The organism is Brachybacterium netajii (SeqCode), from assembly GCF_054114245.1.
Genome location: NZ_JBSYXB010000001.1, coordinates 341,270 through 398,197, shown reverse-complemented (window position 1 = coordinate 398,197; position 56,928 = coordinate 341,270). Strand labels below are relative to the sequence as shown.

The 56,928-nt window shown below is 72.9% G+C and carries 54 protein-coding genes (2 of these 54 only partly in view); 48 read left to right on the top strand and 6 right to left on the bottom strand.

Going from position 1 to position 56,928, the window contains the following annotated elements; translation table 11 throughout:
• The 4 genes from ACXET9_RS01750 to ileS form a co-directional block, all read left to right on the top strand.
• On the top strand, window positions 1–99 hold the 3' portion of the coding sequence (locus ACXET9_RS01750; protein WP_457884290.1) for a hypothetical protein. The gene continues 51 nt to the left of window position 1, outside the view; 99 of the gene's 150 nt are visible here — the last part of the coding sequence; its start codon lies off the left edge, out of view; the stop codon is at window positions 97–99.
• A gap of 371 nt (window positions 100–470) precedes the next feature.
• Window positions 471–1,214, top strand: a complete 744-nt coding sequence (locus ACXET9_RS01745) for a response regulator transcription factor (RefSeq protein WP_457884288.1) — start codon at window positions 471–473, stop codon at window positions 1,212–1,214.
• Entirely contained in the window at window positions 1,211–2,854 is a 1,644-nt protein-coding gene (locus tag ACXET9_RS01740; RefSeq protein ID WP_457884287.1) for a sensor histidine kinase, read from the top strand. The genes ACXET9_RS01745 and ACXET9_RS01740 overlap by 4 nt, the downstream gene beginning before the upstream one ends.
• Window positions 2,855–3,153: 299 nt before the next feature.
• Window positions 3,154–6,450: an isoleucine--tRNA ligase gene (gene ileS / locus ACXET9_RS01735; RefSeq protein ID WP_457884285.1), complete on the top strand. Its 3,297-nt coding sequence runs from the start codon at window positions 3,154–3,156 to the stop codon at window positions 6,448–6,450.
• 138 nt (window positions 6,451–6,588) lie between these two features.
• On the opposite strand, the gene ACXET9_RS01730 is transcribed toward ileS, so the two are convergent.
• Together ACXET9_RS01730 and ACXET9_RS01725 are read right to left on the bottom strand one after the other, a co-directional pair.
• Complete coding sequence (locus ACXET9_RS01730) at window positions 6,589–8,154, bottom strand: WXG100 family type VII secretion target (protein WP_457884283.1); 1,566 nt, start codon at window positions 8,152–8,154, stop codon at window positions 6,589–6,591.
• A complete protein-coding gene (locus ACXET9_RS01725) occupies window positions 8,151–9,047 on the bottom strand; it encodes a hypothetical protein (RefSeq protein WP_457884281.1) in 897 nt (298 codons plus the stop codon). The genes ACXET9_RS01730 and ACXET9_RS01725 overlap by 4 nt, the downstream gene beginning before the upstream one ends.
• 246 nt (window positions 9,048–9,293) lie before the next feature.
• On the opposite strand from ACXET9_RS01725, the gene ACXET9_RS01720 reads away from it, so the two are divergent.
• The 24 genes from ACXET9_RS01720 to ACXET9_RS01605 all read left to right on the top strand — a co-directional run bounded on the left by ACXET9_RS01720 (window position 9,294) and on the right by ACXET9_RS01605 (window position 32,168).
• Entirely contained in the window at window positions 9,294–10,649 is a 1,356-nt protein-coding gene (locus ACXET9_RS01720) for a bifunctional folylpolyglutamate synthase/dihydrofolate synthase (protein WP_457884279.1), read from the top strand.
• Window positions 10,646–11,092: a DUF4233 domain-containing protein gene (locus ACXET9_RS01715; protein WP_457884277.1), complete on the top strand. Its 447-nt coding sequence runs from the start codon at window positions 10,646–10,648 to the stop codon at window positions 11,090–11,092. Before ACXET9_RS01720 ends, ACXET9_RS01715 begins: the two co-directional genes overlap by 4 nt.
• A 69-nt stretch (window positions 11,093–11,161) precedes the next feature.
• Window positions 11,162–11,587, top strand: a complete 426-nt coding sequence (ndk, locus tag ACXET9_RS01710) for a nucleoside-diphosphate kinase (protein WP_457884275.1) — start codon at window positions 11,162–11,164, stop codon at window positions 11,585–11,587.
• 124 nt (window positions 11,588–11,711) lie between these two features.
• A complete protein-coding gene (locus ACXET9_RS01705; protein WP_457884273.1) occupies window positions 11,712–11,924 on the top strand; it encodes a hypothetical protein in 213 nt (70 codons plus the stop codon).
• A 154-nt stretch (window positions 11,925–12,078) separates the two neighbouring features.
• Window positions 12,079–13,608, top strand: coding sequence for a signal recognition particle-docking protein FtsY (gene ftsY / locus ACXET9_RS01700; protein ID WP_457884271.1), 1,530 nt, complete (start codon window positions 12,079–12,081; stop codon window positions 13,606–13,608).
• Between the two features lie 296 nt (window positions 13,609–13,904).
• Complete coding sequence (locus ACXET9_RS01695) at window positions 13,905–15,248, top strand: ammonium transporter (RefSeq protein WP_457884269.1); 1,344 nt, start codon at window positions 13,905–13,907, stop codon at window positions 15,246–15,248.
• The gene (locus tag ACXET9_RS01690; RefSeq protein WP_457884267.1) at window positions 15,245–15,583 is read left to right on the top strand and encodes a P-II family nitrogen regulator; all 339 of its coding nucleotides are present in this window, start codon (window positions 15,245–15,247) and stop codon (window positions 15,581–15,583) included. The genes ACXET9_RS01695 and ACXET9_RS01690 overlap by 4 nt, the downstream gene beginning before the upstream one ends.
• The gene (locus ACXET9_RS01685) at window positions 15,573–17,918 is read left to right on the top strand and encodes a [protein-PII] uridylyltransferase family protein (protein WP_457884265.1); all 2,346 of its coding nucleotides are present in this window, start codon (window positions 15,573–15,575) and stop codon (window positions 17,916–17,918) included. Before ACXET9_RS01690 ends, ACXET9_RS01685 begins: the two co-directional genes overlap by 11 nt.
• Before the next feature lie 199 nt (window positions 17,919–18,117).
• Window positions 18,118–19,731: a signal recognition particle protein gene (gene ffh / locus ACXET9_RS01680; protein WP_457884263.1), complete on the top strand. Its 1,614-nt coding sequence runs from the start codon at window positions 18,118–18,120 to the stop codon at window positions 19,729–19,731.
• A gap of 106 nt (window positions 19,732–19,837) precedes the next feature.
• On the top strand, window positions 19,838–20,998 hold the full coding sequence (locus ACXET9_RS01675; RefSeq protein ID WP_457884261.1) for an amidohydrolase family protein: 1,161 nt from the start codon (window positions 19,838–19,840) through the stop codon (window positions 20,996–20,998).
• A gap of 248 nt (window positions 20,999–21,246) precedes the next feature.
• Complete coding sequence (gene rpsP, locus ACXET9_RS01670; protein WP_457884259.1) at window positions 21,247–21,711, top strand: 30S ribosomal protein S16; 465 nt, start codon at window positions 21,247–21,249, stop codon at window positions 21,709–21,711.
• Between the two features lies 1 nt (window position 21,712).
• The gene (locus tag ACXET9_RS01665; protein ID WP_457884257.1) at window positions 21,713–21,955 is read left to right on the top strand and encodes an RNA-binding protein; all 243 of its coding nucleotides are present in this window, start codon (window positions 21,713–21,715) and stop codon (window positions 21,953–21,955) included.
• A 1-nt stretch (window position 21,956) separates the two neighbouring features.
• The gene (locus ACXET9_RS01660; RefSeq protein WP_457884255.1) at window positions 21,957–22,916 is read left to right on the top strand and encodes a hypothetical protein; all 960 of its coding nucleotides are present in this window, start codon (window positions 21,957–21,959) and stop codon (window positions 22,914–22,916) included.
• Window positions 22,913–23,539, top strand: a complete 627-nt coding sequence (gene rimM, locus ACXET9_RS01655; protein ID WP_457884253.1) for a ribosome maturation factor RimM — start codon at window positions 22,913–22,915, stop codon at window positions 23,537–23,539. Before ACXET9_RS01660 ends, rimM begins: the two co-directional genes overlap by 4 nt.
• 4 nt (window positions 23,540–23,543) lie before the next feature.
• Window positions 23,544–24,284: a tRNA (guanosine(37)-N1)-methyltransferase TrmD gene (gene trmD / locus ACXET9_RS01650; RefSeq protein WP_457884251.1), complete on the top strand. Its 741-nt coding sequence runs from the start codon at window positions 23,544–23,546 to the stop codon at window positions 24,282–24,284.
• A 331-nt stretch (window positions 24,285–24,615) separates the two neighbouring features.
• Window positions 24,616–24,966: a 50S ribosomal protein L19 gene (gene rplS, locus ACXET9_RS01645; RefSeq protein WP_457884249.1), complete on the top strand. Its 351-nt coding sequence runs from the start codon at window positions 24,616–24,618 to the stop codon at window positions 24,964–24,966.
• A gap of 26 nt (window positions 24,967–24,992) precedes the next feature.
• Window positions 24,993–25,577, top strand: a complete 585-nt coding sequence (lepB, locus tag ACXET9_RS01640) for a signal peptidase I (RefSeq protein WP_457884247.1) — start codon at window positions 24,993–24,995, stop codon at window positions 25,575–25,577.
• 31 nt (window positions 25,578–25,608) lie between these two features.
• Window positions 25,609–26,493 (top strand): signal peptidase I, encoded by an 885-nt coding sequence (lepB, locus tag ACXET9_RS01635; protein WP_457884245.1) that lies wholly within the window; start codon window positions 25,609–25,611, stop codon window positions 26,491–26,493.
• Window positions 26,490–27,263 carry a ribonuclease HII gene (locus ACXET9_RS01630; RefSeq protein ID WP_457884244.1) on the top strand — a complete coding sequence of 258 codons (774 nt, stop codon included), beginning with the start codon at window positions 26,490–26,492 and terminating at the stop codon, window positions 27,261–27,263. Before lepB (ACXET9_RS01635) ends, ACXET9_RS01630 begins: the two co-directional genes overlap by 4 nt.
• Window positions 27,260–27,562: a DUF2469 domain-containing protein gene (locus tag ACXET9_RS01625; protein ID WP_457884242.1), complete on the top strand. Its 303-nt coding sequence runs from the start codon at window positions 27,260–27,262 to the stop codon at window positions 27,560–27,562. Before ACXET9_RS01630 ends, ACXET9_RS01625 begins: the two co-directional genes overlap by 4 nt.
• Window positions 27,563–27,742: 180 nt before the next feature.
• Window positions 27,743–28,213 (top strand): YraN family protein, encoded by a 471-nt coding sequence (locus ACXET9_RS01620; RefSeq protein ID WP_457884240.1) that lies wholly within the window; start codon window positions 27,743–27,745, stop codon window positions 28,211–28,213.
• Window positions 28,213–29,829, top strand: coding sequence for a YifB family Mg chelatase-like AAA ATPase (locus tag ACXET9_RS01615; protein ID WP_457884238.1), 1,617 nt, complete (start codon window positions 28,213–28,215; stop codon window positions 29,827–29,829). Before ACXET9_RS01620 ends, ACXET9_RS01615 begins: the two co-directional genes overlap by 1 nt.
• Window positions 29,826–31,013, top strand: coding sequence for a DNA-processing protein DprA (dprA, locus tag ACXET9_RS01610; RefSeq protein WP_457884236.1), 1,188 nt, complete (start codon window positions 29,826–29,828; stop codon window positions 31,011–31,013). Before ACXET9_RS01615 ends, dprA begins: the two co-directional genes overlap by 4 nt.
• An 87-nt stretch (window positions 31,014–31,100) precedes the next feature.
• Window positions 31,101–32,168, top strand: a complete 1,068-nt coding sequence (locus ACXET9_RS01605) for a tyrosine recombinase XerC (RefSeq protein WP_457884234.1) — start codon at window positions 31,101–31,103, stop codon at window positions 32,166–32,168.
• An 89-nt stretch (window positions 32,169–32,257) separates the two neighbouring features.
• On the opposite strand, the gene ACXET9_RS01600 is transcribed toward ACXET9_RS01605, so the two are convergent.
• Window positions 32,258–32,827, bottom strand: a complete 570-nt coding sequence (locus ACXET9_RS01600; protein WP_457884232.1) for a murein hydrolase activator EnvC family protein — start codon at window positions 32,825–32,827, stop codon at window positions 32,258–32,260.
• 446 nt (window positions 32,828–33,273) lie between these two features.
• Here ACXET9_RS01600 and rpsB point away from each other — a divergent pair, with 446 nt between their 5' ends.
• From rpsB to ACXET9_RS01540, 12 genes are all read left to right on the top strand, one after another.
• Window positions 33,274–34,179 carry a 30S ribosomal protein S2 gene (rpsB, locus tag ACXET9_RS01595; protein WP_457884230.1) on the top strand — a complete coding sequence of 302 codons (906 nt, stop codon included), beginning with the start codon at window positions 33,274–33,276 and terminating at the stop codon, window positions 34,177–34,179.
• A 103-nt stretch (window positions 34,180–34,282) separates the two neighbouring features.
• Window positions 34,283–35,107: a translation elongation factor Ts gene (tsf, locus tag ACXET9_RS01590; protein ID WP_457884228.1), complete on the top strand. Its 825-nt coding sequence runs from the start codon at window positions 34,283–34,285 to the stop codon at window positions 35,105–35,107.
• A gap of 135 nt (window positions 35,108–35,242) precedes the next feature.
• Window positions 35,243–36,001, top strand: a complete 759-nt coding sequence (pyrH, locus tag ACXET9_RS01585) for a UMP kinase (RefSeq protein WP_457884226.1) — start codon at window positions 35,243–35,245, stop codon at window positions 35,999–36,001.
• Between the two features lie 169 nt (window positions 36,002–36,170).
• The gene (gene frr / locus ACXET9_RS01580) at window positions 36,171–36,737 is read left to right on the top strand and encodes a ribosome recycling factor (protein WP_457884224.1); all 567 of its coding nucleotides are present in this window, start codon (window positions 36,171–36,173) and stop codon (window positions 36,735–36,737) included.
• A gap of 22 nt (window positions 36,738–36,759) precedes the next feature.
• Window positions 36,760–37,809: a phosphatidate cytidylyltransferase gene (locus ACXET9_RS01575; RefSeq protein WP_457884222.1), complete on the top strand. Its 1,050-nt coding sequence runs from the start codon at window positions 36,760–36,762 to the stop codon at window positions 37,807–37,809.
• Complete coding sequence (rlmN, locus tag ACXET9_RS01570; protein ID WP_457884220.1) at window positions 37,806–39,065, top strand: 23S rRNA (adenine(2503)-C(2))-methyltransferase RlmN; 1,260 nt, start codon at window positions 37,806–37,808, stop codon at window positions 39,063–39,065. Before ACXET9_RS01575 ends, rlmN begins: the two co-directional genes overlap by 4 nt.
• Complete coding sequence (locus ACXET9_RS01565; RefSeq protein ID WP_457884218.1) at window positions 39,062–39,508, top strand: DivIVA domain-containing protein; 447 nt, start codon at window positions 39,062–39,064, stop codon at window positions 39,506–39,508. Before rlmN ends, ACXET9_RS01565 begins: the two co-directional genes overlap by 4 nt.
• A gap of 107 nt (window positions 39,509–39,615) precedes the next feature.
• Window positions 39,616–40,164: a DivIVA domain-containing protein gene (locus ACXET9_RS01560; RefSeq protein WP_457884216.1), complete on the top strand. Its 549-nt coding sequence runs from the start codon at window positions 39,616–39,618 to the stop codon at window positions 40,162–40,164.
• Window positions 40,161–41,384 (top strand): 1-deoxy-D-xylulose-5-phosphate reductoisomerase, encoded by a 1,224-nt coding sequence (gene dxr, locus ACXET9_RS01555; RefSeq protein WP_457884214.1) that lies wholly within the window; start codon window positions 40,161–40,163, stop codon window positions 41,382–41,384. The genes ACXET9_RS01560 and dxr overlap by 4 nt, the downstream gene beginning before the upstream one ends.
• Entirely contained in the window at window positions 41,381–42,718 is a 1,338-nt protein-coding gene (locus ACXET9_RS01550) for a M50 family metallopeptidase (protein ID WP_457884213.1), read from the top strand. Before dxr ends, ACXET9_RS01550 begins: the two co-directional genes overlap by 4 nt.
• Window positions 42,719–42,892: 174 nt before the next feature.
• Window positions 42,893–44,050, top strand: coding sequence for a flavodoxin-dependent (E)-4-hydroxy-3-methylbut-2-enyl-diphosphate synthase (ispG, locus tag ACXET9_RS01545; RefSeq protein ID WP_457884212.1), 1,158 nt, complete (start codon window positions 42,893–42,895; stop codon window positions 44,048–44,050).
• 7 nt (window positions 44,051–44,057) lie between these two features.
• Window positions 44,058–44,903: a GNAT family N-acetyltransferase gene (locus ACXET9_RS01540; protein WP_457884211.1), complete on the top strand. Its 846-nt coding sequence runs from the start codon at window positions 44,058–44,060 to the stop codon at window positions 44,901–44,903.
• Window positions 44,904–44,996: 93 nt separating this feature from the next.
• On the opposite strand, the gene ACXET9_RS01535 is transcribed toward ACXET9_RS01540, so the two are convergent.
• A complete protein-coding gene (locus ACXET9_RS01535; protein ID WP_457884209.1) occupies window positions 44,997–46,304 on the bottom strand; it encodes a hypothetical protein in 1,308 nt (435 codons plus the stop codon).
• A gap of 107 nt (window positions 46,305–46,411) precedes the next feature.
• Window positions 46,412–46,735 (bottom strand): 4a-hydroxytetrahydrobiopterin dehydratase, encoded by a 324-nt coding sequence (locus ACXET9_RS01530; protein WP_457884207.1) that lies wholly within the window; start codon window positions 46,733–46,735, stop codon window positions 46,412–46,414.
• A gap of 110 nt (window positions 46,736–46,845) precedes the next feature.
• Here ACXET9_RS01530 and ACXET9_RS01525 point away from each other — a divergent pair, with 110 nt between their 5' ends.
• Entirely contained in the window at window positions 46,846–48,636 is a 1,791-nt protein-coding gene (locus ACXET9_RS01525) for a proline--tRNA ligase (protein WP_457884205.1), read from the top strand.
• Window positions 48,637–48,727: 91 nt separating this feature from the next.
• Here the strand turns inward: ACXET9_RS01525 and ACXET9_RS01520 are convergent, their stop codons facing one another.
• Window positions 48,728–49,900, bottom strand: coding sequence for a DUF4439 domain-containing protein (locus tag ACXET9_RS01520; RefSeq protein WP_457884203.1), 1,173 nt, complete (start codon window positions 49,898–49,900; stop codon window positions 48,728–48,730).
• Between the two features lie 131 nt (window positions 49,901–50,031).
• Here ACXET9_RS01520 and ACXET9_RS01515 point away from each other — a divergent pair, with 131 nt between their 5' ends.
• From ACXET9_RS01515 to truB, 7 genes are all read left to right on the top strand, one after another.
• Complete coding sequence (locus ACXET9_RS01515) at window positions 50,032–50,613, top strand: ribosome maturation factor RimP (RefSeq protein WP_457884202.1); 582 nt, start codon at window positions 50,032–50,034, stop codon at window positions 50,611–50,613.
• 1 nt (window position 50,614) lies between these two features.
• Window positions 50,615–51,616, top strand: a complete 1,002-nt coding sequence (gene nusA / locus ACXET9_RS01510; protein WP_457884200.1) for a transcription termination factor NusA — start codon at window positions 50,615–50,617, stop codon at window positions 51,614–51,616.
• 229 nt (window positions 51,617–51,845) lie between these two features.
• Complete coding sequence (locus ACXET9_RS01505; RefSeq protein ID WP_457884198.1) at window positions 51,846–52,148, top strand: YlxR family protein; 303 nt, start codon at window positions 51,846–51,848, stop codon at window positions 52,146–52,148.
• 96 nt (window positions 52,149–52,244) lie between these two features.
• The gene (gene infB / locus ACXET9_RS01500) at window positions 52,245–55,157 is read left to right on the top strand and encodes a translation initiation factor IF-2 (RefSeq protein WP_457884196.1); all 2,913 of its coding nucleotides are present in this window, start codon (window positions 52,245–52,247) and stop codon (window positions 55,155–55,157) included.
• Between the two features lie 76 nt (window positions 55,158–55,233).
• Complete coding sequence (locus tag ACXET9_RS01495; protein ID WP_457884194.1) at window positions 55,234–56,364, top strand: TRM11 family SAM-dependent methyltransferase; 1,131 nt, start codon at window positions 55,234–55,236, stop codon at window positions 56,362–56,364.
• Window positions 56,364–56,912 (top strand): 30S ribosome-binding factor RbfA, encoded by a 549-nt coding sequence (gene rbfA / locus ACXET9_RS01490; RefSeq protein ID WP_457884193.1) that lies wholly within the window; start codon window positions 56,364–56,366, stop codon window positions 56,910–56,912. The genes ACXET9_RS01495 and rbfA overlap by 1 nt, the downstream gene beginning before the upstream one ends.
• Window positions 56,909–56,928, top strand: partial view of a tRNA pseudouridine(55) synthase TruB gene (truB, locus tag ACXET9_RS01485; RefSeq protein WP_457884191.1) — the start only. It continues 967 nt past the right edge of the window; 20 of the gene's 987 nt are visible here — the first part of the coding sequence; its start codon is at window positions 56,909–56,911; its stop codon lies off the right edge, out of view. The genes rbfA and truB overlap by 4 nt, the downstream gene beginning before the upstream one ends.

The window sequence follows — 56,928 nt, the reverse complement described above, 5'->3', positions numbered from 1 at the left end:
GAGCTCCGCGGGGAGCGTCAGGCGTCCTCGCGGCTGCGCTCGGATGCGGTCGACGTCGTCGTCGAGACCGTGCTCGTCTCGTACTGGATCTGGCTGTGACCTGCAGCGGAGGTGGTGGAGGAGGGCTGCAGCGCGAGTGCTGCGGGACCGAAGGAGAGGACCAGCAGCGCGGCTGCCCCGAAAGTGGCCGCCGCGGGGCGGATCGGCATCCGGTGAGAGCTGTGTCGCGTCGTCGCGCCGTCATCGTTCGTCATCGAGACCTCCTGGAGAGTCCGGTGCCGCAGCCGGGGTGCCCCGGCGGGGCTCCGTTGCGGTCGACGTCCGATACCCATGGAAGAGCGCCCGCCTGTGCATCCTCTGTGCGCGCGGGACCAGGTCCCTGTGAAGGGGGCGCGGAAGCCATGACGGGGGATCGGCCGCGGTCTACGCTCGAGCCACCAGCCCATGCCGGGCCACCACAGGAGGACCCCGTGTCGGACACCGCCCATTCCGCCCTCGCCGCGCTCCCGCGCCTCGAGCATCCCGACGGCTCGCCCGTGCGCGTCCTCGTCGTGGAGGACGAGCCGACGATCGCCGACCTGCTGCGCTTCCCCCTGCAGATGATCGGCTGGGACGTCGCGATCAGCGGCGACGGGCTCGAGGCCGTGCGCGTCGCCCGCGAGACCAGGCCCGACGTGCTGGTCCTGGACCGCATGCTGCCCGGCCTCGACGGCGTCGAGGTGCTCCGCCGCATCCGTGCGCTGCACCCGGAGATCCCCGCCCTGATGCTGACCGCCATGGATGCGCCGTCGGACCGCATCGGCGGCCTCGCGGCCGGGGCCGACGACTACGTGACCAAACCCTTCACGATCGAGGAGGTGCTGCTGCGGCTGCACCGCCTCGTGCAGCGCTCGGGCGTCGTCGCGCAGGGGAGCAATGAGCTCGTCGTCGGCGACCTCGTGATGAACCTCGATACGCATGAGGTCACCCGCCGCGGCGACGAGATCCCGCTGACGGCGACCCAGTACCAGCTGCTGCAGTACCTGATGGAGAACCCCCAGCGGGTGCTCTCGAAGGCGCAGATCCTCGAGGCCGTGTGGAACTACGACTTCGGCGGGCAGGCGAACATCGTCGAGCTGTACATCTCCTACCTGCGCAAGCGGATCGATGTCGGCCGCGAGCCGATGATCCACACGGTCCGCGGGGCCGGCTACGTGCTCAAGCCCGCCGGATGAGCACCCCGGGCGAGGCGACGGCCGCGACCGCCGACGACGGCGCCGCGTTCGCGGGCGGGCGCGGAGACGGGCGCGGGCAGGGGCCGCGTCGGCTCAGCATGCGCACGACCCTCGTCGCCCTGCTGATCGCGACCGTCGCGGTGGTGTGCCTCGCGGTCGCCGTCGTCACCCATGCCTCCGTCCGCACCCAGCTGCATGCGGAGCTCGACGACCAGCTCGACCGGGCCGCCGACCGTGCCGTCTCGCGCGAGCAGTTCCTCGATGCGCTCGGCGGCCCGTCCGATCAGCCGGTCCAGGGCGACGGGACGACGGCGGGCGACGGCGGGCTGCCCTCCGACCCCTCCGCGGGGGAGCAGCCGCCCGACAGCGGCGAGTACGAGCTGACCGCCGTGGTCGAGGACGGCGTGGTCACCTCCGCCTCCTGGCGCGACCAGCACGGCGAGCAGCAGATCCTCGGCGCCGAGGACCGCGCCGTGCTGCAGTCCGCCCTCGATGAGGGCGAGGGCTCGGCCACCGTGCAGCTGTCGATCGGCTCCTACCGGGTGCTGACCCGCGAGATCGACAGCAGCGAGGCGAACGGCGGGACGGGGTCCGGGAGCACAGAATCCGGAAGCGCAGGGATCGATGCCGACCAGGACGTCGTCATGACGGGCCTGCCGCTGGCCACCGTCGCCCAGACGCTCCTGCGGCTGGACCTGACGCTGCTGATCGCGGGCATCGCCGCGGTGCTCGTCACGGGGCTGGCCGGCTCCTTCATCGTCCGGCGCACCCTGCGCCCGCTCGAGGAGGTCGCGCGCCTGGCCTCGGACGTCGCGAGCACACCGCTCGACCACGGCTCCGTGAACCTCGCCGAGCGCGTCTCGGCCCGGGACTCGGTGCCGGGGACCGAGGTGGGCGAGGTCGGCCGCGCCCTCAACCACCTCCTCGACAACGTCGAGAGCGCCATCGACACCCGCCATCGCAGCGAGGAGCGGATGCGGCGATTCATCGCCGATGCCAGCCACGAGCTGCGCACCCCGCTCACGGCGATCCGCGGATACTCCGAGATCCTGCGGCTCACCGAGCCCCTGAGCGCGCAGGGCCTGCAGTCCGTCTCCCGGCTCGACGCGCAGTCCCAGCGGATGACCTCGCTCGTGGAGGACCTGCTGCTGCTCACGCGGCTCGACGACGGCGCGCCCCGGGCCGAGGAGGACATCGACCTCGGGGAGACCGTCCTGGAGTCCGTGATGGACGCCCGGGCGACCGCCCGCGAGCATCGCTGGGACGTGCAGGTGCCCGACGAGCCGGTGATCGTCCGCGGCGATCCGCGGCAGCTCGCGCAGGTCGTCGTGAACCTGCTGTCCAACGCCCGCAAGCACACGCCGACGGGGACGCACGTGACGGTGCGCCTGACGAAGGCGGAGCACGGGGCGGTCCTGACCGTCCGGGACGACGGGCCGGGCATCGACCCCGAGCTGCTCCCGGACGTCTTCTCGCGCTTCACCCGCGCCGACCGGGCCCGCTCGGGCAAGGAGGGGACGACCGGCCTCGGGCTCTCCATCGTGCGCGCGATCGCCCTCGCCCACGGCGGCGACGTGGTCGTCGAGTCCGTGCCCGGGCGCACCGTGTTCACCCTGTCTCTTCCGCTCGCGGAGGGATGACGGCGCCCCGGGCCCCGCGTACACTGGCGCGCATCGGCATCGACCCGGCCATCACCGGCGAGCCGCGGGAAGAACAGCCCACCGCCCGTTGTGCGAACGACAGGGGAGGAGCCCAGTAGAACCCGCCGGGACCAGCCCGTCACAGCTGAGGAACGAGGGGACGCCCCCGCACCGGTCCGTCCGGGGCGAGGTCGCCAACCGAGGTGGTACCGCGCCGCCGGCTCTGCGCCGGGAGCGTCCTCGGACAGCACCGCTGCCGTCCGCGCCCGTCGCACCCGTTCCGCCTCGGAGGTTGTCCCATGGTCTACCCGGTCTCCGGAGACCCCCTCGTCCCCTCGCCGAACCTGCCCGCCCTGGAGAACGCGATCCAGGAGTTCTGGCGCACCGACGACACCTTCCGGGCGTCGATCGCCCGCCGTGAGGACGCCGAGGAGTACGTCTTCTACGACGGCCCGCCCTTCGCCAACGGCCTGCCCCACTACGGGCACCTGCTCACCGGCTTCGTCAAGGACGTCGTGCCGCGCTTCCGCACGATGGACGGCTACAAGGTCGACCGTCGCTTCGGCTGGGACACCCACGGCCTGCCCGCCGAGCTCGAGGCCATGCGGGAGCTCGGGATGACCGAGAAGGCCGAGATCGAGGAGATGGGCGTCCAGGCGTTCAACAACGCCGCCCGAGCCTCGGTGCTGAAGTACACGAAGGAGTGGGAGGAGTACGTCACCCGCCAGGGCCGCTGGGTCGACTTCGAGAACGACTACAAGACCCTCGACGTCTCCTTCATGGAGTCCGTGCTGTGGGCCTTCAAGACGCTCTGGGACAAGGGCCGCGCCTACGAGGGCTACTACGTGCTCCCGTACTGCTGGAACGACCAGACGCCGCTGAGCTCCCATGAGCTGCGCATGGACGACGACGTCTACCAGGATCGCCAGGACCAGACCGTCACCGTCACCTTCCCGTTCGTCGGCGAGAAGGCCGAGGAGCTGGGGCTCGCGGGCGTCAAGGCCCTCGCCTGGACGACGACCCCGTGGACGCTGCCCACGAACTTCTCCCTCGCCGTCGGGCCCGAGCTCGAGTACGCGGTCGTCCCCGCCGGGCCGCTCGGCGCGGCCGACGGCACCGCCGCCGGCGCCGGCCGGTACCTCATGGCCGCGGCCCTCCTCGGCTCCCACGCCAAGGAGCTCGGCTACGCGAGCGCCGAGGACGTGCTCGCCGCCGTCGACGAGCGCAGCTACCGCGGCGCCGAGCTCGAGCACGTCGCCTACGAGCCGCTCTGGACGGTCTACTCCGAGGACCGCGAGCGCTGGGGCACCGAGAACGCCTGGATCGTCACCGTCGCCGACTACGTCTCCACCGACGACGGCACCGGCGTGGTCCACCAGGCCACCGCCTACGGCGAGGTCGACCAGCAGGTCAACGCCGAGTACGGCATCCCCGTCATCGTCTCCGTCGACGACGGCGCCCAGTTCCTCGACTACTTCCGCGGCACCGCCCTCGACGAGATCGCCGGACTGCAGGTGTTCGAGGCGAACCGCCCGATCATCCGCATCCTCCAGCGCGAGGGCCGCCTCCTGCGCGAGCAGTCCTACGTGCACTCCTACCCGCACTGCTGGCGCTGCCGGAAGCCGCTCATCTACAAGGCCGTCAGCTCCTGGTACGTGAAGGTCGCCGATCAGCGCGAGCGGATGCTCGAGCTGAACGAGCAGATCGACTGGGTCCCCGGCAACGTCAAGCACGGCCAGTTCGGCAAGTGGCTCGAGGGCGCCCGCGACTGGGCGATCTCCCGCAACCGCTACTTCGGCTCTCCCATCCCGGTGTGGAAGAGCGACGACCCCAACCACCCGCGGATCGACGTGTACGGGTCCCTCGCGGAGCTCGAGGAGGCCTTCGGCACCCTCCCGCGCGACGAGCACGGCGAGGTCAACCTCCACCGCCCCTACATCGACGAGCTCACCCGCCCGAACCCGGACGACCCGACGGGCCGCTCCACCATGCGTCGCATCACCGACGTCTTCGACGTCTGGTTCGACTCCGGGTCGATGCCCTTCGCGCAGGTGCACTACCCCTTCGAGAACCACGACTGGTTCGAGTCGCACAACCCGGCGGACTTCATCGTGGAGTACATCGGCCAGACCCGCGGCTGGTTCTACATGATGCACGTGCTCTCGACGGCGCTCTTCGACCGCCCCGCGTTCACCTCCGTCATCTGCCACGGCATCGTCCTCGGCGAGGACGGGCAGAAGATGAGCAAGTCCCTGCGCAACTACCCCGATGTGCGCGAGATGTTCGACAAGTACGGGGCCGACGCGATGCGCTGGTTCCTCATGGGCTCCCCGATCCTGCGCGGCGGCAACCTCGTGGTCGACGAGCCCAAGATCCGCGATGCGACGCGCCAGGTGGTGCTGCCGCTGTGGAACGTCTGGTACTTCCTGGGCCTGTACGCGAACGCGGCGGGGCCGAAGGACGCCGACGGGACGCCGACCGGCTACCGGGGCCGCACCCGCCACGACTCGACCGATGTCATGGACCGCTACCTCCTCGCCCGCACCGGCGAGCTCGTGCGCTCCGTGCGCGAGTCGATGACCGCGCTCGCGATCGCCGACGCCTCCGAGCAGGTCGAGGACTACCTGGACATGCTCACGAACTGGTACGTGCGCCGTTCCCGCGACCGCTTCTGGGAGGGGGACGAGCAGGCCATCGACACGCTCTCCACCTGCCTGGAGACGGTGTGCCGCGTGATCGCCCCGCTGCTGCCGATGGTCGCTGAGCGGATCTGGAAGGAGCTCACGGGCGAGCGCTCCGTGCACCTGACGGACTGGCCCGACGCCGATCTCTTCCCGGTGGACGACGCGCTCGTCGCCCAGATGGACGACGTCCGCGCGATCGCGAGCGCCGGCAACGCGCTGCGCAAGAAGGAGGGCCTGCGGGCCCGTCTGCCGCTCGCCGAGCTCACCGTCGTGCATGCGGATCCCTCCTCCCTCGAGGACTTCGCGGCGATCATCGCCGACGAGCTCAACGTCAAGGCCGTGCGGCTGCTCGACGTCGCGAGCGAGGAGGCCCAGGGCATGGGTGTCGAGCAGCGCCTCAGCGTGAACGCCCGCGCCGCGGGCCCGCGCCTGGGCAAGCAGGTGCAGGTCGTCATCAAGGGCTCGAAGACCGGCGACTGGTCTGTCGCCGACGACGGCACCGTCACCTCCGGCGGCATCGATCTGGTCGAGGGCGAGTACTCCCTCGACCTGGTCGCGGGCGACTCCGCCGCCCTGGAGGGGCGCGCCGTGGGCGTGCTCCGCGGCGGCGACTTCGTCGTGCTGGACACGCGCGTGACGCCCGAGCTCGAGGCGGAGGGCGCCGCGCGCGACGTCGTCCGCGCGATCCAGGCCGCGCGCCGCGAGGCGGGGCTGGACATCTCCGACCGGATCCTGCTGACCGTCGACGGGGACGAGGCGGTCACCGCCGCCGTCGCCGCTCATCGCGACCTCGTCGCGGGAGAGGTGCTCGCCGTCGGCCTCGAGGTCCCGGCCGCACCCGCCGAGGGAGCGCATGTCGCGAGCGAGAAGGTCGCCGTCGGCGCGGTCACCGTCTCGGTCCGACGGGCCTGAGCCGCCGCACTCGTCCCCATCCGCGCCCCCGTCCGGGACCGCACCGCGCCTGCGGTCCCGGACGGGGGCGCGATGCGCCTCTCCGCCCGTCGCCGCTCCGGTCGCGCTGCTCCGGTCGCGCCGCTCCGCCGGCCGCGATCACGCGGCGGGCCCCCGGCCGACGGTGACCACCTGCGAGCGGGTCACGGTCGTGCCCTCCCCGAGGAACACCCCGGTGAGCTCGTCCTGGAACGCCGAGAGGGTCGGATCCTCGGCGGTGCTGCGGGCGAGCGAGCCGGCATAGCCGCCGTCGGCCTCGTCATCGGGACCCGTCGAATCGTGGTTCGCCTGCAGGACGTCGAACGGATCCGCGGAGCGGACCGGATAGCCCTCGAGCTCCACCTCATGGCGGTTCGGGGCCTCCAGCGTCCCGCCGTCGAGCTGCAGGCCGCCCAGGTCGAGGGTCGGGATCAGATCCCCGGCGATGCCGTCGGCACCGATCTCGGCCCCGTGATGGACGTTCACCGCCACGGTGCTCGACTGCGCCGGCGCCACCGTCTGGACGGGAGATCCCATCGACAGGACCGCCCGCACGTCGTAGGTGCCCTCCGCGCCGGTGGATCTGTTCACGCTCGGATCCGCGGCCAGCTGATGGGCGATGATCCCGCCCTGCGAATGCCCGACGAGGAGGACCTCCGCGCCGGCGGGGATCCCGGCCGCGTCCATCGCGGCGAGGACGTCCTCCGTCGCGGCGGTGCGCTGCCCGGCCACCAGACGGAGGTTCGAGGCCCAGTCCCGGGAGTTGCCCTGCTCGCCGTACGACCCGGGCACATCGGTGATCCCGGCGCCCTCGGTGGGCGGCACCTGCACGATGTAGACGGGGTCCCCGCCCTCCGCCCCCTGCACCTCCTGGATGCCGATCCTGCCGGCATCGAGCGGGAGCTGCCCGTCGTTCGGGATGCGGAGCGCATCGTTGGCCAGGACCAGGTCCTGGAGGGTGCGCGGGCCGGGCACCGGACGCTCGTCGACCTCGATGGCCGTGACGATGCCGCCGGGGCGATCGTCGAGCAGGGGAGTGTCCTCGCCGGTGACGGCCTCGTAGACGCCCACGCCCGCGGAGCCCCCGGCGAGCAGGGCCGCCGCGGCGATCTCCGCGACCGTCGGCACGCGCTCGCCGGTGACCCAGTCCTCGAGGATCCCGCCGAAGCGGTCGACGTCCCGCTGGAACTGGGCGATACCGTCGGAGTTCGAGCCGAGGGCATCGACCCCGTCCTCCAGCAGATCGATCCCCGAGTCCACGCTCCAGCCGATGGCATCGGAGAGCGCTCCGGTCAGCGAGGAGAAGCCGCTCTCGAGCGGTGCCTCGCCCGATAGGTCGGCCGACGGCCTGCCGGACGGCTGCCCCGGCGGCGCCCCGAGGCCGCCGGAGGCATCCGTCGCCTGCTCTCGGGGGGACTCGGCGGCGGAGGCCTCATCCTGCTGGTCCGCCTCGGCGAGCGCCTCCTCGCCCATCGCCGCGATCCCCTCCGACAGCAGGGCGAGACCGCGTCCGCCCTGCTCGGCCCAGCGGTCGCGGAAGCTCTCCGCATCGTCGCCCGACCAGGGCACGGTGCGGGCCGCCGTCTCGAGATCGCCGCGCAGGGCGTCGAGCCGGGTCGAGGCCGTCCGGAGCCGTTCGGCGGAGTCACGGACGGCGTCAGGGTCCATGCCCAGGAATCCGGTCATCGAGGACCCTCCGCGGAAGGGGCGGAAGAGGGGGTGGAGGAGGGCGCGGAGGGGCAGGCGGCGGCGAAGCGGAGGCCTTCCTGCACGATCGGCAGCAGCGTGCCGAGCACGTCGCCGTCGGGCACGGGACGGACGGCGGGCGCGGGAGCACCGGCGTCGAGCCGGTAGAGGCTCTCGCCGCCGCGCACCCATAGCCGCGAGAACGATGCGGAGGGCGGTGCCGCAGCTGCGGTCGCAGGCGCACCCGCCCCCGCGGTCGGCTCGGCCCGGCGCCCGGGGGAGTGCAGGACCAGCGAGAGGCTCAGCCGAGGGGCGTCAGGGTCGAGGGCGGCGCGCAGGCGGGGGTCGAGGTCCGCGATCGCGGAGAACGCCTCCTCGGGGGAACTACCGGCGCGCAGCGCGTGGCGGGCCTGCTCGGCCTGCTCGGCCGTCGGCCGGATCGTTGCGGCCGCGCGATCCACGGTGAGGAGCGGGGCGTCCAGGTGCAGACCGGTGCCGTCGAGCAGATCGGCGAGCGCCGGGGCGATCGTGTCGAGGTCGCCGGTGGTCCAGCGGGACGGGCGGTCGTCGTGCGAAGACTCCAGGGAGACGGCGTCCGGGGTCAGCGAGATCCGCAGGCGGCGGGTGGAGCCCTGATGGGCGACGGTCGCGATCAGCAGCGCCGGGGCGCAGAGGTGGCGGGCGAGCAGGGCCGACTCCGCCTCGTCGCACGGGACGTCGGAACCGCCGGCGGGATCATCGGGGCCGACGGCGGGATGATCGGGGCCGAAGGCGGTGTCGCCGTGGTCGGGGCCGTCGGCCCCGGCCAGCGCCCGGTAGACGGGGTTGATGTCCCGACGGGGGTCGCGGCGGCGTGCGCTCCAGCGCATCGCCTCCTCGACGCGAGCGGTCACCTGCGGCATGGTCCCCTCCGTTCCGGCGGCACGGGCGCCCCGCCTCGCATCGAACCTAGGGTCGCGGGCCGACGGCCGGAGGCCGGCGCGACGGACTGTGGACCGAGGGGCATTGGGGAGGAGCGAGCCTCCGGTCACGGTCGGATGCCCGTCCCAGCCCCCGCTCGTACACTGGACCGGCCCCTTCCGCCTCTCCTCCCAGGAGCTGATGTGCCCCGTCCGTCGTCCCGTCCGTCTCGTCCGGTCATGTCGCCGGAGCTGCGCGAGGTCTATGCCGCGCTGCTCGAGCGCGCCCCCGAGAACAGGATCGAACCGGATCTCTCCCGCATCCGCCGTGTGATGGAGCTGATGGGCGATCCTCAGCGCTCCTACCGCTCCATCCGCATCGCCGGGACGAACGGCAAGACCACCACGGCCCGCATCCTCGAGCGGATCCTCCGGGAGGCCGGTCTGCGCACGGGCCGCACCACGAGCCCGCATCTGCGCAGCCCTGCTGAGCGGATCGCGATCGACGGCGTGCCGATCGACGATGCCGGATTCGTGCAGGCCTACGAGGACGTGCTGCCGTTCGCGCAGATCGTCGACGAGGAGTCCCTCGCGCAGGGCGGGCCGCGGCTGACCTTCTTCGAGTACCTCACCGCGATGGCCTTCCAGGCCTTCGCGACCGCACCCGTGGACGTCGCCGTGGTCGAGACGGGTCTCGGCGGGACCTGGGACGCGACCGGAGCGGTCGATCCCGACGTCGCCGTGATCACCCCCATCGGCCTGGATCATCAGGAGTACCTGGGCGACACGATCGACCTGATCGCGGGCGAGAAGGCCGGGATCCTCACCGCCGGCGCGACCGCGATCATCGCCGCCCAGCCCGAGGGCGATGCCCTGGACGTCCTGCGCGAGCGCGTCGAGGAGCTCGGCGCGGAGGCCGCCTTCGAGGGCGAGCAGATCGGCGTGATCGCCCGCACGCCCGGCGTCGGCGGGCAGCTGCTGACGCTCCAGGGCGTCGCGGGGCGCTACGAGGAGGTGTTCCTGTCTCTGCTCGGCGAGCATCAGGCCTCCAACGCGCTGCTGGCCGTCGCGGCGGCCGAGGCGCTGCTGGGCGGGGGCACCCCGCTCGACGGCGAGATGCTCTCGTCGGCCCTCGCCACGGTGACCTCGCCGGGGCGCGCCGAGGTGGTGCGGCAGTCGCCGACGGTCCTCGTCGACGCGGCGCACAATCCCGCCGGCGCCGAGACCCTCGTCGGGACCGTCCGCGAGAACTTCCGCTTCACCCGCACCGTCGGCCTCGTCGGCATCCTGCAGGAGAAGGAGGCCGAGCAGATCCTCGCGGTCCTCGAGCCGCTCCTGGACTCGGTGGTCATCACGGCGTCCTCGTCGCCGCGGGCGATCCCCGCGGATGAGCTCGCGGACATCGCCCGCGATGTCTTCGACGACGAGGACCGGGTGCTCGAGATCGGGTCGCTGCCCGATGCGATCCAGGCCGCGGTCGACCTCTCCGAGGCCGGCGGGGACCAGTTCGGCGGCGTCGTCGTGGCCGGTTCGGTGACCCTCGCCGCCGAGGTGCGCGAGCTGCTGGGCGCGCCCGACGACGGGGAGGACCGATGAAGGGCCTGCTGGACTCCCTCGTCCCCTCCCAGCGCGCCCACGGCGCGCAGCGGATGGTCGCGGCGACCATCCTGGTCGTGCAGGCGTTCGTGGCGTTCTTCGCCGTGCTCGTCGCCCATCAGCTCGACCCCGACGACCGCGTGCTGAACTGGGTCTGGGGTCTGAGCGCGGCGGCGGCCCTGGTGCTCTGCTCGGGCCTGCTGCGCCGTCGTGCCTGGCCCTATCTGCTGGGCTTCGTGCTGCAGATCCCCGTGCTGATGCTGGGGCTGGTCGTCCCCGCGATGTATGTCATCGGCGGCGCGTTCCTGGTGCTCTACGTCTACGGCGTGCTCACCTTCCATCGCCTCGACGCCGAGAAGGACGAGATCGATCGCCGCGTCCTCGCGGGCGAGGTCGACGTCGTGCCGCACGGCCCGGACCGGGAACCGACGACCGAGCGCTGACCGCGGACCGTCGAGCGCTCCGACGGTCCGCGGTCGGAGCATGGCGCCGCGCTGGGTACAGTGGGGCCCATGACCGCACAGCGCACCCTGGTCCTGCTCAAGCCCGATGCCGTGCAGCGCGGCCTGCGCGGGGAGATCATCCGCCGCCTGGAGACGAAGGGCTACGAGATCGTCGCCCTCGCCCAGCGCACGGCCACTGCCGAGGAGCTCGCCGCCCACTACGCCGAGCACGAGGGCAAGCCCTTCTACCCCGGCCTCGTCGAGTACATGGGCGCTGGCCCGCTCGTGGCGATCGTCGCCGAGGGCGACAGCGTCATCGCGGGCTTCCGCTCCCTCGCCGGCGCCACGAACCCCACCCAGGCCGCTCCCGGCACGATCCGCGGCGACCTGGCCCGCGAGTGGGACCTGCCCGTGATCCAGAACCTCGTCCACGGCTCCGACTCCGAGGAGTCCGCCGCGCGCGAGATCGCGATCTGGTTCCCCGAGCTCGGCTGATCCGCCGACGCTCCCACGACGAGCGGGGCGGAGCGGCGCGACGGCGCTGAGACCTCCATCCCACCCCTGACCGGCCCTCTGCATTCACAGCGGAGGGCCGGTCCTTGCGTGCACAATGGGGGGCATGTCGTCCCTGACGCTCGTGACCCTCGTCTTCCTGCTCGTCGCCGTCGTGGTGGCGCTCGGGATCGTCGTCGCGGTCGCGCTGCCGAACCTGCGCGCCGGGCGCACGCCGGGCCGGCCGCAGGGCCATGTGCAGCAGGGGCCCGTCCGTGCGCCGAGGGGCCACAGCTCCCGCACCGGGCAGCGTCCCGCCCCGCCGACGACCGAGGACTGACGCCGTCGTCGGCCCGTCGTCGGATCGTGGCCGGCGCTGTCGCCGGAGCGGTCGTCCGCGGCGGCGCGGCCGGTCGGGCCCCGATTCCGCCGCGCCCCCTAGACTGGCGCACGTCCTGCCGCACCGACGGCGTCCCCGACCGCGGAGGTGACCCGTGGATCCCAATGACATCCTCTCCCTGATCGCCGGAGGGGGAGGCGTCGTCCTCATCCTCGGTGCCGGCGCCTGGGCCTTCCTGCGCGGACGCGGGAAGGGGTCCTCGCAGGGCGAGGGCGAGGAGTCGCGGGGGAGCACGGGGGAGGCCGGCTCCACGGCGCCGACCGCCACCGCGGTCAAGGACCGGCCTGCCGCCCCCACCTGGGCCGACACCCTCTCCGCCGCCGAACCACCGACGGAGACGCCGTCGGCGCCCTCGGTCGAGGAGCCGGTCGAGGGCCAGGCCGAGGAGCCGGCCGAGGAGTCGGCCGAGCAGGAGACCCCCTCCGTCGGCGCCCCCGCTGCGACGGAGACCACCTCTGCGACGGAGACCTCCTCTGCGACGGAGGCCGACGCCGCAGCGGAGGGCGAGACCGAGAGCGCCGCCGCGACCACCGATGCGGCACCGTCGTCGGCCGAGGCCCCCAGCGCGCCGATCGCGGATGCCGATGCACCCGCGGCGGAGCCGACCCCACCTGCCCCGGAGCCGTCGGCTCCGGCGGAGGCGCCGGTGGAGCCCGCTCGCACGGTCGACCGGCCCGAGGCGCCCGAGAACCGCATGATGCGCCTACGCGAGCGGCTCTCCCGCTCCGGCGCCCTCGGGCGCGGGATCCTCACGCTGCTCACCCGTTCGAGCATCGACGAGGACACCTGGGACGAGATCGAGGAGACGCTGCTCCTGGCCGACCTCGGCCCCGATGCGACCGATGAGCTCCTCGAGAGCCTGCGCCGTCGCATGCAGGTGCTCGGCAACGATGACGCCGGTGCAGTCCGTGAGGCCCTGCGCGACGAGCTCCTGACCCTGGTCGATCCCTCGCTGGACCGCCGCGTCGCCGCCACCGCCCGCACCGCGGAGGACGGGACGCGCGTCCCCTCGGTCGTCCTCATGGTCGGCGTGAACGGCACCGGCAAGACCACGACCGTCGGCAAGCTCGCGCGCGTGCTCGTCGCTGCGGACCGCAGCGTCGTGCTGGGCGCCGCCGACACCTTCCGCGCCGCCGCCGCCGAGCAGCTCGCCACCTGGGGCTCCCGGGTCGGCGTGGACACCGTGCGCTCGGACCGCGACGGCGCCGATCCCGCGGCCGTCGCCTTCGACGCCGTCAAGGAGGGCATCGAGCAGGGGGTCGACGTCGTCATCGTCGACACCGCCGGCCGCCTCCAGAACAAGAAGGGCCTCATGGACGAGCTCGGCAAGGTCCGCCGGGTCGCCGAGAAGGGACTGCACGGGGAGGGCGTCGCGGAGGTCCTGCTCGTCATCGACGCGACCACCGGGCAGAACGGCATGCAGCAGGCGCGCGTGTTCTCCGAGGCCGTCGACGTCACCGGCATCGTGCTCACCAAGCTCGACGGCACGGCCAAGGGCGGCATCGTCGTCAACGTCCAGCGCGAGCTGGGCGTCCCCGTCAAGATGGTCGGCCTCGGCGAGGGCATGGACGATCTCGCGCCCTTCGACCCCCACGGGTTCGTCGACGCCCTGCTGGGCGACTGACGGCCCCGACGGGCGACCGGCGGATCCGCCGGTCGCCCGTCTCCGCGCCCGCTCGTCGGCCGACGAGCGGGACCCCGCGTGCACGACGCGCCGCCTCCTCCGGGAGGCGGCGCGTCGTGCGTCCCCGGGGCCTCCGCCGTTCCACGGAGCGACGAATGCGGTCACGGAAAGATCACGGGAGCCCCTCGGGATAGTCGTGGGGCGACGCCGGAAACACCATGTTCTCCATCGACCGATTGGGTCGACCGAGTCGCGCGGTGCGCCGCCGGCTCGCCACCACTCATCCTGGAGCCGACATGGAGTTCACCCTGGACACAGGGGCGACCGCCTGGATTCTCGCCAGTGCCGCCCTCGTGCTGCTCATGACCCCCGGCCTGTCCCTCTTCTACGGAGGGATGGTGCGGGCCCGCACCGTTCTGAACATGATGCTGATGTCGTTCATGGCCATGGCGGTCGTCGCCGTCGCCTGGGTCTTCGGCGGATACTCGATCGCCTTCGGCAGCGATGTCGGCGGCCTCTTCGGCAGCCCGCTGGAGTTCTTCGGGCTCTCCGGGACCGACGAGCAGTCGATCCTCGCCGGCAGCGGCGTGCCCTTCTTCGTCGCCGCCGGGTTCCAGATGACCTTCGCGATCATCTCCACCGCGCTCATCTCCGGCGCGATCGCCGACCGCGTCAAGCTCGGCTCCTGGATGGTCTTCGCCCTGGTGTGGGTGCTGGTCGTGTACGCACCGCTCGCCCACATGGTGTGGGGCGGCGGCCTGCTGGGCGGCGATGGGATCTTCGCCTCGATCGCCGAGCCCGTCGACTTCGCCGGCGGCACCGTGGTCCACATCAACGCCGGCGTCGCCGGCCTCGTCCTCGCCCTCGTGGTCGGCGCCCGCAAGGGCTTCGGCAAGGAGCCGATGAAGCCCCACAACCTGCCGCTGGTGATGCTGGGCGCGGCGCTGCTGTGGTTCGGATGGTTCGGCTTCAACGCGGGATCCGCCGGCACGGCCGACGGCACCGCGGGCCTCGCCTGGGTCAACACGACGGTGGCCACCGCGGGCGCCATGCTCGGCTGGGCCCTCGTGGAGAAGATCCGCGACCGGCATGTCACCTCCCTCGGCGCGGCCTCCGGCGTCGTCGCGGGCCTCGTGGCCATCACCCCGGCCGCCGCGGCGCTGAACCCGGTCACCTCGATCGTGCTTGGCCTGATCGCCGGCGCGCTGTGCGCCCTGGCCGTCGGCCTGAAGTACCGCTTCGGCATCGACGACTCGCTGGACGTCGTGGGCGTCCACCTCGTCGGCGGTCTCGTCGGCACCGTCCTGATCGGCGTGCTGGCCGACGACGGCGGCCTGATCTTCGGCGGCGGCGTCTCCCTGCTGATCGTCCAGATCCTGGTGGCGCTCTCCGCGGTCGTCTTCTCCGGAGTCCTCACGCTGGTCATCGCCCTGGCGATCAAGTACACGCTGGGCTGGAGGATCCCCGAGGGCGACGAGGTCGCCGGGATCGACATCACCCACCACGCCGAGTCCGGATACGATCTCGGCGGAGCCCTCGCCGCTCGCCGCGATCGGGCCGTCCGCATCGACACCGCCCCGGTCACGACCGCCCCTGCGGCCGACGACCCCCAGACCGTCACCGCAGGAGACGCCCGATGAAGCTCATCACCGCCATCGTCCAGCCCCACGCCCTGCAGGCCGTCACCGACGCGCTGCGCGAGTACGGCGTCAGCGGGATCACCATCACCGAGGTCGCCGGGTACGGCCGCCAGGGCGGCCACACCGAGGTCTACCGCGGCGCCGAGTACACGATCGACACGATCCCGAAGGTCAAGGTCGAGGTCCTCGCCGACGACCACGACGAGAAGGACATCGTCGACCTGATCGTCGCCTCCTCCCGCAGCGGCCGGATCGGGGACGGCAAGGTCTGGACCACGGAGGTGGGGACCGTCGTCCGCGTCCGCACCGGTGAAAAGGGGACGGATGCACTCTGAGGATCTCCCCGGCCGCCGGCTGACCCAGGTCCTCGACGCCGGCTTCGCGGATACCACCGCCGGCCCCCAGCGCAGGCTCGAGCAGTCCGCTCTCGTCGACGAGTGGCTGACCGGGCTCTGGCAGGGGGCCGGCGCCCCCGCGACCGGGGCGGCCCTCGCCGCCATCGGATCCCTCGGTCGGCGCACCCTCGGTCCGGGCAGCGACCTGGACCTGGTGCTGCTGATCGACCCCGGGCAGCTCGGCCCCGAGGAGTCCGCGCGTCTCGCCAGCGCCGTCTGGTATCCGATCTGGGACTCGGGCACCTCCCTCGACCACTCGGTGCGCAGCCCCCTCGAATGCGAGAAGGTCGCGCGGGACGACCTGCGGGCGGCGATCTCCCTGCTGGACCTCCGCCTCGTGGTGGGGGACCAGGAGCTCGTGGACGACGCCTCCGCCCGGGTGCGCGCCCAATGGCGGCGGGAGGCCCGCCTCCGCATCAACGACGTCGTCGAGCTCGCCGAGGACCGCAGCACCCGCTACGGACAGCTCGCCCACTCCATCGAGCCGAACCTGAAGTCGGACCGCGGAGGGCTCCGCGACATCACCGTGATCCGAGCGATCGCCGAGAGCTGGCTCGCCGATCACGACCACGCCGTCATCGATCACGCCGCGCACGTCCTCGCCGATGCGCGCGACGCGCTGCAGGCCGTCACCGGCAAGTCCGGCACGCGGCTGGGGCGCGCCGACCAGGACGCCGTCGCCGCCCTCACCGGTCACGCGACCGCCGACGACCACCTCGCGGTGCTCGCCGAGGCCGCCCGCGCGGTCACCTGGGAGATGCACCGCACGATCCGTGCCGCCCAGGCGGCGGTCGCCCCCGGCGGCACGTCGACCTACGGCACGGGCGCGAACCGCCGCCCGGCGATCTCCCGCGTCGGCCACGGCGTGCTGGTGCAGGCGGGCGAGGTGTCCGTCGACCCTCGCGACCCCGATCCGCTGCGCGACCTCTCCGCGGTGCGGCATGCCGCCACCACCGGGCTCCCGCTCGCCGATGCGACGCTCGCCCGCCTCGCGGAGGCGCCGATCCGGCCCTTCACGCCCGCCCAGCGCGACGTCTTCGTCGACGCCCTCGCCGGCGAGCACATCGCCGACGCCTACGAGGCCCTCGACGTGAAGCGGATCTTCGGCCGCTGGGTGCCCGGATGGGCGGCGGTGCGCAACCGCCCCCAGCGCTCGGCCGTGCACCGCTTCACGGTCGACCGTCACCAGATCGAGGCGGTCCGCGAGGTCCAGCGCTTCCTGCCGCACGTCGGCCGGCCCGACCTCCTCCTGGTCACGGCTCTCGTGCACGACCTCGGCAAGCGCGCCGACGCCCGGGACCACGCCCGCGAGGGCGCGCCCCTCGCGCGAGCCGCCGCCCTCCATCTCGGCTTCGACGAGACCGACGCCGAGATCGTCGCGACGCTCGTGCAGGAGCATCTCGCGCTCGTCGGCCTCGCCACCGGGCGCGACCTCGCCGACCCCGCCACCCTGCAGGACCTGCTGCGGGCGGTGAAGGGCGATCCGACGATCCTCGAGCTGCTGCGCGCGCTGACGGAGGCCGACGCCATCGCCGCCGGCCCGGCGGCCTGGTCCAGCTGGCGCTCCTCGCTCGTCGACCATCTCACCGATCTCGCCCGTGACGCCCTCAGCGGCAACGCTCCCGCGCCGCGCGTGATGCTGACGCCGCAGCGCTCCGTGCAGGAGGCCGTGGTCGCCGCGGTGCGCAGGAGCGACAGCGCGCAGGTGCTCTACCCGGCGCCGACCGAGGACGAGCCCATCTCGCAGATCTGCCTGGGCGCGCCCGACGGCTCCGGCGTCTTCGCCGCCATGGCCCGCGTCCTCGCCCGGCAGCGGATCGACGTGCGCAGCGCCGTCGTCCTGACCATGGACGGCATCGCCGTGAACACCTGGTGGGTCGCGGGCCGGCACGAGGACCTCCCGCATCCCTCGGCGCTGCGCACAGCGCTCGACCGCGAGCTCAAGCACCGGGACCGGGCCGACGCCCGTGTGCTCGAGCTCCCGCCCGCCCCGCCGCCCCGCACCACCGAGGACACCCCCGTGGTCACGCTCCTGCCCGGAGCGTCCTCGGAGGCCACGGTCGTGCAGGTCAACGCCCGGAACCGGCCGAGCCTGCTGGCGGACGTCGCCGAGACGATCACCCAGCACCGGCTCGAGGTCCGCAGCGCGCACGTGATGACGCTCGGCCAGCGCGCCATCGACGTGCTCTACCTGACGGATCAGAAGGGACGGGAGCTCGACGCCCCGGCCGTCGGCCGCATCATCTCCGCCCTCATGGACGCCGCCGCGACCTGAGCCGGGCGGGCACGGCCCGTGCAGTGCCCGGCGGGCCGTGCCGTGCCGGGCGCGGCGGCCCGTGCCGTGCCGGGCGCGGCGGGCCGTGCGGGCCGTGCGGGGCGCGGCGGGCGTGGCCGGTCTCTCGCGGCCGGTCCGCGGGCCGCCGCGCCGCGGCCACTACACTGGGGCGGTCCGCACGACCTAGGGGAAGCTCTTCGTGTTCAACAACCTCTCCGATCGCATCACCGCCTCCCTCAAGGGGCTGCGCGGTCACGGCCGCCTCTCCGAGGCGGACGTCGACAAGACCATCCGCGAGATCCGGCGCGCCCTGCTCGACGCCGACGTCGCGGTGCCGGTCGTCCGCGAGTTCACCGGCAAGGTGCGCGAGCGCGCCCTGGGCGAGGAGGTCTCGAAGGCGCTCAACCCCGCCCAGCAGGTCGTCAAGATCGTCCACGACGAGCTGGTCGAGGTCCTCGGCGGCGCCACCGGCGAGCTGACCTGGGCCAAGCACCCGCCGACGGTCATCATGCTCGCGGGCCTCCAGGGCGCCGGCAAGACCACCCTCGCCGGCAAGCTCGCGCACTGGATGAAGTCCGAGGGCCACACCCCGCTGCTGGTCGCCGCCGACCTCCAGCGCCCCAACGCCGTGACCCAGCTGCAGATCGTCGGCGACCGCGCCGGCGTGCCGGTGTTCGCCCCGGAGCCCGGCAACGGCGTCGGCAACCCCGTCCTCGTCGCCATGAACGGCGTGTCCACCGCGCAGTTCCAGCAGCATGACGTGGTCATCGTCGACACCGCCGGTCGCCTCGGCATCGACGAGGAGATGATGCAGCAGGCGCGGGACATCCGCGACGCCGTCAACCCCCACGAGACGCTGTTCGTCGTCGACGCGATGATCGGCCAGGATGCGGCGCGCGTCGCCGAGGCCTTCCGCGACGGCGTCGGCTTCACCGGCGTGGTCCTGTCCAAGCTCGACGGCGACGCCCGCGGCGGTGCCGCGCTGTCGATCACCGGTGTGACCCAGCGTCCGATCCTGTTCGCCTCCACCGGCGAGAACCTCGACGACTTCGAGCGCTTCCACCCGGACCGCATGGCCAACCGCATCCTCGACATGGGCGACGTGCTCACCCTGATCGAGCAGGCGGAGAAGGCGTTCGACCAGAAGGAGGCCGAGAAGGCCGCCGCGAAGCTGGCCGCCGGCGAGGACTTCACCCTCGACGACTTCCTCACCCAGATGCAGCAGCTCAAGAACATGGGCAGCATCAAGAAGATGCTCGGCATGCTGCCGAACATGGGGCAGTACCGCGAGCAGCTCGAGAGCTTCGACGAGAAGGAGATCGGGAAGGTCGAGGCGATCATCCGCTCGATGACCCCCGAGGAGCGCGCGAACCCCAAGGTCATCAACGGCTCCCGGCGCGGCCGCATCGCCCGCGGCTCCGGCACCACCGTCCAGCAGGTCAACCAGCTGCTCGAGCGCTTCAAGCAGGCGCAGCAGATGATGAAGCAGATGGGCCGCGGCATGGCCGGCGGCGGCATGCCGGGGATGCCCGGCGGCCCCGGCATGGGCATGGGCAAGAAGTCGCGCGGACGGATGGCCGCGCAGCCCAAGGGCAAGAAGGCCAAGTCGAAGAACCCCGCCAAGGCCGCCCGCGAGGCCGCCGAGGCCCAGCGCAGGGCCGCGGCCGGCGGCGACGCCCAGGGCGGATCCGCCTTCGGCGGCGGTGCCTCCGGCGGAGCGGGCGCGGCCGGAGCAGCCGGCATGCCCGACCTCTCCGACTTCGACCCGAGCCAGCTCCCGCCGGACATGCAGAAGCTCTTCGGCGGCAAGTGAGCCGACGGGCGGGTCGGTGAGCCGGCGGACGCCCCGGCTCGTCGTCGGCCGCCGCGCCTTCGCGCTCCTGCGCCCCGTGCTCGCACGGGCGGTCTAGGCTCGGCGCATGAGCCCGTCCGTGGTCCCCGCCCCTGCCTCCGCCGTCGTGCATCCGGTGCTCCACCTGCGCGGCCCGATCCTCCTCGGACCCGAACAGGAGGCCTCCGAGGCCTGGGCGATCGGGGGCAGGATCCGCCTCGACCGGCCCGACGACGCCGAGCTGCGGGCCGCGACCGCGGCGGCGGGCGAGAGCGAGGTGCGGGAGATCGACGGCTTCGTCGTGCCGGGCCTCGCGGATCTCCACTGCCATGTCGGCATCAGCGACGAGGGGACGGGGACGGATCTCGCGACCGCTCGCGCCCAGGCGCTCGTCGACCGCGACACCGGCGTCCTCCTGATCCGCGACGCCGGGTCGATCATCGATACCGCGCCGTTGCAGGCGCAGGACGATCTGCCGCGGCTGATCCGCTGCGGCCGCCATCTGGCGCGCACCCGCCGCTACCTGATCGGGTACGCCGACGAGCTCGAGCCCGAGGACCTGGCGTCGGCCGTCGCCCGGGAGGCGCGGCGCGGGGACGGCTGGGTGAAGCTCGTCGGGGACTGGATCGACCGTGCGGCGGGCGACCTGACGCCGTGCTGGGACGGCGAGGACTTCGCCGTCGCGGCGCGCGCCGCGCACGAGGCGGGGGCGCGGATCACCACCCACACCTTCGACGAGGAGACGATCCCGCTCGTGCTGGACGCCGGCTTCGACTGCCTCGAGCATGCGACGGGCCTGACCGACGAGACGATCCGTCGGGTCGCCGATGCCGGGGTGCCGGTGGTGACGACGCTGGTGAACGTCGGCGAGTTCGAGGCGTATGCGAGCCAGGGGGAGCGGAAGTTCCCGCGCTATGCGGAGCACATGCGTCGACTGCGATCCGGTCGCTACGACCGGATCCGGGACGCGCACGAGGCCGGGGTGGAGCTGCTGGTGGGCACCGATGCCGGGGGAGTGCTCGGGCACGGCATCATCCATGACGAGCTCGACGAGCTGGCTGCGGCCGGGCTCGACGGCACGGCGATCCTGCAGGCCGCCGCCTGGGGGCCGCGCCGCTTCCTCGGAGCGTCCGCGCTGGAGGACGGGGCACCCGCCGATCTGCTGGTGGTGCCGCGCGACCCGCGCGCGGATCATCGGGCGCTGCGCGAGCGCACCCATGTGGTGCTGGGCGGCCGCATCGTCGCCTGAGCGCACCAGGCAGCGCCCGGACACTGCCACGGACAGCGCCCCGGACGCGGCTCGCCGGGCATGTGCGTGGCGGCACACCGGTCCCGGGTGGCTCCGGGCGCGGGGGTACTGGCATAATCGTCCCCTGTATGCGCCTCGGTCGGCCCTCTACCCGCCGTGGCGCGGCACCCCGAGCACCGTCAGCGCCCGCATGACCCCACAGGCTGCGGCGGGACTCACCGGAACATCCTGAAGGAGAGTCCACACACGTGGCTGTCAAGATCCGTCTGAAGCGCATGGGCAAGATCCGTGCACCGTACTACCGCATCGTCGTGGCCGACTCGCGCACCAAGCGCGACGGTGCCGTGATCGAGGAGATCGGCATCTACCACCCGACCGAGAACCCCTCTCGGATCGAGGTCAAGGGCGATCGTGCGCAGTACTGGCTCGGCGTCGGCGCCCAGCCGACCGAGCAGGTCGCCGCGATCCTCAAGGTCACCGGCGACTGGCAGCAGTTCAAGGGCGAGGCCGACGCGGCCGGCTCCCTGAAGACCGCTGACGCCCCGAAGTCCGCCGAGGAGCTCATCGCCGCCGCCGACAAGGCCGCCGCCGAGTCCCGCGAGGGCGCGAAGAAGGCCAAGGACGCCGCCGCAGTGGAGGCGGGCTCCGAGGAGGCCGCCGCCGAGGGCGAGAGCACCGAGGACGCCGAGGCCGCGACCGTCGACGAGGCCTGAGATGAGCGCGCGCGCCGAAGCACTCGATCACCTCGTCCGCGGGATCGTCGATCACCCGGACGAGGTCCGCGTGAGCGAGAAGTCCACCCGTCGCGGTCCGCTGCTCGAGGTCCGGGTCAGCCCCGCCGACCTCGGCCGCGTCATCGGCCGGTCGGGTCGCACCGCCCGTGCCCTGCGCACGGTCACGGCGGCGCTGTCCGATGAGGACATCCGCGTGGACATCGTCGACGTCGACCGTCGCTGAGGTGCGCATCGCCTCTTCCGGGAGCGGCACCGCCGGCATGCGCCGGTGGTGCCGCTCCCGCTCTATGCCGACGCTGCGGGGTGCGGCCGTGGTCGGCCTCGCCGCGATGCTCCTCGCCGGATGCGCGGAGCTCGGGCTGCCTGTCGGCGGATCCTCCGACGGGGGTGCCGGCACCGACGCCGGGACCTCCGGGGGCGCCTCTGCGGAGGTCACGGCCGACGCTGTCGATCCTGCTCTGGCGGCGGCCTGCACCGACTTCTGGGGAGACCCCGATTATCGGGATCCGCTGTCCCGCACGGTCCTCGATCGTGCGGCGACGGCTCCCGAGGCGGGTCCGGACGATCCCTTCTTCTACGCGATGACGGCCGACGACATCGACGCCGCCTTCGCGGACGCCCCGGAGGAGGCGGTCGCCGCGTCCGCCGTGCTCGCGGACTGGTTCCGCACCGAGCCGGAGCGCGGCGCGGAGGCGGACTCGGCCGCCTTCGTCACCGCCTGGGAGGGCGTCGCGGGGGCCTGCGCGGGCTCGTCGGCGGCGGCGACCTGGGCGGCCGGTCTCGGCGAGGACGGCACGAAGCCCGGTGCGCTCGTCTGCGCGGAGGTCTTCGACACCCCCAGCACGCTCACGGTCTTCGCGAACGCCAACGTGCTGACCTCGAACATGTTCAAGCTCGTCGGGCTCAGCCCGCGCGAGGTCCCGTCCGACAGGATGGACGACGTGCGCGCGACCTCCGACCTGCTCGCGACCGAGATCGCCGCGGTCGACGACGAGGGGATCCGCGCCGCCCTCGAGGAGGTGCGCGCCCCGTTCACGGCCGCGCTCGACGGCGACACCTGGTCGGAGGGGCTCCAGAGCCCGCTGGACCAGCTCGGCTCCGCATGCGGGGCCATCGGATACGACACCCCCGGGACCGGTGAGATGGGCTCGGACGACGAGACGGACGACGGAGGTCTGGTATGAGCACCCGCGAGGTGGTCGTGGCGACGATCGGCAGGGCCCACGGGCTGAAGGGGGAGCTGTCGCTGCGCCTGCGCACCGACATCCCCGAGGAGCGGCTCCAGGAGGGCGTGCGCTTCGAGATCGAGGTCCCTGCAGGGCCCGGCGGCGCCGCCCGCCCCCAGACCCTCACGATCGTGTCGACCCGCATCCAGCAGGATCGCTGGTATGTGCGCTTCGCGGAGGTCGGCGGACGCTCCGAGGCCGAAGCCCTGCGCGGTCAGGACCTCGTGCTGGAGGTCGATGAGGCGGAGGAGGCCGAGGAGGATCCCGACGCCTGGTACCCCTCGCAGCTGAAGGGCCTGACGGTCGTGCACGTCGAGGACCGTCGCGAGCTGGGCACGGTCGTCGGCGTCGAGCATTATCCGGCGCAGGACCTGCTGGTCGTCCGCACCGGAGACCGCCGTCGGGTCCAGCTCCCGCTCGTCGAGCAGCTGGTCCCCGAGGTCGATCTCGAGGCCGGGATCGTCGTCGCCGACCCTCCGGGCGGTCTCTTCGATGCGCTCGCGGAGGACGCCGACGGCTCCGCTGACGGCAGCTCCGCCGACGGCAGCTCCGCCGACGGCAGTGCCGCCGGGCAGGGCTGATCCGGTGCGCATCGACGTCCTCACCCTGTTCCCCGACTATCTCGCCCCGCTCGAGCTGTCGCTCATCGGCAAGGCCCGACGCGAGGGGATCGTGGATCTGCGGGTCCATGACCTGCGGGACTACACCCACGACCGTCATCGCACGGTCGACGACACCCCGCTCGGCGGGGGCGCCGGGATGGTGATGAAGCCCGAGCCGTGGGCGGAGGCCTTCGCCGACGTGCGTCGTGCGGGCCGTGAGGAGCTCGGCCCCGAGGCGCAGCCCCTGGTCGTCTTCCCCAATCCGGCCGGTACACCGTTCGCGCAGGCCACCGCCCAGGAATGGGCCGGACGCGACTGGATCGTCTTCGCCTGCGGACGGTACGAGGGCATCGACGAGCGGGTCTACGAGCATCTTGCGGACGAGGGCTTCGAGATCGCCCTCGCCTCGCTCGGAGACTACGTCCTCAACGGCGGGGAGGTCGCGGTCCTCGCGATCACCGAGGCGGTCGTGCGGCTGATCCCGGGGGTCGTCGGGAACGCCGAGTCGCTCGTCGAGGAGTCCCATTCCGACGGGCTGCTCGAATACCCGCTGTACACGCGGCCCGCGGCCTGGACCGATCCGGCGGGGACCCTGCGGGAGGCGCCGGCGATCCTGCTCTCGGGGGACCACGGGCGGATCGCCGCCTGGCGGCGCGAGCAGTCGCTGCAGCGGACCCGCGAGCGTCGGCCGGACCTGCTGGGCCCCGCGGGCGCCGAGGACTGAGCCGGTCCGGCCGGGGGCGTCGGCCCCAGCGTGACGCAGCAGACACCCGGACGTCGTGCTGACCAGCATCGTCATCGCGCGCAGTGCTTGCTGTGGCGGGGGAGCTGCTGGCAGAATGGACCCTTGTGCGCACCGTGCGTCCCTCTGCCTCAGGGGAGGGTCGCGGTATGCGGTCGGGCAGGTCCGTGGCGATGGGAGTCGCCGCCAGAGGCCCAGCACACCGGCACGAGGAGTCCTCACGATCCTCGCCGGATCGACGGTTCATGACGGATGCCCTCGGGCATCCAGCGAACGAGGCCGTCCGACCTGAGGCGGAGGCTGGAGACAGAACATGCAGAAGTTCGACGAGCTCACCAAGTCGCAGCTGCGCGAGGACCTACCCGCGTTCCGCGCCGGCGACAACGTCAAGGTCCACGTGAAGGTCATCGAGGGCAACCGCTCGCGTGTCCAGATCTTCCAGGGCTACGTCATCGGCCGTCAGGGCCATGGCATCGGCGAGACCTTCCGGGTCCGCAAGATCTCCTTCGGCGTCGGCGTGGAGCGCGTGTTCCCCGTGCACGCCCCGACGGTCGAGAAGATCGAGGTCGTCACCCGCGGTGACGTCCGTCGCGCGAAGCTGTACTACCTGCGCGGCCTGACCGGCAAGAAGGCTCGCATCAAGGAGAAGCGCGACTTCAGCTGATCCCAGCGCAGATGGGTGATCCCGGGATGACTCCCGTGACAGCACCTGCACGGCGGCGGCCCCCCTTCGTGGTGGTCGCCGCCGTCTGCGTCGTGCTGCTGCTGGTGTCGGCCTTCGCCGTCCGGCACTACGTCGTGCAGCCCTTCCGCGTCCCGTCCTCGTCGATGGCGCCGACGCTCCAGCAGGGCGACATCATCCTCGCCGACCGGTCGGATCGCGGGACCGCGGAACGCGGACAGATCGTCGTCTTCGACGGATCGGGCTACTTCGGGTCCTCCGACGACGGCGCTGCGACCGGGCGCTTCTGGGTCAAGCGGGTGATCGCGATCGGCGGGGACTCCGTCAGCTGCTGCACCGACGACGGTCGGATCGCCGTGAACGGCGAGCCGATCGATGAGCCGTACCTCCCAGAGGGGACGGCTCCCAGCGAGGACGAGTTCGACCTCGAGGTCCCCGAGGGGCGCATGTTCGTCCTCGGCGACAACCGCTCCGACTCCACCGACTCGCGCAACCTGCTCGGTCGTCCCGGGGGCGGGATGATCCCGGTCTCGCGGGTCGTCGGCTCCGTCGACCGCATCGTGTGGCCCCTCTCGCGCGGGACGTTGATGTGATGATCAGGCACTTCCCGATAGGATCGCGGCGATGAACGAGTCCGACGAACCCCGAGGCCACGCGTCCCCCGACGAGGGGAGCGGGCGATTCCCCGGCGACCCCGCCGACGAGCATGCCGAGGGCGGCGAGCGCGTCGGGTCCGGCGCGCACGCCGGCGCCGAGGCCGACGAGGGCCCGGAGGGCGACGAGCGTCCGGAGGGCGACGAGGCCGACGAGCGCGCGGCGCATCGCGCCGGAGGCTCGCGCCGCATGCCGCTGTGGATGGACACCGCGGTCACCATGGTGATCGCCCTCGTCATCGCCGTGCTGGTGAAGACCTTCCTGATCCAGCCCTTCTACATCCCGTCCGCGTCGATGAGCCCCACGCTCGTGGTCAACGACAAGATCGTCGTCTCCAAGCTGACGCCCGGCGTCTTCGACCTCCAGCGGGGCGATGTCATCGTCTTCGAGGATCCGGACGACTGGCTCCAGATCGAGACCACGACCGACACCGGAGTGCGCAACCGTCTGCTGACCGTCCTCAGCCTCATCGGGCTCGCCCCGGATCCCTCCCAGAACCATCTCGTCAAGCGGCTCATCGGGCTGCCCGGCGATCACGTGGTGTGCGAGGAGCGGGGGGCGCAGCTCGAGGTGAACGGCGTCGTGATCGACGAGCCGTACATCAACCAGGAGACGCCGGCCTGCCAGTACGCCTTCGACGTGACGGTGCCCGACGACTCCGTGTGGGTCCTCGGCGACAACCGCTTCGCCTCGGCCGACTCCAGCTACCACGAGTACCAGGAGGGCGGGGGAGCAGGCTTCGTCCCGGTCGACGACGTGACGGGCCGTGCCGTCTTCGTGTTCTGGCCGGCGAGCAACTGGTCCGGTCTCGGCGAGGGCCACGCCGCCTTCGACGACGTCCCCGACCCCGCATGAGCGTCGCCGTGCCGACCCTCGAGGTCGAGCGCGAGCTCGCTCGGCGCTGCGGACCGGGCCGTCGGATCGTCGTCGGCGTCGACGAGGTCGGTCGCGGGGCCCTCGCCGGACCCGTCGCGGTCGGTGCCGTCGCGATCGCGATCGACGACGGCGACTGCGTCCCGCTGCCCGAGGGGGTGCGCGACTCCAAGCGTCTGAGCCCGAAGCGCCGTGCGGCCCTCGTCGAGCCCATCCGCGAGAGCGCCCTCGCCCATGCCATCGGCTGGTCGACGGCCGCGGAGATCGACGAGATCGGCATCATGGGCGCGCTCACGGCCGCGGCCGTCCGAGCGGTCGAGGGGCTCGGCGTGCAGGCCGACGCGATCCTGCTGGACGGCGATGTGGACGTGCTGTCGCCGGCGCTCGCAGCCACCGGGGCGAGCGTCCCCGAGGTGGCGCTGCGGGTCGCCGCCGACCGCGACTGCCAGACCGTCGCGGCCGCGAGCATCCTCGCCAAGGTCGCCCGCGACACGCTCCTCGTCGAGCTCGACGCGGAGGCGCCCGACTACGCCTGGGCGAGCAACAAGGGCTATGGCTCGGCCGCCCATCGCGAGGCCATCGACCGCCTCGGACCGCACCGCGAGCATCGACGCAGCTGGAACCTCGGCCGCTCCCGCCCCGCGAGCCCGGGACCCGTTCCGGAGATCGGCACCGCTGTCCCGGCACCCGGCCCCGCTGGCGTACTGTGGGATGACCAGTGGCCCCTGCAGCAGGAGGAGGAGCGTCGGTGAGCAGCCAGGACCTCGAGAACTTCGAATCCGACCTCGAGCTTCAGCTCTTCCGCGAGTACCGCGACGTCGTGCGCACCTTCACCTACGTGGTGGAGACCGAGCGCCGCTTCTATCTCGCCAACCAGGTGGACCTGCAGGTCCGCTCCGCGGGCGGAGAAGTGTTCTACGAGCTGAACCTCGCGGATGTGTGGGTGTGGGACATCTACCGCTCGAACCGCTTCGTGCGGTCGGTGCGCGTCGTGACGTTCAAGGACGTCAATGTCGAGGAGCTCAGCAAGGACGACATCTCGCTCCTGTGACGGAAGCCCCGGCGACGGAGGCTCCTGCGACGGAGGCTCCTGCGACAGCAGGCTCCGCGAGGGAGGGCTCTGCGGCATCGGGTCCCCGTCGGCCGCGCGAGCACTCCTCCCCAATGCCCCGTCATCCCCAGGAACGGGGTCGGCGATGCGCGGACCCCGCCCGTTCAGCACGCTGGGGCCATGAACAGCGCACCCGCCTCCGCCGCCCGTCCTCCGCTCCGTCCCCCGTCCGGCGGGTCGACCACCGCGCCGTCGGCCCCGGGCATCGTCCCGGATGCACCGGTCCCGGTCCATGGACTCACGCCCGCTGAGCTCGGGCGCGCCGGCGAGGAGATCGTCGCCCGACGCCTCACCGCCCAGGGATGGACCGTCGTCGAGAGGAACCTCCGCCTCGGAGCGGGCGAGCTCGACATCGTCGCCCTCGACGCCGGGACCCTCGTCTTCATCGAGGTGAAGACCCGGCGCAGCTTCGTCACCGGAGTCCCGCAGGCGGCCGTCACCGCGCACAAGCTGCGGCGGCTGCGCCGTCTCGTCGGCCAGTACCTGATGGAGCGCGCGACCCCGCATCGGGATGTGCGCATCGACGTCGTGGCGGTGCTCGCCCATCCCGACGGCAGCGTCGTCCTCGAGCATCTGCGGGCGGTGGGCTGATGGGACACGCACGCACCCTGTCGATGTCCCTCAGCGGGATCGACGGCACGCTGGTCGAGGTGGAGGCGGACGTCGCCTCCGGCCTGCCCGCCTTCGTGATCGTCGGACTGCCGGACTCCTCGATGCTGCAGGCGCGCGAGCGGGTCCGCGCAGCCCTGTCGCGGAGCGGACTGGGCGTCGCGCCGCGACGCCTGACCATCAACCTGACCCCTGCCTGGCACCCGAAGCACGGCTCCGGCTTCGACCTCGCCATGGCCGTCGCGATCGCCGACGCCCAGGGCGAGCTGCCCGGCCGCGGTCAGCGCCGCACGCTCCACCTGGGGGAGCTCGGGCTCGACGGTCGGGTGCGCCCGATCCCCGGTGTCCTCGCCGCTCTCGTCGCCGCACGCGAGCAGGGGATCGAGCAGGCCGTCGTCCCGCTCGAGAACATGGCCGAAGCGCGCCTCGTGGACGGGATCTCCGTCCACGGAGCGGGCCATCTGCGCCATGTCCTGCACCGCTGGGGCGCCGCCGTCGACCCCGACGGTGCGGTCGACGGCGGGGCCGACGGCTCCGGTGGGCTCGATGCCGGCGCCGACACCGACGGCGGAACGTCGGCCGACGGTGGAGCCCGGCCTCAGCACGCCGCCCACGGCCCGATCGCCCCGGGGCGTCCCGTCCTCACCCCCGACTTCCGGGACGTCGTCGGGCAGCGCATCGCCCGGCGCGCCGCCGAGATCGCCGCCGCCGGGGCCCACCACCTGCTCATGACCGGGCCTCCCGGAGCGGGGAAGACCATGATCGCCTCCCGCCTCCCCGGGCTCCTTCCCGATCTCGATGCCGACGAGGCGCTCGCCGTCTCCGCGATCCATTCCCTCTCCGGGCGCTTCGACCCCGGCGACGGGCTGCTGCGCCGGCCGCCGTACGAGGCCCCGCACCATACGGCGAGCACTGCGGCGATGGTCGGCGGCGGCAGCGGGATCGCCCGTCCGGGAGCGATCTCCCGTGCGCATGCCGGAGTGCTCTTCCTCGACGAGGCACCGGAGTTCTCCGCACGCGTGCTCGAAGCGCTGCGGGAGCCGCTCGAGACCGGTGACATCACCCTGCACCGCCAGCGGCACGTGTCGCGCTACCCGGCCCGCTTCCAGCTCGTGATGGCCGCCAATCCGTGCCCGTGCGGGATGAGCTACGGCCGGGGCGACGCCTGCCGGTGCACGCCCCAGCAGCAGCGCCGCTATCGCAGCCGGCTCTCCGGTCCGGTCCGCGATCGCATCGACATGCATGTGGATGTCCCGCCGGCCGACGTGCTCCGCGTCGGCACGGAGGAGGGCGAGTCGACGGCCGCGATCGCGCGGCGGGTCGCATGCGCCCGGGATCGTCAGCGGGAGCGCTTCGCAGACCTGCCCTGGCGGCTGAACTCGCAGATCCCCGCGCCGGAGCTGCACCGGCGCTTCGCCCCCGAGCCCGCCGAGAAGCGGCTCCTGGACCGCCGGATCTCCCAGGGGGCGATCTCCCTGCGGGGCTACGACCGGGTCGTCCGCATCGCCTGGACCATCGCGGACCTCGCCGGCGAGGACCGGCCCGGGGAACCGCATGTCGGCGAGGCCCTCCACCTGCGCGGAGAGGACATCCGATGAGCCCGATCGACGATCCCGAGGGGCGGGCGCGCATCACCTGGTCCCTGATCGCCGAGCCGTCCGATGCGATGGCCCTGCTGCTGAGGCAGGCCTTCGGCCCGGCCGAGGCCCTGCGCCTCGCCGAGGTGTCCGACGGCGCCGACCTGCTGCATGCCCTCCACGGTGCGCTGCCCACGGATCCATCACGGCCCGCCGGGACCCCGCTCACGACGGCGCAGGACGCCATCGGCCGGTGGCGACGCCGCCTCGCCCGCATCGACGTCGACGACACCCTCGCCGAGGCCGCACGGCGCGGGATCCGTCCGGTGGTGCCGGGCGACGACGAATGGCCGGCCTGCATCGACGATCTGCGGGAGTCCGCACCCCACTGCCTCTGGGTCCTCGGCGCCGCGCGCCTCGACGAGGTGGCCCGGACGCGTCGGGTCGCTCTCGTCGGCTCCCGCGCCTCGACCGGGTACGGGGACGACATCGCCAGCTCCTTCGGCGCGGCCTTCGCCGCCGACGGGGGGACCGTCGTCTCCGGCGGCGCCTACGGCATCGACGCCTCCGCGCATCGCGGAGCGCTGGCCGTGGGAGGACCGACGATCGCCGTCCTCGCGGGCGGGCTCGACAGCCTCTACCCCCGCGGGAACGAGCGCATGCTGCGCTCGATCGCCGAGCGCCACCTGCTCGTGGCGGAGGCGCCGCCGGGGACCGCGCCCACGCGGTGGAGGTTCCTCTCCCGGAACCGGCTGATCGCCGCGCTGTCCGAGGCGGTGGTCGTGGTCGAAGCCTCCTGGCGCTCGGGAGCGCTGTCGACAGCACGGCACGCCGACCAGCTGTCGCGCCCGGTCGGTGCCGTGCCCGGCCCGATCGGGGCGGCGGCGAGCGCGGGAGCGCACCGTCTGATCCGCGAGCGCGGGGCCGTGCTCATCACCGCGCCCGAAGAGGTCGTCGACCTCCTGCCCCGCGGAGCCGCCGCCGGGCAGAGCGGATTCGCCGTCCAGGACGAGCTGGACCTGCTCTCGCCCTCGGACCGTCGGGTCCTGGATGCCGTGCCGCCTCGCTCGGCGATCGCCCGCGAGCGCCTGGCCGACGAGATCGGCTTCACCGCGCTCCAGGTCGACGCGGCGCTCGGCAGGCTCGATCTGCTCGGGCTCGTGACGGTCAGCGGAGAGCAGGTCCGCAGGCCGCGCGACCGCTGAGCTCCCGGACGGGGCGGTCGCATCCGCAGCGGCCGTGCTCGTCGCCGCCTCCGGGGCTCGGCAGCGCGGATGCGGGAGACTGGGGCGATGACGCCGACGAACGGATCACCGGCCGGTGCCCCGCAGGGGGCCGGAGAGATCGACCGGGAGCAGGCGGAGGTCCTCGATGCCTTCGTCGCCCACCTGAGCCTCGAACGCGGCCGCTCCGAGCACACGGTCCGCGCCTATCTGCGCGAGGCCGAGGGCCTGCTGCTGCACCTGCGGGACGTCGAGCGCGCGGATCTCGCCGAGCTCGACGTCGCCGCACTGCGATCGTGGCTGGCGGCGCGTGCGGAGACCGGCGCCACCGCGAGCACGCTCGCCCGGTCGGCGGCCGCGGCGCGGACCTTCACCGCATGGCTCGCCGCCACGGGCCGGATCCCCCACGACGTGGGCGGGCGGCTGCGCGTGCCGAAGCGGGGCCGCCATCTCCCGACGGTCCTCTCCGTCGAGCAGGCCGCCGTCCTGATGGACGAGGCGGAGAACGCGGAACCGAGGAGCGCGACGCCGGGGACGGCGACGACGGGGACACCGGGTGGCCGGGAGCCCGCGGACGGGACCCGCGAGCCGGATGCGCCCGCCGAGGACCCGATCGGCTGGGCGGTCGCCCTGCGCGACGCTGCGGTGCTGGAGCTCCTGTACTCCTCGGGTCTGCGGGTCTCGGAGCTGGTCGCCCTCGACCGCTCGGGCATCGACCGCTCCCAGCGCACCGTCCGCGTGCGCGGCAAGGGGGACAAGGAGCGGATCGTCCCGGTGGGCGTTCCGGCGCTCGAGGCGATCCTCCGCTGGGAGAGGGACGGGCGTCCGGTGCTTCTGGAGCGGGGCGGAGGGCGCGCCGGCTCGGCGCTGTTCCTGGGCGTGCGCGGCGGGCGCCTCGGAGACCGAGCCGTGCGGACCCTCGTGGATGAGCACGCAGCGGCGTCCGGCGTCGGTCGCAGCATCAGTCCCCACACGCTGCGCCACAGCGCGGCGACGCACCTCGTCGAGGGCGGCGCGGACCTGCGGAGCGTGCAGGACTTCCTCGGGCATTCGTCGCTCGCGACCACCCAGATCTACACGCACGTGAGCGCCGAGCGTCTCCGCAGCACCGTCGAGCAGGCGCATCCGCGAGCATGAGGCGGTTCCACCGACGTGACCCGACGAGATCCGACCAGACCAGTCGTGATCTCTCGCTCTCCGGTGCTCGCTCTCGGCCGGTCGTCGGATCAGGCGCCCTCCCATCGCAGCAGGATGCTCGGTCCGCGCGCTCCGAGCAGCGGCAGCGGATCGATGTAGGCCTTCTCGCCGCGGCGCGCTCCGAGGTGGAGGCAGGGGGCGGCGCCGCAGTGGGCGCCGGCCTCCTGGATCGTGCCGATCCGCTGTCCCGCGGCGACGCGGTCACCTGCGACGACCTCCGCGTCGACGGGCTCGTAGGTCGACAGCAGTCCGTCGGCGTGCATGATCGAGACGACGCCGCGCCCGGCGACCTCGCCGCTGAAGCGCACGACGCCACCCTCGACCGCACGCACCTCCGCCCCGGGGGAGGTCGCGATGTCGATCCCGCGATGACCGGGGCCATAGGGATCCTCGGGCGCGTCGAAGGCCTGCAGGACGGGGTGCGCAGGGCCGACGGGCCAGAGCCAGCGGGCGCCGTCGGCCCCTGCCCCCGGCGGTGCGAGCAGTCCGGAGCCGACCAGCAGCGCGAGCAGGAGCGCGAGGAGGCGCGGGATCGAACGGGACGGTGCGGCGGACGCGCGGGAGCGAGCGGGGTGCGAGGGCGATGCCGAGCGGTTCATGCAGGCCATCCCATGCCCATCGAGCCGAGCTGTCGCGCGTCGGCGGAGGATTGTGGACAGAGCCCGTTGGGGAGGAACATCGGAGATCGGCTCGGATCCGGCCGGCTCGGATCGGATCTGACCTGACCGGACCGGATCGGACCGGCGCCAGGGCCCGTCGGCGTCAGCGCGGCACGTGACGCACGACGCGCTGGACCGAGTCCGGAGGTCGGATAGACTCGTGCCAGCATCCGGTCCGTCCGGATGACTTCGCGTGCCCATCGGGTCGCGTCGTCCAGCGGTCCTCGCGGCCCCGCCCTGTGCGGAGTCCTCGGGGCGGGCGGCGTCCCGGGCACCAGGCCCCGCACCGTCCGGTGTCGGGGGACAACCGAGAACGAGGTCCTGCGCGAGGACCGCGGACGCCCACGGGTGCACCGCGCGAGCCCAGGACCGGAACAGGACCCACCATGGCAGTCGTGACCATGCGCCAGCTCCTCGAGAGCGGTGTCCACTTCGGGCACCAGACCCGTCGCTGGAACCCGAAGATGCGTCGCTTCATCTTCACCGAGCGCAACGGCATCTACATCGTCGACCTCATGCAGACCCTGTCGTACATCGACAAGGCCTACGACTTCGTGAAGCAGACGGTCGCCCACGGCGGCACCGTGCTGTTCGTCGGCACCAAGAAGCAGGCTCAGGAGTCCATCCAGGAGCAGGCGACCCGCGTGGGCATGCCCTACGTCAACCAGCGCTGGCTGGGCGGCATGCTGACCAACCTCCAGACGGTCTCGCAGCGCGTGAACCGCCTGAAGGAGCTCGAGCAGATCGACTTCGACGATGTGGCCTCCTCGGGCCGCACCAAGAAGGAGCTGCTCATGATGCGCCGCGAGAAGGACAAGCTCGAGAAGACCCTCGGCGGCATCCGCGACATGTCCAAGGCCCCCTCCGCCGTGTGGGTCGTGGACACCAACAAGGAGCACCTGGCCGTCGACGAGGCCCAGAAGCTCAGCATCCCGGTCGTCGCGATCCTCGACACCAACTGCGACCCCGACGAGGTCGCCTACCCCATCCCCGGCAACGATGACGCGATCCGCTCCGTCACGCTGCTCACCCGCGTGATCGCCGACGCCGTGGCCGCGGGCCTGCAGGAGCGCCACGCGAAGAGCACCGGCGGCGAGAAGAACGTCTCCGCCGTCGACGCCGAGCCGCTGGCCGAGTGGGAGCGCGAGCTCCTCGCTCAGTCCGAGGTCCAGCAGCAGGACGCGCCCGCCGAGGAGTCCGTGGCCGCCGAGGCCGCGACCGAGGCGCCCGCCGAGGAGTCCACCGAGGCCGCGGCCGAGGAGACCACCACCGAGGCTCCGGCCGCCGAGTGATCCGCCGGGCCCGGGGCCGACGTCCGCGTCGGTCCCGGGCCCTCCCACGGACGGCCCCGCCGTCCGTCCCTGCACGTACGCAGCTCCCACAAGGAAGAGGAACATGGCCAACTACACGGCAGCCGACATCAAGGAGATCCGCGAGGCCACCGGCGCGGGCATGCTCGACGTCAAGAAGGCGCTCGACGAGGCTGAGGGCGACAAGGCCAAGGCCGTCGAGATCATCCGCGTCAAGGGTCTGAAGGGCATCGCCAAGCGCGAGGGCCGCACCGCCTCCGAGGGCCTGGTGGCCTTCGACATCCGCGACACCGAGGGCGGCCAGACCGGCACCCTGGTCGAGATCAACTCCGAGACCGACTTCGTCGCCAAGAACGAGAAGTTCGTCGCCCTGGGCGACGAGGCCGTCGCGGCCGCCGTCGAGTCCGGCGCCTCCGAGCCGGCCGAGCTGGCGGCGACGCCCTTCGGCGAGGCGCTCACCAACGCCGGCGCCACGATGGGCGAGAAGATCGAGGTCCGTCGCATCGGTCGCGTGAGCGGCGAGGTCGTGTCCGCGTACATGCACCGCACGAACAAGGACCTGCCCCCGCAGGTCGGCGTGCTGGTCGCCACCGATGCGGCCGGCGCCGAGGTCGCTCGCGACATCGCGATGCACATCGCCGCGTACTCCCCGGCCTACCTCACCCGTGAGGACGTCCCGGCCGAGACCGTCGAGAACGAGCGTCGCATCGCCGAGGAGACCGCGAAGAACGAGGGCAAGCCCGAGAAGGCCCTGCCCAAGATCGTCGAGGGTCGCCTCAACGGCTTCTTCAAGGAGAACGTCCTGCTGGACCAGGCGTTCGCGAAGGACCCGAAGCAGAGCGTCGGCAAGGTCGTCGAGGCCGCCGGCGGCAAGGTCGTCGGCTTCGTCCGCTTCCGCGTCGGCAACTGATCGACCGGCGGGGAGCGTCCTCGGGCGCTCCCCGTACCGTCCGCGCGTGAGCGTGGACACCGCACTGCGGCCCCGCACCATCGGTGCGGGGCCGCACCGGTATCATCGCCGGTGACCTCGACCGGAAGGACCCCCATGACCCAGGCGACCATCACTTCGCAGATCCCGGTTCTCCCCAAGAAGGAGGGCGGTCGTCGGGTTCTCCTGAAGCTCTCCGGCGAGGCCTTCGGCGGCGGCGCCGTGGGCGTCGACCCCGATGTCGTGTCCCGCGTGGCCGGCGAGATCGCCGAGGCCGTGGCGCGGGGCGTCGAGTGCGCCATCGTCGTCGGCGGCGGCAACTTCTTCCGCGGGGCCGAGCTCTCCCAGCGCGGCATGGACCGTCGTCGCGCCGACTACATGGGCATGCTCGGCACCGTCATGAACTGCCTCGCCCTGCAGGACTTCCTCGAGCAGAAGGGCGTGTCCACGCGCGTCCAGACCGCCATCACCATGGGCCAGGTCGCCGAGCCGTACCTCCCGCTGCGCGCGGTCCGCCATCTCGAGAAGGGGCGCGTGGTCATCTTCGGCGCCGGCGCCGGCATGCCCTACTTCTCGACCGACACCGTCGCCGTCCAGCGCGCGCTCGAGATCGGCTGCCAGGAGGTGCTGATGGCGAAGAACGGCGTCGACGGCGTCTACACGGCCGATCCGCGCGTCGATCCCGATGCGCAGAAGCTCGATGCGATCACGTACGCCGAGGCCCTCCAGCGCAACCTCCGCGTGGTCGATGCGACCGCGTTCAGCCTCTGCATGGACAACGCCCAGCCGATGATGGTGTTCGGCCTGGACGATCCCGGGAACATCACCCGCGCCATGGTCGGCGAGCGCATCGGCACGCTCGTCACCGGCGCCTGAGAGCCCGTCTGCGCCCCTCGCCCGACTCCGCCCCGCGCGGAGCGGGCGAGGGGCGCGTCCGGCGGGAACAGCCCGCCTCCGCCCTCGTCGCCGATCGTGCGCGACAATGGGGCGGACCGATCCTCGATCGCATCCGCGATCAGACCTTCGATACGAGGAGCACCCGACCATGAGCGACGACATCCCCAGCATCCTGAAGGACGCCGAGTCCAAGATGGGCAAGTCCATCGAGGTGACCAAGGACGAGTTCTCCGCGATCCGGACCGGCCGTGCGAGCGCCGCGATGTTCGAGGGGATCACCGTCGAGTACTACGGTGCGCCGACCCCGCTGATCCAGCTGGCCTCCCTCCAGTTCCCCGAGGCCCGCACGGTCCTCGTCACCCCCTTCGACAAGACCGCGACGACCGCCGTCGAGACCGCGCTGCGCGAGTCGGATCTGGGCGTGAACCCCACCAACAACGGCGACAACCTGCGCGTGGTGCTCCCGGCCCTCACCGAGGAGCGTCGTCGCGACTACGTCAAGCTCGCCAAGAACAAGGCGGAGGACGGCAAGGTCGCGATCCGCGCCTCGCGCGGCACCGCCAAGAAGTCGATCGAGAAGCTGGTCAAGGACAAGGAGATCGGCGAGGACGAGGGCACGCGCGCGGAGAAGGAGCTCGAGGCCCTCACCAAGCGCCACATCGATCTGGTCGACGAGGCGCTCAGCGCCAAGGAGACCGAGCTCGAGACGATCTGACCGGGTCGACCGGCAGCCTCTCGTGACCTCCTCGTCGCCCCCGCCGTATTCGCCCTCCGCCCCGGCCACCTTCGGGGCGGCGCTCGGCGTGCCCGATCCGGCCCCGCGCCGCGGCGCGGGCGGCCAGGGGGCCGACGGCGGGGGAGCGGGCGGCCGACGATCGGGCGGCCGACGATCGGGCGTTCGGCGATCGGACGGTCGAGGACCGGGCGGCGGAGAGGCGACGCCGTCCCCGCCCGAGGAGGTCGCCGCGACCGCGCAGAAGCGTGGACCGGGTCGCAACCTCCCGGCGGCGATCGGCGTCGGCGCAGGACTGATCATCCTCCTGCTGGGATCGCTCCTGGTGGTCCCCGTGCTGTTCCCCGTCGTGGTCGGCGCGGCGATGGTGCTGGGCGTCTTCGAAGCCGCTCGCGCGCTGTCCGAGGGCGGGCTGCGGATCCCGCCGGTCCCGCTCCTGGTCGGAAGCATCGGCATGGTGGTCTCCACCGTGGTGCTCGGCGCGGAGGGCCTGCTCATCGCGACGGCCGCGGCCGTGTGCGTGCTGATCCTGTGGCGGGTCACCGAGTCGATGGGGCTGACCGCGCTGCGGGACGTCGCCGGCGGCGTCTTCACGCTCGCCTGGGTCCCCTTCCTCGGCTGCTTCACGCTGCTGCTGTTCGCCCAGCCGTCCGGGCCGCAGCTCGTGCTGCTGGCGGTGCTGACGCCGGCCGGGAACGACATCGGCGGCTACATCGCGGGCGTGCTCTTCGGCAAGCATCCGATGGCCCCGGGGATCAGCCCCAAGAAGAGCTGGGAGGGCTTCGTCGGCTCGCTGCTGATGGGCGTCGGCGTCGCGGTCGCGATCTCCACCCTGCTGCTGCAGGAGGCCTGGTGGCTGGGCGTCGTCGTCGGCGTCGTCCTCGTGATCGTCTCCACCTGCGGCGACCTCGCCGAGTCCCTGCTCAAGCGCGACCTGGGCATCAAGGACATGGGCACCCTGCTGCCCGGTCACGGCGGCGTGCTGGATCGGATCGACTCGATCCTCCTCGCCGCCCCCACCACGTTCATCCTCCTGGAGCTGCTGCTGCCATGACCACCTCGTCCACCCCGACCGGCAACCCGGACCTCTCGCGGGAAGCGATCCCCGGACAGAAGATCGCACTGGCGCCCGGCCAGCTGCAGCTGCGTCCCACGCGCCGCGGCAAGGCGCCGTCGCATCTGGCCGACCTCACCCTCGCCGAGAGGATCGAGGCGGTGCAGGAGATGGGGCTGCCGGCGTTCCGCGCCAAGCAGCTCTCCAAGCACTACTTCGAGCACTACACGACGGAGCCCGACGACCTCACGGACATCCCGAAGGATCGTCGTGAGGAGCTCGTCGAGCGCTTCTTCCCGACGCTGCTGACGCAGGTCTCGCGCCAGAGCGCCGACCACGGCGCGACGCAGAAGTTCCTGTGGAAGCTGTTCGACGGCTCGCTCGTGGAGTCCGTCCTCATGCGCTACAGCGATCGCGTGACCCTCTGCATCTCCTCGGAGGCCGGCTGCGGGATGAACTGCCCCTTCTGCGCGACCGGGCAGATGGGCCTGACGCGGAACCTCTCGACCGCCGAGATCCTCGAGCAGGTGCGGGTGGCCAACCGGCTCCTGTCCATGGGGCAGCTCCCGGGCGGTCCCGGCCGCGTCTCCAACATCGTCTTCATGGGGATGGGGGAGCCGCTGGCCAACTACCGTCCCGTCGCCACCACCTGCCGGCGCCTGAACGCGCCCGCTCCCGAGGGCTTCGGGATGGGCGCCCGTCACATCACCGTCTCGACCGTCGGCCTCGCGCCCGCGGTCCGCAAGCTCACCGCGGAGAAGATCCCGGTGACCCTCGCCGTCTCGCTCCACGCCCCGGACGACGCGCTGCGCGACGAGCTCGTCCCGATCAACACGCGCTTCGACATCGACGAGATCCTCGACGCGGCCTGGAAGTACTTCGAGACCACCGGCCGACGGGTCAGCATCGAGTACGCGCTCATCCGCGACATCAACGATCAGGCGCACCGGGCGCAGCTGCTCGCGGACCGGCTCATCGCGCAGGGCGGAGCGCACTGGGTGCACGTCAACCCGATCCCGCTGAACCCGGTGAAGGGCTCGAAGTGGACCGCCTCCGATCCGATGGTCGAGAAGCGCTTCGTGGAGATCCTGCGCGAGAACGGCATCTCCGCGACGATCCGCGACACGCGCGGCTCGGACATCGACGGCGCCTGCGGCCAGCTCGCCGCCGAGGTCATCGAGACCGACGCGCACCGCGCGGACCGCGAGGCGCGGGTGGCCCGCGTCGAGGCCGTCGCCGCGACCGCCGCCGAGTGACCCCGCACCGACAGGCCGGAGGAGGATCCGTAGACGTCCGCTTCCCGACGACGCGCTTCAGCGAGGCGTACGACATGTCGGATGTCGACGAGTTCCTGGCGCGCTGCGAGCAGGCGCTCGAGACGGGGGACGGCTCCGTCACCCCCGAGGACGTGCGCAGCGCCCGCTTCCGGGTGAGCCGCTTCGGGACCGGGTACGACCAGGCGGCGGTCGACGAGTTCCTCGACGGCGTCCTCGTGCCGCGCCTCGCGGCCGCCGGCCCGTCGGCCGACCCCGCGACGTCCGACCCTGCGCCGTCCGACGCCGCAGGCGCGGCCGAGGCGCCGGCCGACGGCGGGGCGGTCCGCTCCGCGGGGAGCCCCGTGGGGGCCGATGGTCGCGACGGGCATCCCGCCGAGAGCAGGCCCGGCCTGTTCGCGAGGATCTTCGGCCGCTCCCGCTGATCGCGGGGGCGCCCCAGCCCGTCATCGGAGAGCACCCGCGCCTCCCAGCCAGCCCCGTCCCGCGCCGCTACAGTGGGACACCGACAGCACCGAGGAAGGATCCACAGGTGAGCACATCGTTCGAACGGGTCTCCCGTTTCAGCGTCGGGTACGACATGGGCGAGGTCGACGCCTTTCTCTCCCGCGCGCGCACGGCGTACGAGGGCCGCGAGCCCGGTTTCGACGGGGCGGACATCACCTCCGCGAGCTTCGGCACGGAGCGGGGCGGCTACGACATGCGCGTGGTCGACGAGGCGCTGGACCGCCTGTCCGACGCCTTCGCCCTGCAGGCCCGCGACGATGCGATCGCGGAGCAGGGGGAGTCGGCCTGGATCGCCGCGCTCACCGAGCGGGCGGAGATGCTCAAGGAGCGCCTCGAGCGTCCCTCGGGGGAGCGCTTCGCGCCCGCCGGGCACGGCGAGCCCGCCTACGACCGAGCGGACGTCGACGCCCTGTGCGACCAGCTGGTCGCCTACTTCACCGAGGGCCTGCCCATGAGCGTGGACGACGTCCGCCGCGCCGCCTTCCGCCGCCGTCGCGGCGCCGAGGGGTATCGCGAGTCCGTCGTCGACGTCTACCTGGACCACGTCGCGGACGTGATGGCCTCCGTCCCGTGACCGGTCCCGCCCCGTCCTCGCGGCGGATCGTCCTGCTGGGCTCGACCGGCTCGATCGGCGCGCAGACCCTCGACGTCCTCGCCCGCTATCCCGGGATCGGCACGCTGCACGGCCTCGCCGTCGGCGGCTCCCGTCCTGAGGCGGTCGCGCAGCAGGTCCTCGCGCACCGTCCCGAGCAGGTCGTCGTCGCCGAGGCCGAGCGCGCCGAGGACGTCGCGCGCGCGGTCTCCGCGGCCTGCAACGCCGAGGGCGTCGCCGTCCCCCGGATCGAGGCCGGCCCCGAGGCGGTGATCGCCCTCGCCGGGTCCCTCGGCGCCGGGGACGCGGTCCTCAACGCGATCACGGGCTCCGTCGGCCTGCTGCCGACGCTCGCCGTGCTCGCCAGCGGCGCCCGCCTCGCGCTCGCGAACAAGGAGTCCCTCGTCGTGGGCGGCGAGCTCGTCACCCGGGCCGCATCCCCGGGCCAGATCCTCCCCGTGGACTCCGAGCACACGGCGATCGCGCAGGCGATCGCCGGGGTCCGCCACGACCAGATCGACCGTCTCGTGGTCACCGCCTCCGGCGGGCCGTTCCGCGGGCGGAGCCGCGAACAGCTCGCCGCCGTGACGCCCGAGCAGGCCCTCGCGCACCCCACCTGGGCGATGGGCCCCGTGATCACCACCAACTCGGCGACGCTCGTGAACAAGGCGCTCGAGGTCATCGAGGCCTGCTTCCAGTTCGACCTGCCCGAGGACCGCGTCGACGTCGTCGTGCACCCGCAGTCGATCGTGCACTCGATGGCCACGCTCGTCGACGGCTCGACGATCGCGCAGGCGAGCCCGCCCGACATGCGCCATGCGATCGGGTGGGCCCTCGCCCATCCCGAGAAGCTGCCGCGGCTGGCGGCCCCGCTGGACTTCACCGCGGCCCAGAGCTGGACCTTCGAGCCCGCGGACGAGGACACCTTCCCGGCGATCCGCATCGCCCGCGCGGCGCACCGCGAGGGCGGGGGAGCGATGGCCGCCTACAACGCCGCCAACGAGGAGGCGGTCGACGCCTTCCTCGCCGGTCGGCTCCCCTTCCTCGGGATCGTCGAGCTCGTGCGTTCCGTGCTCGAGCTGCCCGACCGTCCCCGCGCGCGCGTCGAGGACGGCGTGCCCGGCGTGCTCGGGGTCGAGGACTGGGCCCGTCGCACCGCCCGACGGATGATCGACGAGGCCGCGGCGGGCGGCGTCCGGTGACGGCGCTCCTGTTCGCCCTCGGCATCCTCGTGGTGGCCGCGGGCCTCGCGCTGTCGATCGCGCTGCACGAGATCGGCCACCTGCTCCCGGCGAAGCTGTTCGGCGTGAAGGTCACCCAGTACATGATCGGCTTCGGGCCGACGGTCTGGTCCCGGCGCCGCGGCGAGACCGAGTACGGCGTCAAGGCGATCCCGCTGGGCGGGTACATCCGCATGATCGGCATGTACCCGCCGCACAAGGGGGAGCCGGAGGGCGCCGTCCGCGAGGACTCCACCGGCTTCTTCCAGCAGATGGCGGACGAGGCGAAGGAGTACGAGTCCTCGCAGTACGACCCCGCGGACCGCGACCGCACCTTCGTCGCGCTGAGCGTGCTGAAGAAGCTCGCGGTGATGCTCGGCGGGCCGACGATGAACCTGCTCATCGCGATCGTGCTGATCACGGTGCTCGCCTGCGGCTTCGGGATGACGGAGGTGACGCCCCGGGTCCAGGCGGTCTCCGAGTGCGTGGTCCCCGTCGACGCCGCCGACGACACCACCTGCGAGGGCCGCGAGGAGGCGCCGGCGCTGGCCGCCGGCATCGAGCCCGGGGACGTGCTGCTCGAGATCGGCGGGCACGACATCAGCACCTGGGACGACGTCACCGCCGCGGTCCGCGCCTCGGGCGGCGAGACCATCGACGTGGTCGTCGAGCGCGACGGCCAGGAGCTGACGCTGCAGGCGACCCCGATCATCGACGCCCGCCCCGTCTACGGGGAGGACGGCTCCGCGCTGCTCGACGAGGACGGCGCCTACATCACCGAGGACGTCGGCTTCCTCGGCGTCTCGGGCACCCCCGCGCTCGTGCGCCAGTCGCCGACGGCGGTGCCATCGCTGGTGTGGGACGCCTTCTCCCGCACCGGGCAGGTCATCGTGACCCTGCCCGTGCGGCTGTACGACGTCGCGCAGGCGGCCTTCGGCTCCGCCGAGCGCGACCCGGAGGGCCCCGTCGGCGTCGTCGGCGTCTCGCGGCTCGCCGGGGAGATCGCCTCCGCCGACCAGCCCGGCTTCGCGCTGAAGGAGAAGGCGGCGACGCTGATCTCGATGCTGGCCTCGCTGAACATGGCGCTGTTCGTGTTCAACCTGGTGCCGCTGCTGCCGCTCGACGGCGGGCACGTGCTCGGGGCGCTGATCGAGGGGGTGCGGCGGATGATCGCCCGGCTCCGCGGACGCCCCGATCCGGGGCCGGTGGACATCTCCCGCATGCTGCCGCTGACCAACGCCGTCGCCCTCGTCTTCGTGGCGATGACGATCCTGCTGGTCTACGCGGACATCGTCCGTCCCATCACCCTCTTCTGAGCCGGGGCTGCGGCGGTGCCGCATCGGCGCCGCCGCATCGCCGCACCGGCGCATCGGCGCTCGGACCGACGCCGACGGCCGGGCATGTGCCGCGCGCCACGTCGGGCGTGCAGGAGAGGTGGAGATGACCGACGTCGCCTCCCGGACGGGCCGCGACGCGTCCATAATGGAGCGGTGACTTCCGTGAGCCTCGGCATCCCCTCCGTCAAGACGCCTCCGCCGGTCCTCGCCCCCCGGCGGAAGACCCGCAAGGTCAAGCTCGGCGACATCTTCGTGGGCGGCGACGCGCCGATCACGGTCCAGTCGATGACGACGACCCCCACGCACGACATCAACGCGACCCTCCAGCAGATCGCCGAGCTCACCGCCGCGGGCTGCGACATCGTGCGCGTGGCCTGCCCGCGCCAGGAGGACGCCGACGCGCTCGTCGCGATCGCGGCGAAGTCCCCGATCCCGGTGATCGCCGACATCCACTTCCAGCCCAAGTACGTCTTCGCGGCGATCGAGGCCGGCTGCGCGGGGGTCCGCGTGAACCCGGGCAACATCCGTCGCTTCGACGACCAGATCAAGGACATCGCGAAGGCCGCGAAGGACCACGGCACCGCGCTGCGCATCGGCGTGAACGCCGGCAGCATCGACCAGCGCATGATGAAGGGCGACCGCGTGACGCCGGAGGCGCTCGTCGCCTCGGCCGTGTGGGAGGCCTCGCTGTTCGAGGAGCACGACTTCCACGACTTCGGCATCTCGGTCAAGCACAACGACCCGGTGATCATGGTCGAGGCGTACCGTCAGCTCTCCGAGAAGGGGGACTGGCCGCTGCACCTCGGCGTCACCGAGGCCGGGCCGGCCTTCCAGGGGACCATCAAGTCCTCCGTCGCCTTCGGCATCCTGCTGGGCGAGGGCATCGGCGACACGATCCGCGTGTCCCTCTCGGCCCCGCCGGTCGAGGAGGTCAAGGTCGGCAACCAGATCCTGCAGTCGCTGAACCTCAAGCCCCGCAAGCTCGACATCGTCTCCTGCCCCTCCTGCGGCCGCGCCCAGGTGGATGTCTACACCCTGGCGGAGAAGGTCACCGAGGGGCTCAAGCACCTCGAGGTGCCGCTGCGCGTCGCCGTCATGGGCTGCGTCGTCAACGGCCCCGGCGAGGCGCGTGAGGCCGATCTCGGCGTCGCCTCCGGCAACGGCAAGGGCCAGATCTTCGTCAAGGGCGAGGTCATCAAGACGGTCATGGAGGACGAGATCGTCGCGACCCTCGTCGCCGAGGCCACCCGCATCGCGGCCGAGATGGGCGACGACGCCACGGCGGGCGCCCCGTCCGTCGCCGTCGGCTGATCCCGCCGTGTTCCGGCGGTCCTCCAGGGTCCGACCGATCCGCGGCGGCGGCGTCGATGCCGCGCTCGCGCTCGCGCTGCGGGATCCCGCCGGCAACGCGCTGTCCGGTTCGCGGCTGCGTGAGCTGCGCGCCACGGGGAGCGCGGGGGCGGAGTTCTCGGCGATCGGGGACGAGCTCACGCCCTCGGGGGTGCTCTGGCACGGCGTGAACATCTCGCCGATCGGCGCCTCGGAGGAGGCGCTGGCCGAGTTCGGTCGCCATCTCGCGCAGCGGCCGCGGAGATCGAGCTCGATCGTCGGCCCGAGCCATGAGGTCCGACCACTGTGGGCGGCGATGGACGGCGCCTGGGAGGCCGCGGTGCGCGAGTACCGCTGGAGCCAGCCCCTGCTGCTCGCCGACGAGGAGCTGCCCGATCTCGGCGACGTCGGCCTGCGGCCGGCACGGCCCGGCGAGGAGCCGATGGTGTTCCCGGCGGCGGTCGCGATGTTCCGCGAGGAGGTCGGGATCGATCCCGTCCGCGGCGACGGCGGCCGCGCCTACTCGTCCCGCGTCGCGGACCTCGTGCGCAGCGGGCGCAGCTACATCGTGGTCGAGCGCGGGCAGGTGCTCTTCAAGGCCGACGTCGGGGCCGTCTTCGGATCGGTCGCACAGGTCCACGGCGTGTGGGTGCGCCCCGCCTATCGCGGCCGCGGACTGGCACGGGCGGCCATGGCGCAGCTCGTCGAGCAGGTCCGTCGTGACCACGCCCCGAAGGTCTCGCTCTACGTGAATGACTTCAACGAGCCGGCGCGCCGCGCCTACGCCGCCGCCGGCTTCCAGCGCATCGGCGAGCTCGCGACCATCCTCTTCTGACGCGACTCCTCCGACCCGCGACGGGTCGCGTCCGACAGGCCGCGTCCGACGGGTCGCGTCCGACGGGCGGCGTCCGACGCGCGGGGCGTGAGGTCAGGACAGGGCGTCGATCGCCAGCAGCACGTTCGCGGCGGTCCAGGAGAGCGGGGCGACGGCCGCGGGGGAGCCGTCGTGGAGGACCTTCTCCGGCAGCGAGCCCGCCTGCGTGCGATGGTCGGCCAGCCAGCCGAGCAGGTCCTGGGACTCGGTCCGGTGTCCGGCGCGGGCGAGGCTGAGGGCGAGCAGGCTGGTCGACGGTGTCCAGCTGATGCCGTCGTCCTTCCAGGAGGCGCCGGGGGCGATGCCGCCGGCCGGACGTGCGAGCTCGGTGCGCAGGGCCAGCAGGTCAGCGGCCGGGACGAGTCCCGCGATGCCGAGGGCATCGGGCAGCGCTCGTGCGGAGTCGGCTCCGCCTCCCGAGCGGTAGCGCTGCCAGCCGCCCTCCCCGAAGGTGCCGTCGGCCAGCAGCGCGAAGGCCTCGGCCGGCTCCCGGCAGGCGTCCTCGTCGGAGAGGTCCGCCACGGCGCGCAGCCCGGCGAGCGTCGCGATCATCGTCTCGAGGGTGACGCTGCGCTCGGCGACCTCCCAGTAGTCGGGGGAGACGGGCGGGAGGTGCGTCCCGGCGCCGGTCGCCTCGATCAGCAGGGCGGAGGAGTCCTCGATGAGCGCGCTCAGGCGCTCGCGCGCCGTCTCCGACGCATCGCCGGTCAGGACGGACAGGACCTCGGCGACGGCCCACAGCACGAGGCCGGTGCCGTCGACCTGCTGGGGGCGGGCGTCGGGCGCGCGACCGGTCGCCAGGGAGTAGCGGGCCTCGAACCAGGTCCGAGGGCGCTGCCACGACTGCAGGTGCTCGAGCGCATCGAGCGCGGGCGCGACATGGCCCGTGCGGGCGAGGGCGACGGCGCAGAAGGCCGCGTCGCGGGGCCACACGTACCGCCAGTTCGAGGACCAGCCGGCGACGGGGGCGGCGAGGCCGTCGCAGAGGGACCACAGATCCCAGAGCGCGCTCTCGGCGAGATCCTGCAGCGCGTCGGGCACCCGGCCCAGCCAGGGAGCGGCCTCGGCGTGGAACGCGGCGGCGCGCATCGCGGGCGGGGAGTCCTCGGGCGTGCCGGCGAGCAGGCGGGTGCCGGGGAGGAGCAGCCCGTCCCCTTCCGGACCGGGGGCGATGAGCACGCGGCGGGAATCCGCGTCCAGGGCGACCGTCCGGGAGGAGAGCGGGATCTCGGCGACGGGGAGCGCGGTCGTCCGCGACGCCCCGTGCCGCAGGCCGGCGGCGAGCAGACCGGAGGCGCCGACGACGCCGATGCCGCCCAGGAGGAGACGCCGTCCCGGCAGATGCTCCCGCTCGATGCCCATCGTCCCCCCTTCCCCGCTCCTCGGACCGGCCGCTCGGCCCGCCCCTCGGGCCGTGCGGTGCGCGCTCCGAGGTCTCCCCGGAGGCGGGTCCACCCTAGGGGAGGCGCTCAGGCGTCGTCGTCGGCATCGGGGGCTATCCCGGCCTGCGCGGCGAGAGAGGCGATGGTCGCGGCCAGGTCGAGGTCCCGGGAGGTGATGCCGCCCACGTCGTGGCTGGTGAGGGTGACGGTCACACTCGGATAGGTGAGGAGCACATCAGGATGGTGGCCGGCCTCCTCGGCGGCCGCGCCGATGCGCTCGACCAGGGCGAGGCCCGTGGCGAAGTCGCCGGTGCGGTAGCGGGCGGTCAGCACGGGGGTGGAGGCGCGGAAGCCGGCGGGTGCGGCCGCCGACGCCTGCGCGGCGTCGAGGATGCGGGTGTCGTCGTCCATGGAGCCAGCCTGCCACCGCGCGCGCCCGCGCGCACCACCCGCGGGCACTAGCATGGGGCGGGGTCCGGCGTGTGCGCCGGACCTGTTCCTCACGTCCGAAAGGTCCCTCCATGATCCGTCTGTCCTCCTCGTTCGTCCGCACTCTGCGCGAGGACCCGTCGGATGCCGAGGTCGCGAGCCACAAGCTGCTGGTGCGCGCCGGCTACATCCGTCGCTCCGGCCCGGGCGTGTACACGTGGCTCCCGCTGGGGCTCAAGGTGCTCCGCAAGGTCGAGGCGATCGTGCGCGAGGAGCAGGAGGCGATCGGCGCGCAGGAGCTGCTGTTCTCGGCTCTCCAGCCCCGCGAGCCCTACGAGGCCACCGGGCGCTGGGAGGAGTACGGCCCCACGCTGTTCCGCCTGCAGGACCGCAAGGGCACCGATCACCTCCTCGCGCCCACGCATGAGGAGATGTTCGCGCTCGCGGTGAAGGACCTCTTCTCCTCGTACAAGGATCTGCCGATCATGCTGTTCCAGATCCAGCACAAGTTCCGCGACGAGGCGCGGCCCCGCGGCGGCATCCTGCGCACCCGCGAGTTCGTCATGAAGGACGCCTACTCCTTCGACATCGACGATGCGGGCCTCGACGTCTCCTACGATCGTCAGCGCCGCGCCTACCAGCGCACCTTCGATCGTCTCGGACTGCCCGTCGTCATCTGCCAGGCGGATGCCGGCGCGATGGGCGGCTCCCGCTCCGAGGAGTTCCTCCACCCCACGCCCGTCGGCGAGGACACCTTCGTGGTCTCCGACGGCGGCTACGCCGCGAACGTGGAGGCCGTCGTCACCGCGGGCCCGGAGCCGCTGAGCGCCGAGCAGATCGCCGCGCTGCCCGCCGCCCACATCGAGGAGACCCCCGGCGCCTCCACCATCGCCGCGCTCGTGGAGTTCTCCGAGGGAGCGTTCCCCGGCGGCGGCTATGTCGCCGAGGACGGCTCCTGGACCCGCTACGAGATGCTCAAGCACCTCGTCTACCTGCTGACGAACCCCGACGGCACCACCGAGCCGCTGGTCATCGCGATCCCCGGCGACCGCGAGGTCGACGAGAAGCGCCTCGAGGCCGCCGTCGCGCCCGCCGTCGCCGCGCCCTTCGCGGAGGAGGACTTCGCGCGCCACCCCGTGCTTGCGAAGGGCTACATCGGCCCCGAGGGCCTCGGGCTGGAGGCGCCCTCGAAGATCCGCTACCTGGTGGACCCCCGCGTGACCCCCGGCTCCCGCTGGGTGGCCGGCGCCGGCGTCGCCGGCAAGCACGTCTACGATCTCGTCGCCGGCCGCGACTTCACGGCCGACGGGACGATCGAGGCCGCCGAGGTCCACGACGGGGACGCGGCGCCCGACGGCTCGGGCCCGCTGCGACTGACCCGCGGCATGGAGATGGGCCACATCTTCCAGCTCGGCCGCAAGTACGCCGAGGCCCTCGACGTGAAGGTCCTCGACGAGAACGGCAAGGCGACCACCGTCACGATGGGCTCCTACGGCATCGGCGTGACCCGTGCGATCGCCGCGATCGCCGAGCTGCATCACGATGACAAGGGCCTCGCCTGGCCGCGCTCCGTCGCGCCGATGGACGTGCACGTGCTCGCGACCGGCAAGGACCCGGCGATCTTCGAGGCCGCCGAGCAGCTAGCCGAGCAGCTCGAGGCGGCCGGGTTCGACGTGATCTACGACGATCGGCCGAAGACCTCCCCGGGCGTGAAGTTCAAGGACGCCGAGCTGCTGGGCATGCCGGCCTCCGTGGTCGTCGGCCGCGGTCTCGCCGACGGTGTCGTCGAGGTCCGCGACCGGGCGACGGGCGAGGTCGTCGAGGTCGCGCCCGACGGCGTCCTCGCGCAGATCCGCGCCTTCGCCGAGGCCGCCGGGGCCTGAGCCGCGGCCGGGGGCTGGAGCTCGGCCGCGGCCTCGAGCTCGGCCGGGGCCCGACCCTCGGCCGACCCTCGGCCGACTCTCGGCCCGGGCCTCAGCCCGCGGGCTGGTCCTCGACGGTGAGCGAGGGGACGGGGTCGAGGCTGCGACCGAGCCCGGCGAGGGTCGACGCCTCGGCGAGGGCATAGGGGATGGAGGTCGACCGCCGGGCGAAGGGCGCCGCGCCGGTCAGCGCCAGGTGGGAGACCAGCAGGGCGCTCGACACCTGGACGGGGAGGCCCGCGGCCGTGGCCTCGTCGAGCTCGCCCCCCGGCAGCGCGTAGACGGCCTGGCGGTCGACGACCTCGATCTCGTCCTCCGCGGCGATCTCCCCGAGCACCTCGGCGCGGGCCCGGTGGGCCTCGCTGAGCGTCGTGTGCGCGGTGCGCTGGTCGCCCGAGGTCCGTGCCGAGAGCACCTCGTGGACGTAGCCCGCATACCACTCCTGCTCCTGCGCGTCGATGAGGGCGAGCTCGTAGTCGCTCGCCGCGCCGATCGACGGCGGATCCTGCTCGGGCACCGTGCGGGTGGGGACGATGTCCTCGGCCGCCGGGATCGCGGTGCCGACGGCGGAGCCGGAGACGGAGACCAGGCGGTCGGCGGCGAACTGCATGTGCGCGGTGATCGCGGCGACCGGCCGCGAGAGCGATCCGGAGACCTGCCGGGCGGCGTCGACGCCGAGATCCCGCATCGCGATCAGCGCGGTGAGGAGCCCGTCGACGTCCGTCGGGGCTTCGGCCGACGGGGCCGTCGAGGCATCCGCCGATGCCTCCGCCTCGCCGGCGGACGCGTCCCCGCCGTCGGCCGCCGACGCGGACTCGCTCGCCGCCTCCTGCTCCGCCTCGAGCTGCGCGCCGGTGAGGAGGGCCGTCCGCTGGACGGGCAGCGCCTCGGCCAGCTCGGAGAGCGCCGCGGCGAGCAGCTCGGGGTCCGTGCCGTCGGGGACCGCGGACGGATCGGCGGCGTCGGCGGCATCGGTGAGCGCGGCGACGCCGAGGATCAGCAGGTCCAGCTGGGCGAGGAGATCCGGGCGATAGAGATCGTCGATGCCCGCCGGCGGCGGGGTGTAGGTCGCCGGCTGACCCAGCTCGATCGGTCCGCAGGCGCTCAGGGCGGGGGACAGGGCGAGGCCCCCCAGCAGGAGCGGGACGGCCTGCAGGAGGCGTCGTCGGCCCGGCCGACGGGCGGGCGAGGGCGGAGCGGGACGGGCGGGGGAGACGAAGGGCACGGGAGGATTCTCGCACCCGCCCACGTCGGGGGAGCGAAAGCGGGGCGAGACCCTTATCCTTGATCCAGTCCCCGCCGCCGGTGCGGTCGCGCGGGATCAGGAACCCATACGCAGGAGGAGGTGAGCGAACGATGAGCACCGTCGATCCCCACCCGGCCCTGCAGGAGGCCGCCCGGCGCGTCCTCGACGAGCACGGGCTCGTCCTCGAGGAGGTCGTCGTCCGCGGACGGTCCGGTGTCCCCGAGGTCCGGATCATCGTGGATCTGCCGGAGGACGCCAGGGGCGCCGTCGACATGGACACCGTCGCGGCCGCGGCCCGGAGGCTGAACGAGCTGATCGACGAGGACGAGTCGCTGCTGGGCCCAGGCCCCTCGCTCGTCGAGGTGACCACGCCGGGCGTCGACCGGTCGCTCACCGCCCCTCGGCACTTCCGTCGGAACCGCGGGCGCCTGCTCGAGCTGGAGCTCACGAGCGGAGCCGTCCACCGCGCGCGCCTGCTGGAGGTCTCCGCCGACGACGCGCTGACCCTGCGCCCGGAGCCGGGCCGCGACGACCGCGGCCGTCCGGTGAAGCTCCCGAAGGACGCCCCCGCCCGTCTCGAGGTCCCCTTCGCGGACGTCGAGAGGGCGCGCGTCCAGATCGAGTTCGACCCGCCCGCCGACCTCGAGCAGCTGCTCGGGGAGTCGGCACGCCCCACTGCTGAGGAGAGCTGACATGGACATCGACATGGGAGCCCTGCGCGCCCTCGAGCGCGAGCGCGACATCCGCCTGCCCGTGCTGCTGGACGCCATCCGCTCGGCGCTGCACGCCGCCTACCTGCACACGGATCATCCGGTGCGGGACTCCGAGGTGATCATCGACGAGAAGACCGGCGAGGTCGCCGTCATGGCCCGCGAGCTCGACGCCGACGGCAACGTCGTCGAGGAGTGGGACGACACCCCCGAGAACTTCGGGCGGGTCGCGGCCTCGACCGCCCGTCAGGTGATCTTCCAGCGCATCCGCGATCTGGAGGACGAGGCGGTCCTGGGCGAGTACGCCGACCGCGCCGAGGACATCGTCTCGGGCATCATCCAGCAGGGCCGCGATCCGCGCATGGTCTTCGTCGACCTCGGCGGCGTCGAGGCCGTGCTCCCGCCCCATGAGCGCGTGCCGGGGGAGGACTACTCGCACGGCAAGCGCCTGCGCGCCTACGTCACCGAGGCCCGTCGCGGACCCAAGGGGCCGCAGATCACGCTCTCGCGCTCGCACCCGAACCTGGTGCGCCGCCTGTTCGCGCTCGAGGTCCCCGAGGTTGCCGACGGCACCGTCGAGATCTCCGGCCTGGCGCGCGAGGCCGGCCACCGCACCAAGATGGCCGTGCGCGCGACCGTCCCGGGGGTCAACCCCAAGGGCGCGTGCATCGGCCCGATGGGCGCCCGCGTCCGCGCGGTCATGAACGAGCTGTCCGGCGAGAAGATCGACATCGTCGACTACGACGAGGACCCCGCCGCCTACGTCGCCAACGCGCTGTCGCCCGCCCGGGTGACGAGCGTGGTCGTGATCGACGAGGTCGGTCGCGCCGTCCGCGCGACCGTCCCGGCCGCGCAGTTCTCGCTGGCGATCGGCAAGGACGGGCAGAACGCCCGCCTCGCGGCGAAGCTGACCGGATGGAAGATCGACATCCGGCCCGACGACGCCCCGGAGCCGGACGCCGGCGCGGAGTCCGCCGGCGCCTGAGGCGCTCCCCGCGGCCTCGTCGACGTCGAACGGACACCGCATCGACGCCGCACCGACGCCGCACCGGGGCGCACCGGGGCGCACCGCGCACCGGTGTGGCGCAGACCTCTCCGGTTCCCGGCCGCGGACCTCGTTCCGCTACACTGGGGAGGCTGTTCGTCCAGCGTGGAGGTCGCCCGACCGGGGGTGCCTGCATGCGGGCGGGAGCTCGGAACGGAGGCGTGGACAGGTGAACGATCCTGCGCCCCGCCGCCCCGAGCGCACGTGCGTCGGCTGCCGTCAGGCCGCCCCGCGCGATCAGCTGATGCGTCTGGTCCGGGAGTCCGCTCCCGACGGAGGCACGCCTCGCGTCCGGCTCGATCCTCGACGATCGGCCCCGGGCCGCGGAGCCTGGCTCCATCCCGATGCGTCATGCCTCGACCTCGCCCTGCGGCGGGGCGGCCTCGCCCGCTCGTTCAGGGGCGCGGTCGACACCGGACCGCTGATCCGGGACCTCGAGGCCTTCGAGCCCACCATCCAGTGGAACAGGTAGAAGACCCCATGGACATCCGATGAGTACTCGAGCATGAGCACCCTCTGGAACTAATGGTCCGCGCCCTCTTGTCGGCCGGACCGAGACAGGAGAAATGTGGCTAAGGTCCGCGTCCACGAGCTCGCCAAGGAGCTCGGACAGCCCAGCAAGGTCGTCCTGCAGAAGCTGCAGGACATGGGCGAGTTCGTCCGTTCCGCTTCGTCGACCATCGAAGCACCCGTCGCACGTCGGCTCCGCGGGGAGTTCCCCGCCGCCGGTGGCGACTCCGCCGCCAAGCCCGCCCCCGCTGCGAAGCCGGGCGGTGCGCCCAAGCCGGGCGGCGCCCCCAAGCCGGGATCGCCCGCCGCGGCGAAGCCCGCTCAGAAGCCTGCCCCGGCGCCCGCCCCAGAGGCTGCTGCCTCCGCGGCGCCCGCGGCGGCGCCCGCCCCTGCTCCGGCCCAGAAGCCCGCTCCGGCGGCTCCCGCGGCCTCGCAGAAGCCTGCTCCGGCGGCTCCCTCCGCTCCGACCCCCGGCCCGAAGGCGGCGGCCCCGAAGCCGGGTGCCGCACGCCCCGAGCCGGCCGCTCCCGAGCGTCCCGCCTCCCGTGCTCCCAAGCCGGGCGGCGAGCGTCCTGCGCCGCGACCGGGCGGTGCCCGTCCGGGCAACAACCCCTTCGCGACCTCGCAGGGCATGCCGCGTCCCGGCAGCCCGCGTCCCAAGCAGGGCGGTCGCGGCCCTCGCGAGGGCGGCGCCCCGCGTCCCGGCAACAACCCCTTCGCGACCTCGCAGGGCATGCCGCGTCCGGGCGGTCCCCGTCCCGCGCCGCAGCGCGACGCCCAGGGCGCCCCGCGTCCCGGCGGCCGTGACGGCGCCCCCCGTCCGGGCGGTCCCCGTCCCGGTGGTCCGCGTCCCGGTGCTCCCACGCCCGGCATCATGCGCCAGCACTCCCACGGCGGTCTCGCCGACGCCCGCCCCGGCGGCGGCGGCGAGCGCGGTCGCGGCGGGCGTCCCGGCGCGGGCGGTCGTCCCGGCGCGCCCGGCGGCGGTCCCGGTGGCGGTGGCGGCGGTCCCCGCGGCGGTCGCGGCGGTCGCGGCGCCACCCAGGGCGCCTTCGGTCGCGGCGGCAAGCCCGCGCGCTCGCGCAAGTCGAAGCGTACGAAGCGCCAGGAGTACGAGCAGATGCACGCTCCCGCTCCGGGCGGCGTGCAGATCCCTCGCGGTGACGGCGAGACGCACATCCGGCTGCGTCGCGGCGCCTCGCTGACGGACTTCGCGGATCGCATCGACGTCAACCCGGCGTCGCTGATCACCGTGCTGTTCGCGATGGGCGAGATGGCCACGGCCACCCAGTCCCTCGACGAGGACACCTTCCACCTGCTCGGGGAGGAGCTCGGCTACAAGATCGAGATCGTCTCCCCGGAGGACGAGGAGCGCGAGCTCCTCGAGCAGTTCGACATCGACCTCGATGCCGAGCTCGCCGACGAGGACGACGCCGATCGTCTGCCGCGTCCGCCGGTCGTCACGGTCATGGGCCATGTCGACCACGGCAAGACCCGACTGCTGGACACCATCCGGAAGTCCAAGGTCGGCGCGGGCGAGGCCGGCGGCATCACCCAGCACATCGGTGCGTACCAGGTCCAGGTGGAGCACGAGGGCGCGGAGCGCGCCATCACCTTCATCGACACCCCGGGTCACGAGGCCTTCACGGCCATGCGTGCCCGCGGCGCCCAGGTGACGGACATCGCGATCCTCGTGGTCGCGGCCGACGACGGCGTGATGCCCCAGACGATCGAGGCGCTCAACCACGCCCAGGCGGCGAACGTGCCGATCGTGGTCGCGGTCAACAAGGTCGACAAGCCCGAGGCGAACCCCGCGAAGATCCGCCAGCAGCTCACCGAGTACAACCTGGTGGCCGAGGAGTACGGCGGCGACACCATGTTCGTCGACGTGTCCGCTCGCGAGAACCTGAACATCGATGCGCTCCTCGAGGCCGTCCTGCTCACCGCGGACGCCTCGCTGGACCTGCGGGCCAACCCCGACAAGGACGCGCGCGGCGTGTCCATCGAGGCCAACCTGGACCGCGGTCGCGGCCCGGTGGCCACGGTGCTGATCCAGCAGGGCACCCTGCACGTCGGCGATGCGATCGTCTGCGGCGCCGGCCATGGCCGCGTCCGCGCGATGCTCGACGAGAACGGCGACGCGGTGGAGGCGGCGGGCCCGTCCCGTCCCGTCCAGGTGCTCGGTCTGACCTCGGTGCCCGGCGCCGGCGACTCGCTCCTGGTTGCCCAGGACGAGCGCACCGCCCGCCAGATCGCCGAGAAGCGCGAGGCCGCCAAGCGCGCCGCGTCGCTGTCGAGGGCCCGCAAGCGGATCTCCCTCGAGGACATCACCAAGCACATGGCCGACGGCAAGGTGGAGACCCTCAACCTCATCCTCAAGGGCGACGCGGCCGGTGCCGTCGAGGCCCTGGAGGAGTCCCTGCTGGGCATCGAGGTCGGCGACGAGGTGCAGCTGCGCATCATCGATCGCGGCGTCGGCGCCATCACGATGAACAACATCAACCTGGCCGTCGCCTCGGATGCCATCATCATCGGCTACAACGTGCGCGCCGAGGGCCAGAACGCGGAGTACGCCGACCGCGAGGGCGTGGAGATCAAGTACTACTCGGTCATCTACAACGCCATCGACGAGGTCGAGGCGGCCCTCAAGGGCATGCTCAAGCCGGAGTACGAGGAGGTCGAGCTCGGTTCGGCGGAGATCCGCGAGATCTTCCGCTCCTCCAAGTTCGGCAACATCGCCGGTTCGATCGTGCGCGGCGGCATCATCAAGCGCGGCGCCAAGGCGCGCATCACGCGCAACGGCGTCGTGGTCTCCGAGAACGTCGAGGTGTCCGGCCTGCGACGGTTCAAGGACGATGTCACCGAGGTCCGCGAGGGCTACGAGTGCGGCATCAACCTGGGCTCCTACAACGATCTGCAGCTCGGCGACGTCATCACGACGTACGAGATGCAGGAGAAGCCCCGCATCTGATCACCCTCGGTCCGGGCGCCGCGCGAGCGGCGCCCGGACCTCGTGAACGGGAAGCGAGACGATCATGGGCCGACGGGTGCTGGTGCTGCGAGCCCCGTCGGCCAATCGCGTCTACGCCGAGGCCGCCGGCCGGCTCGTGCTCACCGAGGCCCGCTGGGTCCTGGGGGCACGGATCGCCGGCGGTCTCGCCGTGCGCGAACGCATCGTCGGCGGCATGGATGCTCTCGAGATCGAGCTCCCGACGGCCGACGGTCCCGACGCGACCGGCCCCGAGGCGGCGGGCGCGCTCGACGAGCGCACCCTGCGGCTCCTCGGCAGCCTCTCGGGAACGCTCGGCGTGCTCGAGATCGTCGACGGCGGAGACGTCGCGGACGAGCTCCTGCGGCCCCTGGACCCACCGGTGCCGCTGCGGCATCCGAGCGATCTGGAGACGATCCTCAAGTACCCGGGCAAGACCAACGAGCAGTTCACCGCGCTGATGATCAACCTGGGCGCGGCGCTCAGCACTCGTCGCGACGCCCTCTTCGACGGGACCCTGCGCCTGCTCGATCCGATGTGCGGGCGCGGCACCACCCTGAACCGGGCGCTGCGCCTGGGGCTCAGCCCCGTCGGCGCGGAGATCGACCGCAAGGACGTCGAGGCGTACCGCACCTTCCTGTCCACCTGGCTGCGCAGCCATCGCTACAAGCACACCGTCGACGCCGGGCGGCTGGCCGTGCGCGGCACGGTCCTCGGCACCCGGGTCGACGTCGAGCTCGCCGAGGATCGGCAGGCCCAGCGCGACGGACGGTCGCAGACCCTGACGCTGCTCGGCTGCGATACGCGCGAGCTCGGGGGCCTGCTTCCGGATCGTTCGATCGACGTCATCGTCGCGGACCTCCCGTACGGGGTCCAGCACGGCGGACGGGGCGGCTCCGGGTGGAGCCGGTCCCCGCTCGAGGTGCTCGCCGAGGCCGCACCGCCCTGGCGTCGGCTCCTGCGCGACGGCGGCGCCATGGTGCTCGCGGTGAACCGGCATACGCTGGCCCACGACGACGCGAGCGCGGTCCTCGCCGATGCCGGTCTCCGCGTCGTCAGCCCCGACGGCGCCTTCCGCCACCGCGTCGACCAGTCCATCGACCGCGACATCCTGCTCGCGGTCCCCGCCGACCACCCCCGTCTCGAGGAGCTCACCGCCCTCGGCACCGACTCCGAGAGGATCCGCTGATGAGCGACAACCCCCGTTCCCGCCGTCTGGCCAACCGCATCCGCCAGATCGTGGCGACGATGCTCGACACCCGTGTGAAGGACCCGCGCCTGGGGACCGTCACCATCACCGATGTCCGCGTGACCGGCGATCTCCAGCACGCGACCGTGTTCTACACGGTCTTCGGCAGCGATGAGGAGCGCGAGGGCACCGCTGCGGCCCTCCGCAGCGCCACCGGTCTCCTGCGCAGCGAGGTCGGCAAGCAGACCGGCGTGCGCCTGACCCCGTCCCTGGAGTTCGTGCTCGACGCGATCCCGGAGAACGCCCGGGCGATCGACGACCTCCTGGTCATGGCTCGCCATCGCGATGCCGAGCTGGCTCGCACGAAGGAGGGCGCGTCCTTCGCGGGCGAGGCCGATCCGTACCGGGTCCCGCACGACGAGCACGTCGAGGACGATGATCTCGACGACGATTACGATCTCGACGGCGATCGCGACGACGCCGAGAGCCCCGACGGGGCGGGCGAGGATGCATCGCCGGAGGCGGCCGACGAGGACCCGCGCGCGTGAGCACCCTGCACGGAGG

Excerpts from the sequence above, each read along its gene's own strand:
- ACXET9_RS01740 (WP_457884287.1), top strand. The coding sequence starts at position 1,211 with ATGAGCACCCCGGGCGAGGCGACGGCCGCGACCGCCGACGACGGCGCC.
- ileS (WP_457884285.1), top strand. The coding sequence starts at position 3,154 with ATGGTCTACCCGGTCTCCGGAGACCCCCTCGTCCCCTCGCCGAACCTG.
- ACXET9_RS01730 (WP_457884283.1), bottom strand. The coding sequence starts at position 8,154 with ATGACCGGATTCCTGGGCATGGACCCTGACGCCGTCCGTGACTCCGCC.
- ACXET9_RS01720 (WP_457884279.1), top strand. The coding sequence starts at position 9,294 with ATGTCGCCGGAGCTGCGCGAGGTCTATGCCGCGCTGCTCGAGCGCGCC.
- ACXET9_RS01715 (WP_457884277.1), top strand. The coding sequence starts at position 10,646 with ATGAAGGGCCTGCTGGACTCCCTCGTCCCCTCCCAGCGCGCCCACGGC.
- ndk (WP_457884275.1), top strand. The coding sequence starts at position 11,162 with ATGACCGCACAGCGCACCCTGGTCCTGCTCAAGCCCGATGCCGTGCAG.
- ACXET9_RS01705 (WP_457884273.1), top strand. The coding sequence starts at position 11,712 with ATGTCGTCCCTGACGCTCGTGACCCTCGTCTTCCTGCTCGTCGCCGTC.
- ACXET9_RS01695 (WP_457884269.1), top strand. The coding sequence starts at position 13,905 with ATGGAGTTCACCCTGGACACAGGGGCGACCGCCTGGATTCTCGCCAGT.
- ACXET9_RS01690 (WP_457884267.1), top strand. The coding sequence starts at position 15,245 with ATGAAGCTCATCACCGCCATCGTCCAGCCCCACGCCCTGCAGGCCGTC.
- ACXET9_RS01685 (WP_457884265.1), top strand. The coding sequence starts at position 15,573 with ATGCACTCTGAGGATCTCCCCGGCCGCCGGCTGACCCAGGTCCTCGAC.
- ACXET9_RS01675 (WP_457884261.1), top strand. The coding sequence starts at position 19,838 with ATGAGCCCGTCCGTGGTCCCCGCCCCTGCCTCCGCCGTCGTGCATCCG.
- ACXET9_RS01665 (WP_457884257.1), top strand. The coding sequence starts at position 21,713 with ATGAGCGCGCGCGCCGAAGCACTCGATCACCTCGTCCGCGGGATCGTC.
- rimM (WP_457884253.1), top strand. The coding sequence starts at position 22,913 with ATGAGCACCCGCGAGGTGGTCGTGGCGACGATCGGCAGGGCCCACGGG.
- rplS (WP_457884249.1), top strand. The coding sequence starts at position 24,616 with ATGCAGAAGTTCGACGAGCTCACCAAGTCGCAGCTGCGCGAGGACCTA.
- lepB (WP_457884247.1), top strand. The coding sequence starts at position 24,993 with ATGACTCCCGTGACAGCACCTGCACGGCGGCGGCCCCCCTTCGTGGTG.
- lepB (WP_457884245.1), top strand. The coding sequence starts at position 25,609 with ATGAACGAGTCCGACGAACCCCGAGGCCACGCGTCCCCCGACGAGGGG.
- ACXET9_RS01630 (WP_457884244.1), top strand. The coding sequence starts at position 26,490 with ATGAGCGTCGCCGTGCCGACCCTCGAGGTCGAGCGCGAGCTCGCTCGG.
- ACXET9_RS01620 (WP_457884240.1), top strand. The coding sequence starts at position 27,743 with ATGAACAGCGCACCCGCCTCCGCCGCCCGTCCTCCGCTCCGTCCCCCG.
- ACXET9_RS01615 (WP_457884238.1), top strand. The coding sequence starts at position 28,213 with ATGGGACACGCACGCACCCTGTCGATGTCCCTCAGCGGGATCGACGGC.
- dprA (WP_457884236.1), top strand. The coding sequence starts at position 29,826 with ATGAGCCCGATCGACGATCCCGAGGGGCGGGCGCGCATCACCTGGTCC.
- ACXET9_RS01605 (WP_457884234.1), top strand. The coding sequence starts at position 31,101 with ATGACGCCGACGAACGGATCACCGGCCGGTGCCCCGCAGGGGGCCGGA.
- ACXET9_RS01600 (WP_457884232.1), bottom strand. The coding sequence starts at position 32,827 with ATGAACCGCTCGGCATCGCCCTCGCACCCCGCTCGCTCCCGCGCGTCC.
- rpsB (WP_457884230.1), top strand. The coding sequence starts at position 33,274 with ATGGCAGTCGTGACCATGCGCCAGCTCCTCGAGAGCGGTGTCCACTTC.
- tsf (WP_457884228.1), top strand. The coding sequence starts at position 34,283 with ATGGCCAACTACACGGCAGCCGACATCAAGGAGATCCGCGAGGCCACC.
- pyrH (WP_457884226.1), top strand. The coding sequence starts at position 35,243 with ATGACCCAGGCGACCATCACTTCGCAGATCCCGGTTCTCCCCAAGAAG.
- frr (WP_457884224.1), top strand. The coding sequence starts at position 36,171 with ATGAGCGACGACATCCCCAGCATCCTGAAGGACGCCGAGTCCAAGATG.
- rlmN (WP_457884220.1), top strand. The coding sequence starts at position 37,806 with ATGACCACCTCGTCCACCCCGACCGGCAACCCGGACCTCTCGCGGGAA.
- ACXET9_RS01535 (WP_457884209.1), bottom strand. The coding sequence starts at position 46,304 with ATGGGCATCGAGCGGGAGCATCTGCCGGGACGGCGTCTCCTCCTGGGC.
- ACXET9_RS01530 (WP_457884207.1), bottom strand. The coding sequence starts at position 46,735 with ATGGACGACGACACCCGCATCCTCGACGCCGCGCAGGCGTCGGCGGCC.
- ACXET9_RS01525 (WP_457884205.1), top strand. The coding sequence starts at position 46,846 with ATGATCCGTCTGTCCTCCTCGTTCGTCCGCACTCTGCGCGAGGACCCG.
- ACXET9_RS01515 (WP_457884202.1), top strand. The coding sequence starts at position 50,032 with ATGAGCACCGTCGATCCCCACCCGGCCCTGCAGGAGGCCGCCCGGCGC.
- nusA (WP_457884200.1), top strand. The coding sequence starts at position 50,615 with ATGGACATCGACATGGGAGCCCTGCGCGCCCTCGAGCGCGAGCGCGAC.
- rbfA (WP_457884193.1), top strand. The coding sequence starts at position 56,364 with ATGAGCGACAACCCCCGTTCCCGCCGTCTGGCCAACCGCATCCGCCAG.